Raw genomic sequence first — 56,915 nt, 5'->3', positions numbered from 1 at the left:
GCCAGTGCGAGAACGTCATGCCGACCTCTGCCGCGAAGATGCGGGCGATCGTGCGCACGCTGAGCGACAGCTGCCACGCCCACGCTTCGACGCCTCGGTCGTCGGCGGGGTCGCTGAGGACTCGGCGCACGAGCGGTTCGAGGCGCTCATCGCGGGGCACGGGAACGGTCTCGACGTAGCTCGTCGCCTCGGGGAGGAGCTCGATGACGACGGCCTGCGCGCGGAGACGCTGATCGGTCTCCATGGGCGACTCGGCGAGGTGCAGCAGCAGCTCGCGGAACGCGGCGCCCAGCTGCACAGTGCCGACGGCATGCCAGTCGGGGGCGACCTCGCTCGTGAAGTACGTGCAGCACCCGACCGACGAGGCGTCGACCTCCATGGTGTGGGGCGTGAAGGGCGGCACCCAGATGCCCTGGCCGACGGCGAGCGTGCGCAGAGCACCCTCGACGAGCACCACAACGCTCCCCCGCGACGGCCACATGATCATGCCCTCTGGATGCACGTGCGGCACCCGATCTCCGAGGTTCGGGCCGTCGAGCACGGCCGTGGTGAGGAGGAAGGGTGTGGGAATGCCGACCGGACGGACCTCGAGGGTCGATGGTGCGGGGCTGAGCTCGAGCGCCTGGAACACGGTGCATCTCCTGGTTGTCCGGAACGCAACAGAAGTTGGCCGAACGCATCACTAACGGGACTTAGGTGAACCTTACTATCGACTGATGTCCCGTGAGAACCCCCGAACCCCGACCCCCGCATCCGTCATGCGGGACGCGCTCTTCGCGTCAGGGCGCAGCTGGAAGCTCACCCTCGCGACGCTCGGCTACATCGTGCACGAGGCCGCGGAGGCGCTTGTCCCCGTCCTCGTGGGCGTCATCATCGACCGGGCAATCGTCACGAACGACGCCGCGCAGCTCGCGCTCTGGCTGGGCATCCTCCTCGCCAACTTCCTCGTCCTCTCCTTCTCGTACCGCTGGGCGGCGAGGCTCATGGTGCGCGTCTACGGACACGGCGAGCTCGAGCTGCGGCGCTCGCTCCTGACCCGCGTCCTGCACCCGAACGGCGTGACGAACCGCCGCAGTCCCGGCGAGCTGCTGCAGATCACGACCTCGGACAGCTACCGGGTCGCAGGCGTCTCCTGGTCGGTCGTGCAGCAGGGCGCGAGCACCGCCGCGATCCTCGTCTCGTCGGCGGCGCTGCTCGCGATCTCGGTCCCTCTGGGCGTCGGTGTCCTCGCGGCTTCCGTGCTGATCCTCGTCGGCATGCACGCGGCTTCGAAGCCCATCGAGGCCCGCGGCGCTCGCGAGCAGGCGTCCGCGAGCGCGGCAAGCGACGTGGCGACCGACCTCGTCGCAGGACTGCGCATCATTCGCGGCATCCGAGCCCAGCCGCAAGCCACCCGCCGGTACCTCGACGCGAGTGCCGAAGCGAAAACGGGCGCGATCGCGTCCAACCGCGGCATCCAGCGCTACCTCGCTGTGAGCGGCATCGCGTCCGGCGCGTTCCTCGCCGCCCTCGCATTATCAGCCGCCGCCCTTGCCACCCTCGGGCAGATCACGCTCGGAGAGCTCGTCGCCGTCGTCGGCCTCGGCCAGTACCTGCAGGGCTCCCTCGCACACGTCGGCACGTTCGCGTCGAACTGGCTGCACAAGCGCGCATCCGCGGTGCGCATCGTCGCGGTGCTCAGCGAGGAGCACGCGGTGCCCGTCGAGGACACGCACGTCGGCGGCGTGGGCCTGGCGAAGGCTGTCCGTTCCACCCACGATTCCCCCGCGGCCTTCACATGGCGGGCGCCCGACGGCACTGACATCGACGTGGCCCCTGGCACGCTCGTCGGTCTCCGCCCGGCAACCCCGGCAGCCGCCCGCGCGCTCGCCTCCACGCTCGCCTACCGAGTTCCCCTCGAGGCCGGCGAGGTGACCGTGGCCGGGCTGGACGCCCACACCATCGGACCGGACGCCTACCGACACCTCGTCTTCGCGCCGCCCCACGACGCGACGGTCTTCTCGGCGACGCTCCACGAGAACCTGCTCGTGGATGCGGATGACCATGCGGGAGCGGGTGCAGATCCGGGCGCCGCAACCGGAGCGGGATCGGCTGCGGCGGCTGCAGGTGCAGGTGCAGGTGCAGACACCGGAGCTGGCGCTGGAGTCGGCCCCGGAATCGACCCGGACCTCGAGTCGGCCGCGGAACGCGCCGCCCTCACCGAGGTCACCGCGCTCGGCTGGCACCGCCAGCTCGGCGAGCGCGGCAGGCGCCTCTCCGGCGGACAGCGTCAGCGCGTCCTCCTGGCCCGCGCGTTCGCGAGCGGGGCACAGGTCCTGGTGCTCGACGAGCCCGCCTCCGCGCTCGACCCGGCAACCGAGGCGCGCATCGCGGAGTCCCTCCGCGCGCACCCCGCGACCACCGTGCTCATCACCCGCAGCCCCCTGCTGCTCGCAGCCTGCGACCGCGTCGTGGACGTCGAGGCGCACTCGCCGCGCACGACGGGCGACGCTCGACCAGGCGACGCCCGACCGGCCGAAGCTCGACGACCCGAACCCCAGAACGCCTCCACCGCCGCAGGTCCCGACACGCAGCCCCGGCCCGAGTCCCAGAACGAGACGCAGCCCCAGGCCCAGGCTCAGGCTCAGCGCGACACCGACCCCGACACCCCAGCCACGAGCCCCGACGAGGAGCTGGCACGCCGATGAGCCACGACGCACCGCACGCAGCAGCCACAGCCACAGCCACAGCCACGCTCCTACCTATCGCGTCCGGCCGCGAGACGGCGCGCGCCACAGCTGACCGGCTGCGCGCATCCCGTCCTCGGATCTTCGCCGTGGTCCTGCTGCTCCTCGGCGGCTCCTCGTCGACGCTCCTGGTCCCGCGACTCCTGGGCTGGCTCGTCGACCTCGTGACCAGCAGCGCGGGTGTCCAGGCGCTGGTGCTGCCCGGAATCCTGCTGCTCGTCGTGACGTGCGTCTCGGCGCTGCTCGCCTACGCGGGCATCCGCCTCCTCGTGGCGCTCGTGCAGGAGCTCGTGAGCGGGCTCCGCGAGGACGCGATGAGCGTCGTCCTCGGCATGCGGGCCGGTCAGGCCGAGAGCTCTGACTCGTCCGACATCGTCTCGCGCGTGACCGGCGACGTCGAGTCGGTCACCGAAGCCGCCTCCGGCGTGCTGCCAGCGGTGACGCAGTCGTCGTTCATGATCGTGCTGTCGCTCGCCGGGATCGCCGCCATCAACCCGTGGCTCGGCCTCGCGGCACTCGTCGCCGTTCCCGCGCAGGTGCTCGCGACGCGCTCGTTCATCCGCCGTTCCCGCCCCGTGTACACGGAGATGCGGGCCGCCGAGGCGGAGCGCGGGCAGGTCATCATCGAGGGGGTGAGCGGGGCGGACACGATCCGCGCCCACCGCAGGCAACGCCGCCAGCTCGCCGAGGTGGATGCGCGCAGCCTGCGATCCATCGACCTGCAGTACGAGGCGGCACGCATCCGCACGACGTTCTTCGCCCACCTCAACACGGGCGAGTACCTGGGTGTCGCGGCGATCCTCACCGTGAGCTTCTGGCTCGTGCACGCGGGCGTGGTGTCCATCGGCGGCGCGACGGCGGCGGCCCTCTACTTCCTCGCCCTGTTCGGCCCCATCGGCTCGCTGCTCTCGAGCATCGACGAGCTGCAGCTCGCCGGGGTGGGCCTCGCGAGGCTCGTCGGCGTCGTCGGCGCGCGCGACCACGACGGACGGGATGAAGCGGGGGCGCTCCGCGGAGGCGGAGACGAAGCGGGTGGAGACGAAGCGGGTGAAAACAAAGGCGAAGATGGCACGGGAGTCGCCGCGGGCTCCCCCGCGATCGTCGTCGAATCGGTCGATTTCAGCTACGACGGGCAGCGGATGCAGCTCGCTGACGTGAGCCTTCGGGTCGCGCCGGGCGAACGGGTGGCGCTGGTCGGCGAGAGCGGATCGGGGAAGAGCACCCTCGCGCAGCTCATCGTCGGAGCGTTCGATCCGACGAGCGGAAGCGTGACGGTGCACGGGCGGCCCGCGGCGTCACGCGAGCGGGACGCGAATGTCGTGCTCGTCACGCAGGAGCTCCACGTGTTCGCGGCGACGATCGCTGAGAACCTGCGGCTCGGGGCTCCGTCGGCGAGCGCCGGGGACCTCGAGGCGGCGGTGCGCGCGGTGGGGGCCGACTGGCTGCTCGACCTGGATGCGGGGCTCGAAACGCGGGTGGGCGCATCCGGTCTCGCGCTCGATGGCGCCGCCGCGCAGCAGCTCGCGCTCGCGCGGGTGCTGTTGCGCGACCCGGCCATCGTCGTGCTCGACGAGGCGACGGCTGAGGGCGGGGGCGACGACCCGCTGGGCCTCGACGCGGCCCTGACGGCCGCAACGCGCGGGCGCACCTCGGTGGTCGTCGCGCATCGGCTGTCGCAGGCCCGTGTCGCCGACCGCATCGTCGTCATGCGGCGCGGACGCATCGTGGAGCAGGGCAGTCACGGCGAGCTGCTCCGCCTCCGCGGCGAGTACGCCCGCCTGTGGGGCGCATGGGAGAGCGCGTCGACGGAAGCCTCTGCCCCATCCGCCCTCCCTGCTCCCCCGCAGCAGGAGTAACCAGACGCAGCAGGAACGACCCGGACGCAGCAGGGCAGTAGCAGTAGCAGTAACCAGACCCAGCAAGAGTGAGCCAGACGCAGGCTCCCAGCGTCACGAGCCCGCATCTCGCTGACTTCTGCGCCTCGGGGTCACGCCCGTCGCGCCGACTCCGTCCCGTACAGCTCCCGCTGATCGCCGCTCGCCATCCATCCGCTCCCCGCCACTTCCCTTCCTTCCTTCCCAACCCATCCGCTCGTCCCCCCGCCAGCAACTCCACAAGAATGAGCAAGAAGCAGGCTCCCGGCGCCGCGAACCTGCATCTCGCTGACCTCTGCGCGCGAGCTGCCACTGCTCCCGCTGCCCCACTTGCCCCACCACCCGCTGCACCCCCTGATGCCGCTGATCGCCGCGCATCCGGGCTGCGACGCGCCCGCCCGAAACGCGACGGTGCGAGAATGCCTGCATGACGGATGGCACCCTCGGCACCCCGCTCACCCCCGCTTCGACGCGCGCGCTCCTGCTCGGCGCGGGCGAGCTCGGGAAGGAGGTCGCGCTCGAGCTGCAGCGCCTCGGCGTCGAGGTCATCGCCGTCGACCGCTACGCGAACGCCCCCGCGATGCAGCTCGCGCACCGCAGTCACGTGGTGGACATGCTCGACCCGGTGGCCCTGCGCGCCGTGCTGGCGCAGGAGCAACCCGACATCGTGATCCCCGAGGTGGAGGCGATCGCGACGCAGGTACTCGCCGAGATCGAAGCGGAGGGACGCACCCGCGTCGTGCCGACCGCCAGGGCGACGCAGCTCACGATGGACCGTGAGGGCATCCGCCGACTTGCCGCCGAGGAGCTCGGCCTTTCGACCTCCCCGTACCGATTCGCGGACACGTTCTCCGAGTTCGCGGCGGCCATCGAGGCGGTGGGCCTGCCCTGCGTGGTGAAGCCGGTCATGTCCTCGTCGGGGAAGGGCCAGTCGGTGATCCGCGAGCCGGATGACATCCAGGCCTCGTGGGACTACGCGCAGGAGGGTGGGCGCACGGGCCGCGGCCGCGTCATCGTCGAGGGCTTCGTGCCGTTCGATTCGGAGATCACGCTGCTGACCGTGCGCCACGTCGGCGGCACCGTCTTCTGCGAGCCGGTCGGGCACACGCAGGTCGACGGTGACTACCGCGAGTCGTGGCAGCCGGCGGCGCTCCCCGCGGCGGCCCTGGAGAAGGCGAAGGTCGTCGCAAAGACGGTGACGGATGCGCTCGGCGGCTTCGGACTGTTCGGTGTGGAGCTGTTCATCGTCGGCGACGACGTGCTCTTCTCCGAGGTGTCGCCGCGCCCCCACGACACGGGCCTCGTCACGCTCGTGTCGCAGGATGTGTCGGAGTTCGCGCTGCACGCCCGAGCCGTCCTCGGCCTGCCGGTGTCGGAGCCGCTGCGGATCGGGGCGGGTTCCGGGGAGTCGGCTGCCGCATCGTGCGCGGTGCTCGCCGAGGGCACCGGGGTGCCGACGATCTCTGGCGTGGATGCGGCGCTCGCGGTCCCGACGTCGCAGCTGCGCCTCTTCGGGAAGCCGAACGTCGCGGGCAAGCGCCGAGTGGCGGTCGCTCTCGCACGCGGCGCCAACGTCGACCAGGCCCGAGAGCGGGCTCGGGAAGCCGCGGCGGCACTGAGGATCACGCTGAGCTGAGCGTCCAGCTCATCGCCGGCGACTCCAAATCGAGTGCGGGACCGTGCGACGAGTGCGACTAGCGGATGCGCCGGCCGCCGCGACTCAGCAGCGACGCCTGCACCGCGAGCGCGGCGGCGATGACCACGAGCTGCACGCCACCCCAGAGCACGTAGCCGGTGGGGATGCCGACGAGTGACATCCAGGCCGTCGAGCAGCTGCCGAGCTGCACGCCGAAGCCGATGAGCGAACCGAGGTCGAAGCTGCCGTCAAGCTCGGTGCCCGAGCACACGCCCCACCCCTCGTGCGGCACGAGCAGGACGGTCGTCACGACGAGCAGGACGACGCTCGCACCGATCACGGCGACCGCTTGACGAACGCCTCTTCGCTCTACCAGATTCTGCATCCGCTCACTCTGGCAGATCCAGGCCCAGGCCTGCGTGCGCCCGCGCACGCGCGCTCCGAGCTGCCTAGCCGTCGAGCCCCAGCTCGCGCACGCACTCGCGCAGGAACGCTGCCCCGGCGTCGTCGTGGATGAGGTCGCCGAACGTCACGACGTCGTAGTCCTTCTCGAGGATCCCGTCAGCGGGCCGGACATCGACGTGCGCCGTGTCGTAGCCCGTCGCGTGCAGCTCGTCGGCCATCTTGTAGTCGCTGCGGGAGTCGCCGACCGAACGCCAGCGCTTGGGCAGCGCACCGGCCGCCGCGAACTCGGCGAGCGCCCGTCTTGCACCGTGGTCCTTGTCGAGGTTCACGGACTCGATGTCGGTGGAGATGATCGTCGGGTCGATGCGGAACGGAACCAGGCCCTGCGCATCCGGCGCCTCGCGGTCGCCGTGGCGCATGCCGACGCCCTGCTGCACGGCGAGCTCGAACGCGGCGTCGTCGAAGGCCTTCTGCCGCTCGAGGTACGCCGCGGAGCTGACATCGGTGCGCTGCTCGACAGAGATCATCGCCTTCTTCGTCTCGTCGAAGAAGAGGACATCGCTGAACTCGCCCTCGCCGAGCTCGCGGATCGCAGCGATGTACGCGGAAGGCGGCACGACCGACTCGTCGATCTGCAGCTCGCTCATCCCTTCGGGTGAAATCGCCGACCACGTTCCACCCTTCTCGTAGACCCCGAACATGCGGGCTCCCGGCTGACGCAGCGCGTCGGCGAGGCCGTTCTCGAAGAGGGGCTCGATGACGCGTTCGCGGATGAACTCCTCGGAGCGTCCCGTGATGAACGCGATGGGCACCCCCGCCGCGGCGAGGGTGACGAGGTCGTCGAGGATGCTCTGGATCGCGATCGTGCGGGTCACGGGGCTCGCGATGGGGCCGTCTACGTCGAGGAGCAGGCCGAGGTCATGGGGTGAAGTGGTCACGTCTCATTGTGGCAGGGGGTCCGGGTTCGGGTCCAGGACGCGGGCGGGCGATATCGTTGGCTCCTGCTACGTTGTGCGCTGGGGCGGCCATGGCAAAGGTGACCCTTATCTCGGAGAACTCGTCGCGATTCGACGGCGTGGACAGAATGGGGATCGGCGTGCGCGTGTGGAAGTCATGGATCTGGCCCGGCATCAAGATCGCGCTCGTGGCTGTGATCGCCGTCGCACTCGTCAAGATCGCGTTCTTCAGCTCGGCACCCGAGGAGTCGGCGGCGCTGCCCACGGGTCAGGTCGTCGAACCCGTCATCAGTCCCGTGCTCGGCACGATCACGAACGACGTCACGTTGACGGCGAACGTGCAGGAGTCGCCGGCCGTCGACGCGAAGGTGCCCATGATGGGGACGATCGACACGGTGTACGTGACGCAGGGCGCGCGAGTCGAGGCGGGCGATGTGATCGCCGCCATCCGCAACGAGAAGACCCCAACGGCAGCGGCACCGTCGTCGCCGGAGGCGAGCGGCGAGCCGCAGGCGGCTCCCGCGGCCGAGCCCGAGTATGAGTGGAACGAGATCGTCGCTCCGACTGCCGGCACCATCACGAAGCTCAACCTCATCGAGCAGCAGCAGGTGACGGTGGGCGAGGCGCCCGTCTCGATCACCCCGGCGAGCTTCATCGTGAAGGGCACCATCCCACCGGCCCAGCTGTACCGTCTGGCGACGACGCCAGCGGATGCGCAGGTCACGATCACGGCGGGCCCAGCGCCCTTCACCTGCACCGAGCTCCGCATCGCGTCTGGCGCCGCGGCGAAGAGCAGCAGCGCCGCGGAGGACCCGAGCGGCGCATCCGGTGCTGCCGAGACGACCGACACGACGACGGTCACGTGCAAGGTCCCCGCCGAGGTCACGGTGTTCCCCGGCCTGGAGGCGAACGTCGTGCTGCACGGCGGTGTCGCCGAGAACGTGCTCACCCTGCCGATCACGGCGGTGAAGGGGCAGGCGGAGACCGGGGTCGTCTTCGTGCAGGGCGCTGATGGTGCGATCGAGGAGCGGCCCGTGAAGCTCGGCCTCACCGACGGCACGCTCGTGCAGATCGCTGAAGGCGTCTCCGAGACCGACATCGTGCTCGAGTTCGTGCCCGGCGCCGACCAGGCGAGCCCGGAAGAGTGCTACATCGACCCGATGAGCGGCGCAGAGATCTGCGGGATGCTGGGCGGCTGACGTGGCGTTCATCGAGCTCCGCGAAATCTCGAAGTCGGTGCGGGCCGCCGACGACAGCGAGCTGCACATCCTGCGCGGCGTGAACCTGCAGATCGAGGAGGGCGAGCACCTCTCGATCGTCGGGCGATCCGGGTCGGGCAAGTCGACGCTGCTCAACATCCTGGGCCTGCTGGACGCGCCGACGAGCGGGGAGCTCCTCTTCGACGGCAAGCCCACCGCCGCGCTGCGCCTGCGGGCACGCGACCGGATGCGGGGTGCTCAGATCGGCTTCGTGTTCCAGCAGTTCAACCTGCTCGAGGGGCGCACGGCGACGGAGAACGTGGCCATGCCGCTCCTCTACGCCCGCGACCACTCCTTCTGGCGGCGTGACGCCCTCGCCAGGGAAGCGCTCACCGATGTGGGACTCGACCATCGCCTCGACTCGCTTCCGACTCGGCTATCCGGCGGCGAGCAGCAGCGCGTCGCGATCGCGCGCGCCATCGTCCGGCGCCCGCGGGTGATCCTCGCCGACGAGCCGACCGGTGCACTCGACGTCGAAACCGGCGCCCGCGTCATGACGTTGCTCGCCGACATCTCGAAGGAGACCGGGGCCGCGCTCGTCACGATCACGCACGATGAGAGCGTCGCGGCCAGGGCCGACCGGATGCTGCGGCTCGACGCTGGCCTGCTCGCACCCTCGCAACCGGCCGTCGTGCCCGCGGAAGGAGCACCCGCATGAGCTGGTTCACGCAGATCGCCGGTGCCTTCATCGAAGCCTGGGACGAGCTGCGAGTGCACCGCGTTCGGGTGACGCTCGCGCTGGTCGGCATCGGCATCGCCGTGTTCGCGATCGTCGCGGTCACGGGACTCGGGTCGATCACACGGCAGTCGTCGATCGAGATCTCCGAACGATCCAGCGGGCGCCCCGCGAGCTACCAGCTGATGGTGAGCAGTGCGGCGACCGACGACAAGGTCGCTATCTACGAGGCGGCCTACAAGGCTGCGATCGAGCGGTACGGCATCACCTACCAGTCGACGTCGGGGTCCGCCATGACGCGTATCCAGTTCGTCGACGGTGTCGCGGACGTCGAGTCCACGATCGTCGATCCGGCGTTCGGCGAGATGCATCGCGTGAAGCTCATCGAGGGGTCGTGGCTGACGGCCGACGACGCTGACCGCTTGGCTCCCGCGGTCGTCATCAACGAAACCATGTGGAACCGGCTGGGCAACCCGTCTGTGGCCGAGCATCCGACGCTGCAGGTCTCAGGGGCTGCGCCGACGACGGCCGTGGTCGTCGGCGTCTCCGCCAACATCTACCCGGACTACCCAGAGCAGATGTACGTGCTGAGCGACGCCCAGCATCTCCTCGGGGCCAGCGCGGGCGGCGGCATGATGGGCGGGATGATGATGGGCGGCTCCTACGCCCCGCCGTCGATGGGCGGTGACGAGGGGTCCACCGCGACGTTCCCGACCTACGAGCTGTGGCTGCCGCTCGAGAACCACGAGGAGCTCTCGAGCCAGATCGTGCGCGATCTGAAGGCGGCCCTCGGAGAGGGAGGCGCGGTCGACGCGCAGCGCACCGACTACCTGGCCTGGGGTGAGGACCCGTTCCTTGCCGTGCAGATCCTCGTGACCGCGGTCGGCGGCATCGTGCTGCTCGTCGGCACGATCGGCTTCGTGAACCTGTCGATCGTGACGGTGAAGCAGCGGGTGCGGGAGATCGGCATCCGGCGGTCGTTCGGCGCCACCGGTGGCCGTGTGTTCTTCTCGATCCTGCTGGAGAGCGTCGTGGGCACGCTGCTCGCAGGGATCGTGGGCATCGGGTGCGCGATCGTGACGTTGCAGAACCCACTGGTGCAGGGGGCGATCACGGGCGGGCTTGGACTCACCGATTCGGTGCCGTTCCCGGTGGATGCGGCGGTGCTCGGCATCGTCGTGAGCGTTGGCGTCGGCCTGCTCGCGGGGTTCATCCCGGCGGTCATCGCGACGCGCAGCAACGTGATCGACGCGATCCGGTCGTAGGACGCCGGCGTCGGGCTCTTGCCGCAGTCCTAGTCCTAGTCCTAGCTCTGGCCTGGTGCCGGGCTTGCGGGTGAGAGTGCTGGCAGTCGTTAGACCGGCTGCGCGTCGTCCGCCACGACGGCGGGCGTCCCGAAGCGGAGCGCGGCGACGACGGCCCAGATGAGGAGGAGCGGCAGCGCGACGTAGGCAGAGGTCATGAGCGGTGCGCTCAGGGTGAGGAAGCCGGCGGCTGAGGCGAGGAGCGCGAGGATGGTCGCTCCGCTGACGAGCGTCGCCCAGACGGGGCGACGGGTCTGGCCGAGCAGGACGACCAGCACGAGCGCGGCGAGGGCGAGCATCTTGATGCCGTCGACGACCTGGATGGTGGCCCAGACCTGCCCGGAGTCGAGGCCGAGCAGCGCGGCGGAGCCGTCGGAGGCGAGCCCGAAGGTGAGGAGCGCTTCGCCGGCGAGCTGGATGAGTGAGAGCACGAGGGTCGCGAGGCCCGCTGCTCGCGTGGCCCTCCGCATCCGCTGACTGCCGAGCAGCGTGGACATGCCGTAGAGGGCGACGGCTGCGAGGCCGTGCACGAGGGCGGCGTTGACGAGCACGCTCGGCGAGGTTGCGTAGGCCTCAGCGACGGCGGCGGAGCTGTCGGCCGGGGTGATATCTGGGGCGCCGACGAGCAACCCGCTGATCCAGGCGGACACGTAGACGCCGCACCACACCCAGAGCGTTCGCTGGATCTCGAGCGTCGGGGCCGTCGCCGGTGTTGTCATGCGGCAACGCTAACCGGAGCGAACGTACGGAGGCTGTGTTCGGTGCCGCGGCGGGCAGGCTCTTACCGCTGCTCGTTGCGAACGGTGCAGTGCGCTGTGCGGTGAGCCGCGGTGCGGTGTGGAGAGAACAGTGCGGTGAGCCGCGCAGGAAGTGACACGCCGATCACAGAATGTCGGTGGTTCGGGAGACGATGCAGGCATGCAGAACGAACCGATCGACGACGAGGCTCCGCGGGTCGCGGCGCCTGGTCGCGCGGCTCGGCTTCGTGAGATGCGCCGGCGCCTCGCGGCCGGGCTCGGTGTCGAGCAGGGCGTCGTCGACGACGCCTGCCAGCGCGCCGAAGATCGCACGCTTGGCGCGCGCCGAGCGTTGCTTGTCCTCGCCCTTGCCGACAACCAGAGGCACCTGAATCGGCTCCACGGCGAGCAGGCCGAGCTGCACGCTCGTGCGCTCGAGCTGGGGCTCCGCGGCGACGAGCTCGCCGGTACCTCGAGTCCCGCCCTGGAGGTTCGGTCGCTCGCGTCCGAGATCGCGGCGGTTTCGGGCAGGTCGCAGCGGTCGGTGCAGATCGAATTCGGTCGAGCGGATGCGATCGCCAATCGTTTCGAGCCCGTTCAGGAGGCGATGAAGACTGGGGCCATCAGCCGCGCGCATGCGCTGGTGATCGTCGACGCGGGTCTGCGCATCACGCATCCCGACCCTGCTGAGCTCGAGCGTCGCCGAGAGCACTATGCGCGCGTGGTGCTCGAGAAGGCCGTCTCGACGACCCCCGGTCGAATCAAGTCCTTCGCGGAACGGGTCGCCGAGGAGTTGACGGAGGAGTCGCTCGACGAGCGCTTCGAGAGAGCCCGCCGTACCCGACGGGTGATGCTCTCGCAGCTCGAGGACGGCCTCGGCGAGCTGTCGGTCATCGACTCCTACGCGAAGCTCGTGGCGATCTTCGACCGAACGACCAGGCAGGCGCTCGTCATCAGCGACGCCGAGCGGCGGACCGCGAGGGAAAGAGCCCACGCGCACCCGAGCGGCACCGCCGATGCCGACGGTCAAGCTGAGGCGCAAGTTCACGGAGACGCCGACGGCCCCGCCAACGGCCAAGCCGATGGTTGCGACAACAAGCCACCCGGTGCGCCGGACGCCAGGAGCAGGTGCGAGGATCCGCTTCCCGAGCCCCGCTCGCTGGACGAGGTGCGCGCGGATGTACTCTCCGGCGGCTTCCTTCGCGCGACGCCGGAGGAGTTGCGGGGCAGGGCTCCGATCAAGGCGAAGATCTCGATCGTCATTCCGGCTGAGACGCTCCTCGCACCCACCGGGTACAGAGTCGGGAGAGACGACGCAGCCAGCACGGACGGCGCAGTCGGCACAGTCGGCACAGTCGGCACCGATGGCACAACCGGCGCAGATGGCACAGCCGGCGCAGCCCGGACAGGCAGCCCAGTCAGCCCCGACCGCGGAGACCGCGGCGACCGCGGCGAAGCTGCACCTCGGGGGCGCCCCGGTCCTGCCCTTCTGAACGGCTATACCCCCGTTCCGACTGCGGAGGTACGGCGCCTCATCGACGCGGCGCCCGAGTTCGAGCGCATCTTCACCGATCCCCTCAAGGGCACGCTGGTCGAGGTCGATTCGTACCGTCCGACAAGCGCGATGCGCCGCAGACTCGCTGCCCGCGATGGTCGCTGCCGTTTCTTGGGATGCATGATGCCGGCAAGCCGCTGCGACATCGACCACACGAAGGCCTGGGAGGAGGGCGGCCCGACGAGTCTCGCGAATCTCGGCCATCTCTGTGGAGGCCACCACACGGGCAAGCACCACGGCGACTGGGAAGTACGACAGCTGCCCGATGGCGTCTACGAGTGGCGATCTCCCAGCGGACTCATCTTCCGCGACGCCCCAGTGCAGTTCGGCCGGCTCACCGCACTTCCGCTCCCTGAACCCGGCGTGGAGTCGAGCGCCACCCCACCCAGCACCACCCCACCCAGCACCACCCTGCCGAGCATTACCCCGGCCAGCGCTACCCCAACCAGCACCGACTCACCGGGCAATGCCCCACCCAGCGGTCCCCCTCCGGCCTCTGGCCCACGCAGCACCGCCCCACCGATCGAAGCCGCGCCGAAAATCACCCCTCCGAGCGCTCCCCTGCCCGGCACCGACACCGACACACCGAGTACCGACCGCGGTGGCCAGATCGCCCTCCCGTCGACCGCTCCCGGCCTCAGTGACTCACACAGCTCTGGCCGTGCTGACGACACCGCCGATGCTCAGCGCGCTGGCGGTGGCGGCGACCTTGAGAACGTTGGTGGCGGCGACGACCTTGGGGACGAGGGCGACGCAACGCAAGTGGGCGACGTCGACGACGTTCGCGACCCCATCCGCCCTCGCCACCAGCACAACCCAGGGGAACTCGAGTGCGATTGTGAGCACGAAGACGAAGACGAAGACGAAGACGAAGACAAGGACAGGGACAGGGACAGGGATGAGGGCGACCGGCGTTCGCGGTTTCCGAAGCTTGGGTTCCTCGAGGAGTTTAGGAGGGAGCGCGCGGCGAAGAAGGCGGCCATCGAGTCGGGGTCGTCGCGTCGGGGCCAACCTGAATTTCGTCCAACCCGGCAACGGGGCGACGAGGGAGGTGGCGACCAGCTGCGCGCCGAGAGCTCTCGGGGAGAACGTTCGGACTCGTCTGACGATCCGGCGCCCTTCTGAGCCCGGCTGGCTCTCCTGATCCCCGACGTTCCCTCTTGACCGAGCCAGGCGCCCGCCCCATCTGTTGTCCCTGAGCGCCCCTCGGATTCCCACCTGGCTCGCATGGAGGAGCTTCGGAGCTCGTCGTACATTGAGGGAGAAACGAGCGCGATGTCACCCGCGGTGTCTCCGGCGTCCGCGAAATCGAGCAGGCTGACGACGGTGACCAAGGAGACGGCTCAGTCAACTCACTGAGCTCAGTCAACTCACTGGGCTGAGCCAACTCAACGGGTTCAGCGAGCCCAGTTCGACCACGCATGCGATCAAAGGAGACGCCATGGCCGGTCAGATCATCATCGACCTCTTCACGACCCTGGATGGGGTGCAGCAGGCGCCGGGCGGACCGGAGGAGGATCCGGAGGGCGGGTTCAGGTTCGGGGGTTGGCAGGCGCCGCTCATGGACGAGGCGGAGGGTGAGCAGGTCGAAAGTGGTGTGAAGACCATGGATGCGTTGCTACTGGGCCGCAGGACGTACGACATCTTCGCGGCGTACTGGCCGCAGTACGCGGACGGCCCGTCCGATGGCATCGCAGCGGTCTTCAACAGGATCCCGAAGTACGTGGCGTCCCGCGGCACCCCCGACTTGCCCTGGGCGGCATCGCATCGTGTGGGCGCTGACCTTGCGGCGGAGGTGTCCACCCTCCGGGAACGCCACAGCAGCATCCACGTGATCGGGAGCGTCGACTTCGCTCAGACGCTGGTGCGGGAGGGGTTCTTCGACGTGCTGAACCTGTGGGTATATCCGGTGGTCCTGGGCGCAGGGAAGCGACTCTTCCCGAACGACGGACCGCCGCTCGGGCTGACTCTCCTCGAACCGCCCGTCGCGTCGGAGCGCGGATGCGTGCTGCTCAAATACGGCCCAGGCGGCCTCGTCGAGACAGCCGACATGGACGAGGCATTGCGCGAGCGCTGACACCCACGCTCACCACCCACGCCCTGAGGTCGCCCATGGAGCAGTAACCGCGTATCTGACTGCTACTCGTAGCGCGCTGTTGAGGCCCGAATGAGATCGGCGTGCTCGTAGATGTCTTGGATCTCTTCGATGGGAATCTTGGTCTCGTTCTTGGCTTCGTCGAAGACGCCCAGGTACTTCTGTTTCTTGCCGTTGAACCAGAGGCGGGCGATGGGCTTCCGGTTGTTGTCGTCGATGAGCACGGCGAAGTAGGACTTCGCATCTCGATGCGTCACCCGTTGCGGTTTGACATGGGCACACGCAATTGCCTTCACGACCTGATAGCCCTCGAGCTCTTCCAGGGTGGTGTCGATTTCGGTATCCCGGTCAAGGTCATCAGCAGCCACGGCCTGGCTTTCGAGTTCATGCTGTGCCTCGGCCGGTGCGGCAACGGGCAGCGCTGACGCACCCAAGGCGGTCTTGAGTCGGTCGTTGACCTGCTCTGTGAGGAACTGTTTGGTGGCGTTCGGGACGAGCAGACTGAATTGCTCACGCACCTTCTGCGTGAACGAACCGTCGTAGACACGACTCGTGAAGAACTTGATCCACTCATCGGAGGGTTCCCTGAACTGCGCAGCAATCTCACGCTTCAACGCTCCGACATACTTGAGCTCCTCGGCCGCGTTGATGATCGAGTCGAGGTCGAAGACCTCCTTGGTGAGTTTCTTCAGCTCCGGGATCAGAGTCTCGTCGATGTCACTGAGGTCGAGAACCAGGAAGGGCTTTTCGTCCATCCTGTTCGGCGCATCCAGGTCAGTGAAGAAGTTGTAGACCTCACCATTTGTCAGGACGGCGATGCGCGCGTTCGTGACCGCGAAGTAGCGAAAGAGCTGAGAGGCATGCTCGATCTTGAGCGCACCAGTTGAGCTCTTGCACTCGATGAGCATCTGAACTTCGCCGTCACGCATGATGGCGTAGTCGATCTTCTCACCCTTCTTCACTCCCACATCAGCAGTGAATTCCGGCACGACCTCAAGAGGATTGAAGACGTCGTAGCCGAGAATCGTCGAGATGAACGGCATGATAAACGCGTTCTTCGTGGCCTCTTCGGTCTGGATTGCCTCGCGCTGGTTGGAAACCTTGAGCGCGAGCGCACTGAGTCGCTCGTTGAAGTCCATCTCACTCCTTCGGGATTGAAGGAGATAGTAGTTGTCTTGCCCCGCTCAGATATACCCGTGCGATTTCTCAATCACCCGGGCGACCCCATTCAGAATGGAGCCGCCCGAAACTGGCTTATTGACCTGAGCGGGCCACGCCCGTCCCGCTAGTGCGCGGGGTGCTTGCGCTCCAGCGCGGCGCCTTCGACATCGACGTTGGGCATGATCTTGTCGAGCCACTTCGGCAGCCACCAGGCTGACTTCCCAAGGAGGTGCATGAGCGACGGCATGATGAGCATGCGCACGATGAACGCGTCGAGGAGCACACCGAACGCGAGCCCGAACCCGATCGACCGGATCATGGTCGACTCGGCGAACACGAACCCGCCGAACACGGACACCATGATGAGCGCCGCGGCGACCACGACGGCTCGGCCGGCTCGGAAGCCCTGCACGACAGCGACCCGTGCCTCAGCCCCGTGCACGTACGCCTCACGCATCCCGGAGGCGAGGAACAGCTGGTAGTCCATGGCGAGCCCGAAGAGGATGCCGACGAGGATGACCGGCAGGAAGCTCAGGATCGGCCCTGTCGCGTGCAGCCCGATGAGGTCAGCGAACCAGCCCCACTGGAAGACCGCGACCACGGCCCCGTACGTCGCGAACAGCGAGAGGATGAACCCGCCCGTCGCGATGAGTGGCACGAGGATCGACCGGAAGACGAGGATCATGATGAGCAGAGACAGGCCCACGACGAGCGCGATGTAGAGGGGCAGCACCGAGTTGAGTCCCTCGGAGATGTCGATGTTGATGGCCGCCTGCCCGGCGACGCCGAGCGTGATGCCGTCTTCGATCTCGGGCAGCGCGCGAAGCTCGCCGACGAGCTGCTCGGTGGAGACGCTGTTCGGCCCCTCCGCCGGGATCACCTGGAACGCTGTGAGGCTCTTGTTATCCGAGACTCCGATCGGGGCGACCGCGGTGACGTCGTCGAGCGAGGCGAGCTTCTCGCCGACGAGCACCTGCTTGTCGAGCACACCCGCATCGTCGAGCCCCTCGGGAAGCGTGGCCGTGACGAGCAGCGGACCAGTCGCGCCGGCCCCGAACTGCTCCTCGGTGATGGTGAACGCCTGATACGACGCCGACTCCTCAGGCTCCGACGAACCGTCGGGCAGGCCGACCCGCATCGACAGTGCGGGAATCGCGACCGTCAGCAGCACCGCAACACCGGCGAGCACCGTAACGATGGCCCGCCACGTCGGCATGGCCTTCAGCGGCGGGGCGTGAGCGGCCCGCACCTGACCCGTCACAACGCCGACACCGCCGGTCGCTGCCCCTTCCGGGCCAGTGCCGTGCAGCTTGCGGATGTGCGCCCGCCTGCGCTTGTTCAGCACCCGCATCCCGAGCTTCCCCAGCAGCGCGGGCGTGAGGGTGACGGCGATGAGCACTGCGATCAGGACGCACACCGCGCCGGCCGTGCCCATGAGGCCGAGGAAGGGGATGCCCGTCACGTTCAAGGCGAGCAGGGCCACGATGACCGTCGCACCGGCGAACACGACCGCGTTGCCGGCGGTGCCGTTCGCGAGTCCGATCGACTCGCGCACGTCCATGCCCTGCATGAGCTGCTTGCGGTGCCGGTTCACGATGAACAGCGAGTAGTCGATGCCGACCGCGAGCCCCAGCATGATGCCGAGGACAGGGGTGACCGACGCCATCTGCACCACGCCGGAGAACGCGAGCACGCTGACGACGCCGATCGCGACGCCCACGAGCGCCGTCACGATCGGGAGGGATGCGGCGAGTGCCGACCCCAGCAGCACGAGCAGCACGATGGCCGCGAACACGAGGCCGATCGCCTCGCCGATGCCGAAGATCTGCGGGACGCTCTGCGCGATATCCGTCGAGAAGGCCACGTTCACCCCGTCGACGGGGTGCGCTTCGAAGTACTCGATGACGCCCTGCTTGGCGTCCTCGCTCAACTCGAGGCGAGGCTCCGTGAACGAGACGTTCACGATCGCCGTCGAACCATCCTCCGAGACGAGGCTGATGCCATCCGAGAGATCGACGAGCTTCGCGCCGTTCTCCAGCTGCTGCAGCTGCGTGTCGATCTCAGCCTGCGACGCATCCAGAGTGGCCTGCTGATCGGCGATCGCCTGCACCTGCGTGTCGAGCTGCGCCTGCTGCGCCTCGAGCGCCTCGAGCTGCGCGGCCGGGTTCCCGGCCGCCTCGAGCTGCTGCTTCGCCGCATCCAGCTGCGCCTGCGCCGCGTCGAGCTGGGCCTTGCCGCCGTCGAGCTGCGCCTGGCCCGCGTCGAGCTGCGCCTGCCCGTCGGCGATCTGCGTGCGGCCACTCTCGACCTGCGCCGCCTGACCCTCCAGCTCGGCCGTCGCCGAGAACGGGTCGATGACATCCGCCACATCGGTGAGGTCGCCACGGTCGGCGATCACGGAGCTGATGTCAGCCCGCTGCGCCTCCGTCAGCGCCGACCCGTCCTCCGTGGAGTACACGACGGTGCCGGATGCGCCCGCGAACGCCGGCAGCTGCTCCTCGAGTTCCGAGATGACCTCACCCGAGGCCGTGCCCGGCACATCGAAGCTCGACGAGAGCCCCTTGAAGCCGATGAGGAACCCGCCGACAGCGAGCCCCAGAATCACCAGCCACGCCCCCACGACAACCCACACTCGGCGGGTCGCGAAGGTCCCCAAGCGGTACAGCAGTTCGGCCATCAGCATCCTCTCGACGCGCAGGATCATGCGCGCACGCTCGTTGCGGCGCCCGAACCGACCCGACTGTTCGAGGGGCGCCGCCCTAGATCATACGCAACGTCTCGTCTACTCAGTTTGTGAATATGATGGCCGTCATGTCAGAGCGAGACGCCGGTGTCGAGGAACGCGCAACCACCGGCCACAAGCAGGGCCCGGTGCGCAGCGAGGCTGCCCGCGTCGCGGTGCTCGAAGCGACGTCGAAGCTCTTCGCGGAACGCGGCTACGAGCGCCTCACCATGGAGGGTGTCGCCTCGGAGGCCGGCGTCTCGAAGCAGACCATCTACCGCTGGTGGCCCTCCAAGGGGGCCCTGGTCTCCGACTGCCTCCTCCAGGGGCAGCTCTTCCCCAACCGCTTCACCGTGCCCAACACGGGCGAGCTCCGGGCGGACCTCACGGCCTGGCTCGGCGCAGTCCTCGCGCTCCTCGGCCAACCACAGGGCGAGCTGCTCGTGCGCTCGCTCATCGCCGCATCCGTCGAGAACGAGGACATCGGCAGGCGGCTCCACGAGAGCCTCGGCGCCAGCCGATCCCTCACGGAACGCTTCCAGATCGCCATCGCCCACGGACAGCTGGCACCGGATGCGCGCCTCGAGGAGATCGGCGAAGCCATCATCGGCGCGCTTCTGCTCCGAGCCCTGAGCAGAACCGAGTCGAGCGAGGCCAGCATCCAGCGACTCCTGGACGCCGTGCTCGGCCCCGCCCAGGCGACGGGGCGCACCGGGGCCCGACGCTGACTCAGACCCAGGCACGGCCCTGCCCCGACCCTGGACCTGGACTGGACTGGACTGGACTGACCCCACCCGAATTCAACGCGTGCCGCACGTCACTGGGGGGGGATACGTCACTGCGCCAGCTGGCCTGCCACTGGGCCGGCAAGCAGGTCAACGCGTCGGCTGGCCACTTTCGCGCTCATCGCGCACCTCAGCGTCGCGGAACGCTTCCACCTGCGCCCGGAAGTGCTCGGTCTTGGCTTCCGCGATGTCCTGCGGGCGGTTGTCGGCGCTCGCGAAGAACTCGTTCCACCGCGAGCGCAGCACCTGCAGCACGAGGCGCGGGGTGACGTGCACTCGACGGTTGCGGGCATCCTCGTCGGCGAGCTGCACGAGCTCGCCGGCGGCCGCCGCGGCGGCGTCCTCGGCCTCGACGACGGAACCGGCGTCGCCCTCGTCGGCGAGCGCAGCCTTCCCAGTTCGCCCTGCCCCATCGCCTCCACGCATGTCGAAGGGGTCCCTGGCATGGTCGACGCAGAGCTCCGCGACACCCTTCGCGTGGTCGTACATGACGGAGTGCGCGGCGCCCTCGATCTCCCACGTGGAGGCGTGAGGCAGGAGGCCTTCCATGTCGCGCAGCCACTGGCGCGGCACGAGCGAGTCGTGCTCGCCCCGGATGAGCAGCGTGTGGGCCTGGATGCGCGGCAGGACGTCCTCGATCCGGTAGCGCATCATCCGCGGCAGCACGGCGGAGAACCAGCGGAATCCGCACAGCAGGTACGCGCCCGTGGCGAGCATCGCCACACGGAATGGCTCGCGCGCGGACGACTCGAGGAAGCGGAACGCGAGCTTGGGAAGGGAGCGCTCGCGCGGGTTCGTGACGGGCCCGATGAGCACGACCGTGCTCAGCTCGGGCCGCTGCGAGGCCAGCTCGGACACCACCTGTGTTCCCATCGAGTGGCCGACGAGCACCGGGTCTTCGAGTCCGAGCTCGTCAATGACGGTGCCGACCACGGCGGCGTACCGCTGGATGCTCATGGGTCGCTTCGGGTACGGGACGCCCGCGAACCCTGGCAGGTCGAGGGCGTGGACGGGCCCGAACTCGCCGAGGCCGGGAGCGAGGTTCTCGTAGTAGTTGGAGGCGACGCCGATACCCGCGATGAGCACGAAGGCGCGGTCACCCTCGGCGCCGATCGTCGAGACGCGCGCACGGACCTCGCCGTGGCGGATATACCGGACGTCGACGCGCTGCCGCGTGTGATCGCGGGCGGAGGTCGCTGCAGAGTCGGGGGCCACGGAATCCACTGTAGCCAGGGCGCCGTGACCCGATCATCAGGGCGGCGGGAGCGGGCGGACGCCGAGGTTCGAGCTACTCCCCGAGGAAGCGCGCCGTCGGCCGACCGGCCGCGGGCTCGAGCAGCACCACCTGCCCGTTCAGGATGCGCGGGCACGTCGCCCCCGTGACGGCTTCGATCCCGGCCCGGAGGAAGACGCCGTGGCTCACGACGACCGCCGTTCCGGGAGCTCCCAGCAGGGCTGTGAGGGCAGCACCCGCCCGTTCCGCGAGCTGCGCCGCCGTCTCCGAACCGGGATAGTCTCCGCCCGGCCAGCGCTCGGCGGCCTCAGCCACCCGCATCCCCTCGGCCTGACCGAAGTCGCGCTCGAGAAGCCCCAGCTCGACTGCGGGTTCCGGAGCGCCGAGGTGCGAGCCGACGATCGCCGCCGTCTGCGCCGCGCGTGTCAGCGGAGACGTGACCACACTTCCCCACCGCGCCCGCGCCAGGAGCCGACCGGCGGCGTGCGCCTGCAGTTCGCCATGCGCGTCGAGTGCGATGTCGCTGCGCCCCTGCAGCCGACGCTCCAGGTTCCAGGCGGTGCGGCCATGCCGCACGAGCGCGAGCGTCACGCTGATGTCCGCGCGAACGTGCCGGCGAGCGTGCCGGCGGCGGAAGTTCGAGCATCCGAGCGAGCGTCCGTGCTGGTGCCGGGGTCGGCGGCAGCAGGCTCCGGGTCTCCGCCGTAGACGCGGGCCCGCGCGATACGCACGACGACCAGGTCGCCGACCCTGGGACGGACTCCGCGCGTGCGCGCACGCAACCGCAGCCCTGCCCAGTCGAGTACGAGGTCGCTGCCCTCCGTGGTGAAGAGTGCCGACCTGACCGTCGCAAGGGCAGCATCGTCTCGGCCGGCGTCGTTTCCCCGGTCCTCGACCTCGACCTCCACCTCCACCTCGACATCGCTCGGGAGGATAGCCGCCTGCACCACACTCCCGCTGCCCCGCTCTCCGAAGTCGAGCCGAGCCCGTTCCACGCGCAGCGGGTGCGCATCCGCCGCGAACCCGGCCGCACCAGCGACCATCGCGCCGTCGACGATCGTCGCGTCGGAGAGGAACTTCGCAATGAACGGCGAGGCGGGCCGCGTCACGAGCTCCTCCGGTGTGCCGAGCTGCTGGATGCGCCCGCCGTCGAGCACGGCCACCCGGTCTGCGAGCGCAAGCGCCTCGGATCGGTCGTGGGTGACGTGCACCACCGTCAGGCCGAGCTCCCGCGTGAGGGTGTGCAGCTCGAGGCGGAGACTGTCCCGCAGCGGCTCGTCCAGCGCGGACAGCGCCTCGTCGAGCAGCAGCACCCGCGGTCGCGCCACGAGTGCGCGCGCGATCGCCACACGCTGGCGCTGGCCGCCGGAGAGCGTCGCCGGGTTGCGCTTCGCAAACCCCGAGAGGCCGACCATGTCGAGCACCTCGTCGACACGGCGGATGCGCTCCGCCTTCGCGACCCGCGCGCGGCGCAGCGGATAGTCGACGTTGCGTCCGACGTTCCAGTGCGGCCATACCGCGTGCTGCTGGAACACCATGCCGAGTTCGCGGGCCTCCGGCGGCACCGTCGCCCCGGATCCCGCAACCACCCGATCGCCGATGCTCACCTGCCCCGTGGTGGGTGCCTGGAACCCTGCGATCGTGCGCAGGAGCGTCGTCTTGCCTGACCCCGAAGGCCCGACGAGCGCGAGGAACTCGCCGTCACGCAGCGCGAGGTCGATGTCGTCGAGGCCGACGGTGCCGCTCGGGAAGCGGACGGAGACTGAGTCGAGGGTGACGGATGCCACGGGGTGCCCTTCTGGGAGATCGAACGGGACGGGAGAGCGACTGGCGCTGGGAGCGCAACCGGCGCGGGACTGGAGCGAGATTGGCACTGGGCTGGAGCGGGACAGGAGCGAGGGATGGGTGAGGCAGGCGCCAGCGAGGCAGGCGCTGTCGAGACCGAGCGGTGCTACTTCGGCGCCCGCGTGGCGATGCCGATGACGGCGACACCGAGGAGCGCCACGATGAGCGACAGCGCGGCCGCCGTGTTGAATGCGCCCGCCTGCTGCAGGTTGAAGATCGCGACGCCGAGGGTCTGCGAACCCGGTGAGAGGAGCAGCACGGAGAGCGTCAGCTCACGCACCGCGGTGACGGCGACGAGCACCGCCCCGGAGATCGCGGCCGGCGCTGCCATGCGGCTCGAGATGTCGAAGAGGGCGCGCATCCGCCCGGCTCCGCCGATCCTCGCGGCCTCCTCGGCACTCGCCGGGGTGCTCGCGAGCGGCGCCGCCACGGCCTGCACGACCAGCGCCGTGAACGACGTGATGTAGGCGCACAGGATGAGCCACGGCGTGTTGAAGAGGCCGATGTGCGGTGCGAGGACAAGCCACGCGACGGCGATGACGATGCCGGGAACCGCCTGCGGCAGCATGGCGAGCGCCCGCAGCGGGCCGCTGCCGCGCATCCGCGTTCGGGTGGCGAGCACCGCGATGCCGAGGCCGAGGAGCCCGCAGACGAGGCCCGCGAGCACTGCCAGCATCACCGAGTTCGTGGCCCCCTTGACGGCGTTGGCCGAGGTCACGGCCTTCACGACGTTGTCGAGCGTCAGGTTCTCCGGAGTGAAGGCGAGGCCGGGCGCTCGGAGCAGCGACTGCTGCAGCAGGGCGAGCAGCGGCAGTACCGTGACGGCGAGCACAAGCACCCACGTCACCACGGAAGTGGGGATGCGCCCCCGCCCGAGCGGCAGGAGCTGCGGCGCCGACGAGGACGAGTCGAGCTCCCAGCGACTCCTGCCGATGACGAAGTCGACGACAAGCGCCGCGAGGGCGAGCACCAGCAGGACGACCCCGATGGTCGCGACGACCGCGAGCGGCTCATCGACGGTGCCCGACTGCAGGTAGCGGTAGACGAGCGTCGCGAGGGTCGTGTACTGCTCGGGGAGGCCGATGATGGAGGGGATCCCGAAGTCGGCGAGGTTACCGACGGCGATGAGCACGAACGACGACAGCAGTGCGGGCCGCAGCAGCGGCAGCGTGATCGTGAAGACGCTGCGCGCCGGGCTGGCCCCGGCGATGCGCGCCGCCTGCTCGAGGTCGGACGGCACCCGGCGCAGGGCGGCCGAGACGATGAGCATCGCGATCGGGTAGCTGTGCACCGTGAGGAGCAGGATCACCCCGTCGGCACCGTAGATCGACCAGAGCGGACCGCCGAACGCCTGCGTCCACCACAGGTTCACGGGGCTCGTCGGGCCCGCGATGCCGAGCCACGCGATCGCGCCCACGAACGGCGGCACGAGCAGCGGCGTGAGCGCGAGGAGACGCAGGCCTCGGCGACCGGCGAGGTCGGTGCGGTCGAGCAGCACCGCGAGCGCCGTGCCGACCGCGACGGCACCGAGCGCGGATGCGCCCGCCGACACGAGGCTGTTCGTGGCGGCCTCGACGACGTCGGCCTGCCAGAGGACGTGCAGCTGCGACCCGCCGGCCGCGAGCACGAGGATGGCGCCGATGGGCACGAGGACAACGGCGGCGACGGCGACCCAGAGCGACAGCGACAGCCCGTGCACCCCGTCGAGCTTGGCCCGGCCCGAGTTCCGGGGTGCCGCGGAGGCGGTGCCGCTGCTGACAGCGGCACCGCCCCCGGGTGTTATTGCGAGTGTGCTCATGAGAGGGACAGCGTGCTACAGGAACAGCGTGCGGAACTTCTCGACCGCGGCGTCCTGGCTGGCGCGGATGGTCTCGAGCTCCGGGGAGAGGATCGTGATCTCATCCACCGCCGGGGCACCCTCCGGGGTTCCGACGTCAGCGCGCACCGGCAGGTACGACTGGCTGACGGCGAGCTCCTGGCCCTCCGCGCTCACGAGGAAGTCGACGAACGCCTTCGAGGCGGCCTCCTCCTCGGTGTTCGCGAAGATGCCGACGGGCTGCGACACGTACGGCACGCCTTCCGTCGGGTAGGAGACGGCGATGGGCGAGCCCTGGGCGGCGAGCTCGCGGGCCAGGTAGTCGACGACGATCCCGACGGGCTGCGCGCCCGTCGCGATGGCCTGGGAGACGGGGCCGTTGCTGTCGGCGATCACGGGCTCGTTCGCGGCGAGGTCCGTCAGCCACTGCTCGCCGAGCGCCGGCTCGTCGAGCCACACGGCGGCGTTGTAGGCGGCCGCGCCCGACACATCCGGGTTCGGCATGACGAGCTTGTTCGCGTACTCCGCGTCGGTGAGCTCAGCCCACGACGTCGGCGGCTCGGTGACGAGGCCCGTGTTGTAGGCGATGACGGTCGGGATGATGCGCGTGCCCGTGTAGTAGCCCTCGGGGTCGACGACGTCCTGGTTGAGCGACTCGACGTCGGTCGGCGAGTACTGCAGCAGCAGCTCGTCGGCGGCATAGTCCTCGAAGGTGCCCGCGTCGGCAGCGAGGAACACGTCGGCCTGCACTCCACCCGAGGCCTGCTCGGTCGCGACGCGCGTCGTGAGGTCGCCCGTGCCGGCACGGAATACCTCGACCGTGACCTCCGGGTGGATCTCGGTGAACGCCGCGACGAGCGCATCCGCCTTCTCCTGCGGCTCTGACGTGTAGAGGGTGATGGTGGCGGCTTCGAGCGCGGAGGACGCTGAGGGGGCGGCGTCGCCGCTCGCCGCGGTGCTCGGGGAGCTCGCGCAGCCGGCGAGGAGGACACCGGCGAGGCCGAAGGCCGCGAGCGCGGCTGGGGTGCGGAGGGAGTTCATGATGACCTAACTGTTCGAGGGGAGAGCGGGTCTGCGGGGGAAGGGCTGAGGGTGAAGAGCGGGGAGGGATGCTCGACGGCGACGCTGGAGGCGCTGACGCCGTCCGGCGTGAGGTGCACGAGCGAGAACATCGAGCGGTCGAAGCCGCTGACCGTTCCGGGTTCTGCGTCCATCACCTGGTGGTAGGCGAGCGCAGGCCCGACGGAGACGTGCACGCCCCGCATGGTGGCGGCGAGCGGATGGTGGAAGTGGCCGGACAGGATCATCCGGACGTCGGTGCCCTCGACGATGTCGAGGAAGTCTGCCGCGTCGCCGAGTCCGGCGCGGGCGAGCATCGGCAGCGGGGACCCGAGCGGCGGGTGGTGCATGACGACGATCGAGCCGGAGCCGAACGGCTGCGCGAGCTCCGCGTCGAGCCACGCGAGCTGCTCCGCGCCCAGGTGCCCGGGAGACGAGTCGAGCAGCACGAAGCGCCACTCGCCGACGCGCACGGCCCGCGGCACGGCAGTTTGTGGCACAGCAATTTGTGGCACAGCTTGTGGCACAGCGGTTTCGGGCGTCGCGGCGTCGGGCACGGCTCCGCCGGGCAGGTGCCCGTGGGTCACGGCTCCGTCGGTCACGGCTCCGTCGGGCATGGCGTGCCCGGGCAGGATTCGCGCCGCGTCCCGGTCGTCGTGGTTGCCGAGCACCGTGAGCACTGGCACGCCCCACGCCGCTTCGAGCTCGAGGAGCGCCTCGCGGAGCGCCGGGTAGGCGCCCTCGTTGCGGCGTTCGATGAGGTCCCCGCTGATCACGATGACCTCCGGGGTGATGCCTGCCGCTCTCGCGTAGTCGCTGGCCGCGTGCATCCGTCGAATGCCGTCGACCGCCCCGTAGAGGGGTGCGCCGACCGTGGCGTGCACGTCGCTCAGGTGGAGCACCGTGGTGCGGTTCTGCGCCGCGCCGATCGCTTCGGCGCCTGTGCCTGCGCTCGTCTCGGCGTTCACGTTCGTCGCGGCGCCTGCGTTCGCCTCGGCGTTCACGTTCGTCGCGGTGCTCACGTGCACGTCAGCCCTCACGACCGAACCGAGGCCGCCTGCGCGGCTTTGCTGCGCAGGGCGAGCACCTGCTCGTCGGTGAGCCCGTGGCGGCGCAGGTACGCTTCGGCGCCACCGAGCTCGCGGATGATGGCGAGCGCGTGCTCGAGGGCTTCCGGCGGGCTGTCGAGGTGCAGGCGGAGGATCTCATCGCGCTGGGCTGCGGGGTAGGCGGCGGCGACGGCGAGCGCGTACGGCTCGCGCACGGAGCGGACCTCAACACCGGACAGCGCGTAGTCGGCCACAACGTCGGCCTCGCTCGCACCGCCCACGAGCTGGGCGAGGGCGACGACGAGCCCCGTGCGGTCCTTGCCGGCCGTGCAGTGGACGAGCACACCGCGTTCCGCGTTGGCGAGCACCGCGACGGCCTCGGCGAGCGCACCTCCCCGACCCCGGAGGAGCGTCTCGTAGATGTCCTCGAGGCGACCCGCGACGGGCGGCTCGCTGCCGTACAGGGGCACTTGGCGAACCGGAACGCCGTGCCCGCGCTCACCGGACTCGGCGCGCTCGCGGAGATCGAGGATGAGCGAGACGCCCAGGGCGCGCAGCGCCGCCTCGCCGTCGGCGGCGAGCGCATCCGGTGATCCGGCGCGCACGATCCAGGGTGACGTCGTGCTGGCTGCGCGGGCATTGAACAGCCCGTCGATCTCGATTGCCCTCACGAGCACCTCCCGTTGCGTTGAATCCGGCCCGTTACATTGATTCCGCAGAGCCTGGAACGTTGTTACATCGGGAGTGTGACGAGCGAGGGTGAACGCGCGGTGACGAGCGTCGAGCGTGCGGATGAACTCCGGGAGACGAGTGCGCGCAAGGGCGACCTCGGGTACTCGACCGCGAAAGCAGGGGAGAACGGTCAGGTCGCGCGTTGCTGTGCGGCCCGGCGCGGCCCGGCGCGGCGCGGCGCGGCGCGGCGCGGCGCGGCCCGGCCCGGCCCGGCGCGCCGCGGCCCGGCGCCAGTGACGTGACGTGGCGTCGTTCCGCTGCTTCAGGCGGGCACGGCGTGGCCCCGTCTGTGTCTGCGTCCGCGTCTGCGTCTGCGTCTGCGTCTGCGTCTGCGCCTGCGTCTGCGTCTGCGCCTGCGCCTGCGTCCGCGTCCGCGTCTGCATCCACAACCAACGGGCTGTGCGGGCTTTTCGCAACCGTGATGGGTTTTTACCCATCACCGGTCACCGAAACCCCGCACGCGCCTCCGCAGAACCCATCACGGTTGCGAAAACCCCGCACGCATCGACTCCACGCATCGACTCGACCCCTTGGAACCCAGCCGGCACGACGCGGCGCGGGAGATCGCGACGCGAGAGATCCCGACGCGAGAGATCCCGACGCGAGAGATCCCGACGCGAGAGATCCCGACGCGAGAGATCCCGACGCGAGAGCGCGACGCGACAGCGCTCGGCACGAGAGACGTCGACGCGAGAGGGCTGCCATGCGCCGGGATTGCGGGCGCGAGCGCACCTCGCAGGTCAGCCCTCGAAGGTCAGTCGTCGGCGGTCAGTCGTCGCAGGTCAGTCGTCGCAGGTCAGTCGTCGCAGGTCAGTCGTCGCAGGTCAGGCCTCGAAGGTCAGGCCTCGCAGATCACCCCTCGGAGGTCAGTCTTCGCAGGTCAGTCTTCGGAGAGCGCGTCGGCCACGACGTGCCGCATGCCGACGACCTCGTCGCCACCGATGAGCTCCGACAAAGCGGAGTGGAACGCGTGGAGCACGATCGTGTGGCCGAGCCGCGCGAGGAACGGATCGATGTCGTGGGCGGTGCCCGCGGGTCCGGTCGTCACGACCACGTCGGCGACCCGTCCGAGCGGCGAGCGCGCGTAGCTCGTGACCAGGACCACGGTGGCCCCCTGCGCACTCGCAGCCTCGGCGGCCCGCAGCGACTGCACGTTCGCGCCGGAGTAGCTGAGGGTGAGGCACACATCGCCGCTCGAGAGCGAGCGCACCGCGAACTGCTGCGCCAGCGCATCCACGGGAGCTTCGACAGTGTGACCGAGCGTGCTCAGTCGCATCGCGAAGTCCTGCAGCGGGGGCCCCGAGAAGCCGCTGCCGACGAGCACGATGCGGCGGGCACCGCGGAGCACCTCGACGGCTGCACCGATGCGCTCAGGGTCGACGCTCTCCTGCGCGAGCCGGACCGCGTCGATCGCATCGTCGAACGTGCTCGCCTCACGTGCAGCCCCCTGCTCGCGCGGGGCGAGCGGAGCCGATCGGGCGAGGTCGAGGCGAAGATGCTGGAAGCCTCGGAAGCCGAGGCTCTGGCAGGCGCGGATGACCGTGGCCGCCGACGTGCCCGCGGCGTCCGCGAGCTCCGCCGTCGACCACTCCACGATCTCGTCTGGCCTGGCGAGCACCATCTGCGCGACCTTGCGCTCGCTCGGGCCGAGGGCGGCGGATGCGGCGCGCACGCGGGCAAGCACGCTCAGCTCCGGGCGGGTCACGCCCCGCAGCCGCTCTGGATCGTGCACTGGCCCTGACATGAGACGGAGGGTACACGTCCGCGTGAAACACTGACCACCATGCGTGCAATCACGGTTCCAACCCCCGGCGGGCCAGACGCCCTCGTCCTCTCCGATGTCGACGAGCCGACCCCCGGGCCCTTCGAGGTCATCATCGATGTCGCAGCTGCCGGCGTGAATCGCGCCGACGTCGCGCAACGCGAAGGCAAATACCCCTCCCCGGATGGCGCCCCAGCCTGGCCAGGTCTCGAGGTGAGCGGAACCGTCGTCGAGATCGGAGCATCCGTCACCGCGTGGAAGGTCGGAGACTACGTCGTCGCGCTCCTCCCCGGCGGCGGCTACGCCGACCGGGTCGCGGTCGACGAGGGCCTCGTGCTCCCCAAGCCGCGGCGAGTCGACCTCGTCGAAGCCGCCGGCCTCCCCGAAGCCGTCGCGACCGTCTGGTCGAACCTCTTCATGAGCGCTGGCCTCGAAGCAGGCGAGACGCTCCTCGTTCACGGCGGCACGAGCGGGGTCGGCACGATCGCCATCCAGCTCGCGACCGCCCTCGGAGTGACCGTCTACGCCACCGCCGGCACGCCCGAGAAGGTCGCCATGACGGAGCAGCTCGGCGCGACCCGAGGCATCAACTACCGCGACGAGGACTTCGTCGACGTCATCGCGCAAGCCACGGGAGGCCGCGGCGTCGACGTCGTGCTCGACATGATCGGCGGCGACTACCTCGCCCGAGACGTCAACGCGCTCGCCACCGGCGGCCGGATCATGGTCATCGCGGCGCAGGGCGGCAACGAAGCGACCATCAACGTCGGCCGCCTCATGCAGAAGCGCGGCCGCATCTGGGGCACGACCCTGCGCGCCCGCCCCCTGGAAGAGCGGCGTGCGATCATCGCGCAGGTGCGCGAGCATGTGTGGCCGCTCGTCGAGGCCGGCAAGGTGCGCCCCCTCCTCGACACCGTCGAGACCCTCGACTTCACGCATCGAGCACACCAGCGCATGGAGTCCGGCGAGCACATCGGCAAGATCCTCCTCGCCGTGCGCTGACCGGCGCGCCGGACCCGAGGCTGATCCGCCCGCGCGCCCTGGCCGATGCTCATCCACCGATGCGGAGCGGCAGACGTGCACTGGCCGACACCTGCCGAGCGGCGTTCATCCACCGGTGCGCGCAGGCCGACCCCCATCGGCCGGTGCGCGCTGGCCGATGCTCAGAGCAGCTGCGCGTCGATGCCCTTCCGGCGGAGCCCCTCGATGACCTCGTCGTCGACCCCGAGCAGGGTCATCGACGTGAGGTTCGGGAAATGGCGGGTGTCGGTGAAGTCGGCGATGTCGAAGGTCGAGTCGTCGCCGCCCCACTGCGGGACGATCTCCAGATAGATGTCGTTCCCGCCATCCTGGTAGAGCTCCTCGACGCTCGGCGCGTATTCGCTGGGCACGGGCAGCGAGCGGAAGTACTCGAGCACCTCGGGGATCGGCTCGGTGATCTCCTGCGAGAGGTCGATCTCACGGTCGACGTGCTCTTCGAGGAAGTCCGCGAGCACGAACTGCGGAGTCAGCAGCTCCTGCTCGTACATCAGCTCCTGGATGACGGCGAGCTTGAAGTTGAGGTCGGCGAACTCGATCGCCTCGCTGGGCAGGTCGCCGGCGGGCTGGGTCTTGGTGGAATCGCTCATGCGAGCCATGCTGGCGGAAGCACTTGAGCGTCCGCCGAGATGCCCAGGACGGACTTGTGGTCGCTACGATCGCCGATTGACGACCACAGCTCACTTCTCGACTTGGCGAGCGGGACGCGAGGCGACCCGGCGAGCGGGACGTGGAGGCGGAGGTGCGGGCACCGGGGCACCGGGGCACCGATGTTGGCCGCTTTCGCGTTGTTCCGCAGGCGATGCGGGAGAGACCCCGCAGCACGTTCTCGAACGCTCGCGAGGAGAATAGAGTCCACGGCATCGACATCGATTCCGGGGGGTCCCATGTGCCGAGTTGCAGGCGAAGGCCGCAGGTCCGAAGCCGACTACGACCACATCGTGGAGGCCGACTCTCTGCCGAGGCCAAGATCCGGAGACACGTGGACGCGTGAGCGCGGCTACGCGGTGAAGGTGACCGACGACGACTGGCTGTTCTTCGCGAACCTCGCCGCCGCGTATACGTTCGGCCGCGCCGGCCACATGTCGGCGCGGTCCACGAGCTGGTCCGTGCGGGAAGCGGTCGACGAGATCAAGTTCGACGAGCTGACGGGGCGCGAGGTGCGCACCCTGCATCTGCTCTTCGGGGCGGACCACGCGAATCGCAGCGCAGCGAGCGACCGGGAGCTGCTCACCAGCTTCGTCGCGGGGGCCAGCGACGGCCCAGCGTCGCCGCTCTTCTCGTAGGCGTATCTGCTCAGAGGCCTCCTCGCCCGGAGGCCCCTGCTCAGAACGCTCCCGACTCGGACATATCCCTCGAAGGCGGCTCCTCTCGGGGCAACCGTCGCCGGACGCCGCAATCTGGCACAGAACGATCATCGTCCTGCGAGAATGCGGACATGCCTGAAGCGAAGCGTCGCATCTCCGTTGTCCTATTCGAGGGGTTCGAGCTCCTCGACGTGTTCGGCCCGGTGGAGCTGTTCCGGCTCGACCCGTCGCTCTTCGACGTCGAGCTGATCGCACCGCACGCTGGGCCGGTGCGCAGCTCGCAGGGACCGGAGGTCATCGCGACCAGCAGCTTCGCCGATGCCGCGCACCCCGACATCGTGCTCGTCCCTGGTGGGCAGGGCACGCGCGCCCTCGCCGCAGACGCCGGGTTCCTTGGTTGGCTCGCAGAGTGGGCGGCGGATGCGCGCCTCGTGACGTCCGTCTGCACGGGTTCCGCGCTGCTCGCGGCGGCCGGTCTGCTCGACGGGTTCCGGGCGACCTCCAACAAGCGGGCGTTCGCATGGGCGGCGTCGCACGGCACCTCCGTCGAGTGGGTCCCGCAGGCCCGCTGGGTCGAAGACGGCACCCGGTGGACGTCCTCCGGCGTCGCCGCGGGAATGGACATGACCGCCGCCATCATCGCCTCCATCCACGGCGCTGAGGTTGCGGCGCGGGTCGGCGACGCTGCCGAACTCGACGTGCACACGGACGCGAGCTGGGACCCGTTCGCCGAGAAGAACGGACTCGTCTGATGGCCCTCGAGCTGCGCCCGAACTGCGAACGCTGCGACGTCGACCTGCCCCCGCACGCTGAGGCGTACATCTGCACCTTCGAGTGCACCTGGTGCTGCGACTGCGTGGCCACGTTCGAGGGGCGGGCGTGCCCGAACTGCGGCGGCAACCTCGAGCGTCGCCCCGTGCGCCCGGCCTCGAAGCTCGCCGCGAACCCGCCGAGCACCGTTCGGGTGCACGGCGGGTAGCGACGCGTCTCCCGACGCTCCGGTCAGGCCAGCACGAGCGCTAGGCCCTCACGAGGGTTAGGCCCTCACGAGCACCTTCATGCCCTTGCCCGCTCGGAGGCTCGCGATCGCCCCGACCACGTCGTCGACGGCGACATCGTCGACCCAGCCGTCAGCCGTGTATCCGCCAGCCGCCATCGCGGCGATGACCGCGTCGAAGTCGCTCTGCAGGTAGGCGAGGGTGCCCACGATCGCCGTCTCGCCCATGACGAGCTGCGTCGGCAGGAAATCCATGGGCCGCTCGTGGATGGCGACGACCACGACGCGCCCACCAGGAGTCAGGTTCGCGAGCGAGGCCGCGACAGCTGGCCCGACTCCGGCGGCGTCGAAGGCGACATCCACGCCATCCCCGCCCGTGAGCTCCGCGACCCGAGCCGAGAGGTCCTCCGTCGTCGGGTCGACGAGGTTCGCCGCTCCGACCCCGGCGATCGCAGACCGGCGGCCCTCGCTCGGCTCGGACACGATGACCGTCTCGACGCCCTTGGCGCGCAGCGCGAACCACACGCCGATGCCGATCGGGCCGGCACCCGAGATGAGCGCCGTCTGCCCAGCCTGCACGCCGCTCTGCTCGACCGCGTGCCATGCGACCGCCATCGGCTCGACGAGCGCCCCCAGGCGCAGGTCGACGTTCTCGGGGAGCACGTGCAGCTTGCTCGCATCCACCGTCGTGAACTCGGCCATGCCCCCACCGTGCGAGGAGAGGCCGTGGAAGCCGATCTTCGTGCACACGTTCGGCTTGCCGCGCCGGCAGGCCGCGCACTCGCCGCACGCGTAGATTGGCCATACCGCGACGCGGTCGCCGAGCTGCACCGAGTCGACGCCCTCGCCGAGCTCGACGACGGTTCCGGAGAACTCGTGGCCCAGGATCTGCGGCGGCAGCGAACCCGTGACGGGGTGCGGATGCTCGAAGTCGAGGCCCGAGCTCTCCGGCGCGTAGTAGACGTGCAGGTCGGAGCCGCAGATGCCGGCGTACGCGTTGCGCAGCTTCACCTGGCCTGGGCCGGGCGTGGGTTCGGCGACCTCCTCGACCCGCACGTCCTCCTTGCCGTGGAACACCGCCGCCTTCATGCGAGGAACTTCCGCAGGTCGGGGTAGCCGGTCGTCGACCAGGCGCCGTCGACGACCAGGTTGTCGCCGGAGATGTAGGAGGCGTCGTCGCTCGCGAGGAACAGCGCGGCCGATGCGATTTCCTCCGGCTGCGCGGCGCGACGGAAGGGGATGCGCTCGTCGTATGCCTCCTGCACGCCGGGAATGTCGGTGAGGCCCTTCGTGAGTGGCGTCGCGACGAGGCCGGGCGAGACGGCGTTCACGCGGATGCCGTGCTCGCCGAGCTCGAGCGCCGCCTGCTTCGTGAGCATGACGGCCGCGGCCTTGGAAGCCGTGTAGCCGACACCGAAGTGCATCGGCACAAGCGAATTGAGGGAGGCGACGTTGACGATCGACCCAGGCTTGCCCTCTGCGAGGAACTGGCGGGCCGCGAGGCGGGTGCCGTTGAAGGCGCTGTAGAGGTTGAGGCGGACCGTGAAGTCCCAGTCGGCGAACGAGATGTCGGTGAGGGTGCCCGAGCGGGAGCCTCCCGCGACGTTGAAGAGAGCGTCCAGCGTGCCGAACTTCTCGATCGTCTCGGCGATCAGGCCTGCGAAGTCGTCCTCGTCGGTCACGTCGGTGCGGCGGCCGATGACGTTGCCACCGAAGGTCTCGCCTGCTGCGGCGACGAGCTCGGCGTTGATGTCGGCGACGACGACACTGGCGCCTTCGGCGACGAGGCGCTCCGTGATCTTCGCCCCGATGCCCGAAACGCCTCCCGTGACGATCGCGACCTTGCCGGCGAATCGGCCTGCGCCGGTTGCGGTCGTGTCTGCTGCTTGCGACATTGCTCACTCCGTTCTGCCCGCCGTCGTTGGCGTGCGGTTCCAGCGTACGCCGGTTATCAGGCACCTGTCAGATAGTTTGCTGTGGGCGCACCCTGCACCCCATAAGGTGGGCGGATGGACCCGCGTCAGGCACGAACACGCGCCGCCCTCCGCGCCGCGATCTACGAGCTCGCGGCCGCGCAGCCCATCGCCGATGTCACCGTGGCGCAAGTCGCCAGAGCCGCCGGTATCACGCGCGACACCTTCTACCGGCACGCGCCGACACCGGAGCACCTCCTCGCGGCCTTCCTGGGCGAGGAGATCGACACCCTCATGGCGCCCCTCGAATCACTGCCGGCCAGCAGTGGCAGCGAGCTCAGCGTCTTCGACGAACCAGAGCGCGAGCTCCTGCGGCACGTCGCACGCCACGCGAAGATCTACCGCAACGCCATGTCGCCGCGACTCACCGGGGCCGTCCGCGACACCCTCGTCGACCGCATCGAGACCGGCCTCCGCACGCACCTCGACCGCCACCCCGAGATCGCGCCGACAGCCCAGCCCGGCATCGACCGCGAACGCCACGCGCGCCTCCTCATTGCCTACGCCGGTGGAGGCACCGTCAGCGCCATCGAGGAGTGGCTCCGGTCCGGGGAGCTCGATGACGTGGATGCTGCGGCCCGCACGATCATCGCCGCCTCCCCCGACTGGTGGCTCGGTCGGGGTCAGTACACCTAGGCGGGTATGAGCCGCGGATGAGCGGCCGGCAGCGACCCCATGTTCGACGACGCTGTTTCCTGAGCGTGGCAGCAGGCTGGGAGTTGCGTGACCATGCCCCGGTGACGGGTCCGCGACGCCGCCCGGCGGCTAGCGTCGCTCTGATGACCACCACCTCGAACGGCGACGCCCAGCCAACGAAGCAGTCAGTGAAACAGTCAGCAAAACAGACTGCGCAGCAGTCAGCAAAACAGACTGCGCAGCAGGCGACGCTCACCACATACCGTGTGCTCGTCATCGGCGGCGGAAACGCGGGCCTCTCCGTCGCGGGCCGGCTGCAGCGAGCCGGCATCCCCGACATCACCGTCATCGAGCCGCGCGTCAACCACGTCTACCAGCCCATGCTCTCGCACGTCGCCGGCGGCACCGCCAGGGCGAGCCAGGCGACTCGACCGCAGGCGGACGTCATGCCGCCGGGAGTGACACTCCTCCGCGACGCCGTCGCCTCCGTCGACCCCGAGACCTCATCGCTGGTCCTCGAATCCGGCCGACGAGTCGGCTACGAGCACCTCATCGTCTGCCCGGGCATCGTGCAGGACTGGGATGCGGTCCCCGGCCTGCGCGCAGCCCTCCAGTCGCCGAGCGTCGCATCAAGCTATGAGATCGGGCTCGCCGACAAGACCTCGCACCTCCTCCGCGACCTGCGTGAAGGCACCGCCGTGTTCGTGCAGGCTCCCGAGCCTGCCTCGTTCGCCGGCGCCATCCAGAAGCCCATGTACCTGGCGTGCGACTACTGGCGCGCACGAGGCGTGCTCGACCGCATTCGGGTCGTGCTGGTCCTGCCGGACGCGACGCCGCTCGGCGTGCCCGAGATCGACGCGGAGCTCGAGCGCAAGGTCGCCGAATACGGCATCGAGGTGCGCCGCGAGTCGCGACTCAGCGAGGTGGTCGCCGACAGCAGCACCGCGGTCATCGACAGGGCGGCTGTCGGTACGGCGGCGATCGGTACGGCGGCGATCGATACAGGGGGTATCGGAGCAGGGGCCCACAGCCCAGCGGCCGCGAACCCCGCGGCTAGCAGCCCGGCGGCCGCGAGCCCGGCAGCGGAAACTGGCGCCGCGTTCGACGTCGAAGGCGAGTCCGAGCGCATCCACTACGACGCCCTTGTCGTGGAACCCCCGCAGCGAGCTCCCGCTTGGATCGCCGAGGCGGGTCTCGCCGCGGCGGCACCTCCAATGGACAGCGAGGGGGGATTCGTCGACGTGAACGGGCGCACCCTGCAGCACCGGCGCTACCCGAACGTGTGGTCGCTTGGCGACGCCGCCGTCTCGGGGAGCCAGCGCTCCGGCGGGGCGCTGCGGAAGCAGACGAAGGCCCTCGCCGAGAACCTCGCCGGCGTGCTCGGCGGACAGGCCGCGCGGAGCGAGTACGACGGCTACACCGTCGCCCCGTTCACCGTCTCGCGCTCGAGCGTGGTCTTCGCGGAGTTCGACGCCGACGGGCAGCAGCGCCCAAGTGTCCCCTTCTGGAAGGGGCTCGCGCGCGAGCGTCGGCTCACCTGGGTCTTCGACCGACGCGTGCTGCCGTGGGTCTACTGGAACCTCATCCTCAAGGGCCGCGCGTAGCTGAAAGGCGATTCGCGCGAGGGGGCTGCTCGGACGCAGGACGGGGGCAGAGGCAGCTGGCCGGCATAGCAGAGCAGGGCAGGGCAGGGCAGGGCAGGGCAGAGCAGGGGGCAGCTGGCCTGCAGAGCAGGGGCACCAGGCCGGCAGGCCAGGCAGGATCAGAGGCGGGGCATCAGGCCCAAGGACAAGGGCGGGGGCACCAGGCCGAGCCCCTGGCAGGCCCAGCCGGGCCCTGCCGGGCTCAGGCGATGACGACGGCCGTACCGTAGGCGACGATCTCCTGGTAGTTCTGGTCGATCTCGTTCGAGTCGTAGCGCATCGCGACGACGGCATTCGCACCAGCCGCCTCCGCTGCCGCCTTGAGGCGAGCCACGGCTTCCGCGCGGGCCTGCTCGAGCTGCGTCGTGAGGCCCTTCAGCTCGCCGCCGCCGAGCGACTTGAACCCGGCCGCGAACTGCGCGCCGATGTTCCGCGAGCGCACGGTGAGGCCCGAGACCTCGCCGATGACGCTCGAGATGGATGTGCCGGGAACGTCATTGGTCGTCACGATGATCATGAGGGAACGCTACCGAATCCGGGCCCCCACGGGAAGGACGCGGAGGACCCCGCCGGCTCGTGCGGAAGGCTCGCTTGGGAGGCTGGCTTGGGGCTCGCTTGGTGGGGCTCGTGTGGCAGGCTCGAGAGCATGAAGCGTGCGCTTGCCATCGTCACCGTCGTGCTTGGGCTCAGCCTCGCCGCCCTCGCGACTGCCGCCGCCTTCGGTCCAACCGGCGCCTTCGCGACTACCGACCCGGGCACTGCCCACCCGGGCACGGCCGATTTCCTCGTAAGCCTCGGTTACGCCGGTCTCATGCTGGCGCCCGCGAGTGCGCTCGTGCTCCTTGTCCTGGGCCTGATCACCCTCGTGCGCATCGCACGCGCGGACGCGTCAGCCAACCGGGCCGCACGACGTTGACCGCCCTCGCGCCGTCCAGCAGGGAATGCGCACGCCCGCGCTGGCGGGCGGCCTGCGCAAGCGGGCACAGGCAGGGATACGAGGACGGGGACATCCGCACACAGAGACAGAAAAGCGACAAGAGACAGAAAAGCAAGGGACAGAATCAAAGCCTGCGACATTCCCACGGCGGCAAACAAAAAAGGCCCGCTTTCGCGAGCCTTTCCTGCATCTGTCTCAACACAGAGCTTCGTACTCGAGCCCTGAAGCTCTGGTACCGTGCGCCCGAAGGGATTCGAACCCCTAACCTTCTGATCCGTAGTCAGATGCTCTATCCGTTGAGCTACGGGCGCCCAGTCTTTCGCTTGCGCGATTGACCAGGGGATAGCTTACACACGACCCCGGCGCACCGCAAACCCGGCGGGTCGCCCGCCATTTCGGGCAAGACCACGAACGATCCGCGCGCGCCCATGCAGACGCACAATGCTCGGTCGAAACCCCCGGAGTACCCTCGAACGAGTGACCCCTGACCGCGCCAGCACCCCGAAGCCCCCATCCACAGGCAACCCCTGGCTCGGACACCTCGGCGGGTCCCGCGATTACCGACGCATTCAACTCGCGATGCTCTGCGCGGGGTTCGCGACGTTCGCGCAGCTCTACGCCCCGCAGGCGCTGCTGCCCGAGATCTCGACGACCTTCGCGATCGACCCCGCGACGGCGGCGCTCATGGTGTCGATGGGCACCCTCGGCGTTGCCATCTCCGTCCTGCCCTGGTCGATAGCAGCCGACCGGATGGGGCGCGTCCGCGCCATCACGATCTCCATCTCGAGCGCCACCGTGCTCGGGCTGCTCATGATCCTCATGCCGAGCTTCGAGCTGGCCCTCGCGCTGCGGCTCCTCGAGGGACTCGCGCTCGGCGGTGTTCCCGCCTGCGCCATCGCCTACCTCAACGAGGAGCTGCACCCCACGGCCGCAGCGGGAGCAGCCGGCACCTTCGTCGCCGGCAACACCCTCGGCGGCCTCGGCGGCCGCATCGTGCCGACCCCCGTCGCCGAGCTCCTCGACTGGCGGCTCGGCCTCCTCACCGTGTCCCTCATCTCCGTCGCCATGGCGGCGCTCTTCATCTGGCTCATCCCCAAGCCGCGCGGGTTCGCCCCGCTTGCAAAGCACGCAGGCGGAACCCTCGGCGCGAGCATCGGCCGCGCCTGGAAGGCCATCGCCGCGCACCTCTCCAGCACCAGGATGCTCGGCCTCTTCGCGCAGGGTTTCTTTCTCATGGGCGGATTCGTCGCCGTCTACAACTTCCTCGGCTTCCACCTCACCCAGTCGCCCTACTTCCTCCCCGTCTGGCTCGTGTCGCTCGTCTTCGTCACCTACCTCGCCGGCTCGTTTTCCTCGCCCTTCATCGCACGCCTCGCCGGTCGCCATGGACGCAAGGTCGTGCTCCTCGCATCCACCGCCGTCTCCCTCGGCGGCCTCGCGCTCACCCTCGCGCCGCAACTGTGGCTCGTCATCACCGGCCTCGCCATCTTCACGGCCGCGTTCTTCGGCGCGCACTCCGTCGCCGTCGGCTGGGCCGGCGCCTACCCGACCCGTGGCCGCGCCCAGGCAACCGCGCTCTACAACCTCGGCTACTACGGCGGGTCGAGCATCTTCGGCTTCCTCGGCGGCGTCTTCTTCCAGCACTTCGACTGGCCGGGCGTCATCTGGATGGTCGGGGGCCTCACGATCATCGCCGGGCTCCTCGCCCTCTTCCTGCTCCCTTGGAGGGGTGAGACCGCCGCCACCCAGGCGGTTCGCGTCCCCTGACGCGCCCGACGCGCGGCGTCGTCGCACGTCCGCAACCGCAACTTCACGTAATCGTCACAGGCAACCCCGCGCGGGGCCTGCCAAGGTGAACGCCGAAGTGCGACGCTAGGAGCGCGCGCACACGCGCCCCACGCACGCGGCACCACTCACCCTGCACGCTGCCCCAACCCCGCATCCCGCCAGCACCGACACAGAAGGAGGGCACATGACGAAGGCGCCCACCTCTACCAGCACTTCGACCTTCGACAGCGCGACCCAGCTGGCCGCCGTCACCCGTTCGGTGCGGATGCAGGAACTCGACGGCCACGACGGCTTCGTCATCACCCTCACGCAGACGTTCGCCGCGAAGCGCAGCTCGCTGTGGTCGGCGGCCACCGAGATCGCCCGCCTCGCCCAGTGGTTCGCGCCCGTCGACGGCAGCCTCCGCCAGGGCGGCACCTACCAGATCCAGGACAACGCGCACGGGCACATCACCGGCTGCCACGCCCCGGACTCGTTCACGCTGACCTGGGAATACGACGGTGAGCACACGCACATCGAGGCCCATTTCACGAAGGTCGACGAGACCCACGCCACACTCACCCTCGAGCACCACTCCCCGACCGACGAGGACACCTGGCCGAAGTTCGGCGTCGGCGCGACCGGGGTCGGCTGGGACCTGAGCTTCGCGAGCCTCGCCCACCACCTCGAGGCTGGCGCGACCGTCCCCCTCGAGACGACCTCGTGGGTGCGCGGCGACGACGCGAGGAACTTCCTCATGCTGAGCGCCGAATCGTGGGCGGATGCCTCCATCGCGGCTGGCTCGGACGAGGCAGACGCTCGCGCCGCGCAGAAGCGCACCACCGACGCCTACCTCGACGGCCTCGACGCGGCAGACGCCTGAGCTTCGACGACCCCACCGCCGCAGACCCGAGACCCGCAGCTCGCAGCTCGCAGCTCCCCTCCGGCGCCCAGAGCTGACTTATGGTCGCCATTCCGGGCCCGAAACGACCACAAGTCAGCCCTGGGCCGCGGAGAGTCGCGGGGACAGCGGAGGGGTTGCGCAGGATCGGGCAGGTGGACGGACGGGCCGGCGCGGCAGGGCGGGCGCCGCGGGCAGCACTCAAGCGAGGCAGAGAGCTCCGACTCCCCTCAACCCCCTCCAACTCCCCGCTCACCCCGCGCTGCCCCGCACTGCTGCGCAGTCCAAAGCTGACTTGTGGTCGCCATTCCGGGCCCGAAACGACCACAAGTCAGCCCTGGGCGGCGGAGGGTCGCGGGCACAGCGGAGGGGTTGCGCAGGATCGGGCAGGTGGACGGACGGGCCGGCGCGGCAGGGCGGGCGCCGCGGGCAGCACTCAAGCGAGGCGGAGAGGTCCGACTCCCCCACTCCCCTCCTCCACTCCCCGCTCACCCCGCACTGCTACGCAGCCCAAAGCTGACTTATGGTCGCCACCCCGGGCCCAAAACGACCACAAGTCAGCCCTGGGCCGCGGAGGGTCGCGGGCACAGCGGAGGGGTTGCGCAGGGGCGGGCAGGTGGACGCGAGGGGTGGGCGGGTGGGGCGGGCAGGTGGACGCGAGGCGCGGCAGAGGCGGGCAGGTGGGCGCGAGGGGCGCACGGGCGACGCGCGCGGGCGGGGCTCAGTCGAGGCGGCGAGGGCCGGCTCCTCCGCCGGCGAGGGCATCGTCGGGGTTGAGGAGGCCGCAGGCCTTCATCGACAGGCAGCCGCAGCCGATGCATCCCATGAGCTCGTGCTCGAGGCGCTCGATACCGCGCCGCCGCTCCTCGAGCGTCCGCTTCCACCGCCGCGAAGCGCGCTGCCAGTCCTCCTGGCTGGGCGTCGCGTCGCGCGGCAGGTCGGCAAACGCATCCTGCACGTCAGACAGGGGGATACCGAGGCGCTTCGCGACCGAGATGAGTGAGACCCGCCGAATCATGTGGCGGGCGTACCGACGCTGGTTGCCGGCAGTGCGAACCGCGGCGATGAGCTCGAGCTCCTCGTAGAAGCGCAGCGCGGATGCGGCGACGCCCGTCCGACGCACCATGTCGCTCACCGTGAGCAGCTCGTCGGAGATGTGCGGCTGCCCCTGGGCCAGATCGAGCGCCTCTGTGTCCTTGCGTGTCTCGCTCACAGTGAAATCCCACCGTTCGAATTGACTTCAACCTTACTTTAGGTTCTAGCCTCGAAGAGGAAACGCACACGCAACTCCGATCACCGTCCTCCAGAACAGGCAGAGAGCCCACTCGATGACAGAACCCGCCCCCGAGGCACCAGTCCCAGCGGCGTTGGCCCAAGCAGCGCTGGCCGAAGAGTTCAAGGCCGCCTTCAGGGAGCACCCCGCAGCCGTCGCCATCATCGCGGCCCAGACCGCGAACGGCCCCGTCGGCCTCACCGCGTCGAGCGTGAGCTCCGTGGCCGTCGACCCGGCCACGCTCTCGTTCTCCGTGACGCGGGCAACCGGCAGCGCCGGAGGACTCCTCGAAGCTGGCGACGTCACCGTGAACCTCCTCAGCCACGAGCAGGAGCAGATCGCCCTCGACTTCGCCCGCAGCGGCGCCCCCCGCTTCACCCCGGAACAGGGCTGGGACCACTTCCCCACTGGAGAGCCCTTCCTCCCCGAGGCTCGGGAGACGCTCCGCTGCCGCATCGCCAGCACCGTCAAGGTCGGCGGCTCGACCATCGTGCTCGCCGAGGTCCTCGAGGTCCTGCACGGCAGCACCGTCCCGCCGCTCATGTACCAGAACCGCCGCTTCGGCCGCCTCGACGCCGCCACGTTCGACGACTGAACCGGCGGCTGAACCCGGCCCCACCCCGCGACCGAATCCGCGATTCGAACGCCCCTCACACCATCCGAACTCACCGATACCGAAGAACACGACAGAAAGAGGGTCACACCATGACCGCATACACCCTTCCCGACCTGGCCTACGACTACTCCGCCCTCGCCCCGAGCATCAGCGGCGAGATCATGGAGCTGCACCACTCGAAGCACCACGCCACCTACGTGAAGGGCGCGAACACGGCGCTCGAGCAGCTCGCCGAGGCCCGCGAGAGCGGCAACCTCGCCAACGTGAACAAGCTCGAGAAGGACCTCGCGTTCAACCTCGGCGGCCACGTCAACCACTCCATCTTCTGGACCAACCTCTCCCCCAACGGCGGCGGCCAGGCAACTGGCTCGCTCGCCACGGCGATCGACGAGCAGTTCGGCTCCTTCGACGCGTTCGTCGCGCAGTTCACCGCAGTGGCGCTCGGCGTGCAGGGCTCCGGCTGGGCAGTCCTCGCCTACGACGTGCTCGGCGAGCAGCTCGCGATCTTCCAGCTCTTCGACCAGCAGGGCAACGTGCCGTTCGGGCTCGTCCCGCTGCTCATGCTCGACGTCTGGGAGCACGCCTACTACCTCGACTACCGCAACGTTCGCGCCGACTACATCAAGGCGTTCTGGAACATCGCGAACTGGGAGAACGTGCAGCAGCGCTACGACGCCGCAACGACGAAGACCAACGGCCTCATCACGCTCTAGGTCCTCCTCGCTCGAACCGCACACCTCCTGAGGCGCGGCGGGGGAACGGATGCACGCATCCGCTTCCCTGCCGCGCCTCAGTAGTCTCGGTGGCATGATCGGGCAGTTCTTCTCAGGCGTCAGCGCGCTCTTCCAGGGCTTCGGGTACTGGAAGACGAAGCCGCATCTGATGCTGCTCGGGCTCATCCCGGCGCTCATCGTCTTCCTGCTCGTGGGCGCCGCCCTCGTCACGCTCCTGTTCTTCGTCGACGACCTCGTCGAGTGGGCCACCCCTTGGGCGGCGGCGTGGGACGAGGTGTGGCGCAACATCCTGCGCATCGGCTTCATGACCCTCATCGTCGCGGGTGGCGTCTTCCTGTCGATCACGACGTTCACCGCGATCACGCTGACCGTCGGCGATCCGTTCTACGAGCGCATCTGGCTGTCCGTCGAGCGCGACCTCGGCGACGAGAACCCGGGCGAGGGACTCGGGCTCCTCGCGGCCGCCAGAGGCAGCCTGTGGCTCGTCGGCATGGGCATCCTCGCGGCCATCGTCGTCGCCATCGTGGGCGTCATCCCGCTCATCGGCTCGGTCGCCGCGGCGGTCGTGGGCGTCACGCTCAACGGGACGGTCCTGTCGCGCGAGCTCACCGGCAGGGCACTGGATGCGCGCCGACTGCTCGGGGAGCAGCGCGCCTCCGTCATCCGCGGGAACCGGGCGCAGCTGCTCGGCTTCGGCGTTGCGACGCAACTCTGCTTCATGGTGCCCGGCGGGGCCGTCTTCACGATGCCTGCCGCCGTCGCCGGCTCGACGGTGCTGGCTCGCCGCCTGCTCGACGAGCGTGGGCTGACCCGCGCAGGCTCTGCCGCGAGCGCGGAGCAGTAGCTTCAGGGCGAAAACGCCCCGAAATGGGCAGGCACTGCCCCTCCACGCCACGGCCTGGGCCAGCAGATCGAAGCGGCGGCTTGGAGCACCTGACCCGCACTTGCCGAATCGGCGGGGATGCGGTTAGAGTTCGAGGCGACTGCGGGCCTGTTACTCAGCGAGGCAAGAACCCACGTCACAGCTCCCGAGTGGAGCTGACGCAACGCACTGCAAGCATTGCTGCTCCGCAGGGCGTGGACCTCGCTATCTGTTCTTGCACCGTCATGTCGTCAGGCTCTCTGCTCGGGAACGTCCCCATCCCAAGCATCAATGGAGAATGCCATGGCTGAAGCAGTCCGCAACTATCCCAGGCTGGCAGGCGAGATCGTCGATCTCGTCGGCGGCGAGAAGAACATCCAGTCGGCGTCGCACTGCGCGACGAGGCTCCGCCTGGTCCTGAACGACACCCCTGCGGGTGCCAAGGACAAGGTCGCCGCCCTCCCCGGCGTCATCACGGTCGTCGAGGCCGGAGGCCAGTTCCAGGTCGTCATCGGGTCGCACGTCGGCGAGGTGCACGAGGCACTCATGTCGAACGCCAAGATCTCCAACACCACGCCAGCCTCGACGGCACACAAGCCGTCCATCCTGAACCGCGTCATTGCGACCATGTCGGCCGTCTTCGCCCCGTTCGTGTACATCCTCGCCTCGGCGGGCCTCCTGCAGGGCTCGCTCATCATCACGCGCATGATCTGGCCGGCCTTCGAGGGCACTGGCACCGACCTGGTGCTCACGTTCATCTCCTGGACGCCGTTCGCGTTCCTCCCGATCTTCATCGCCATCACCGCGTCGAAGCACTTCAAGGTCAACACCTACATCGCGGTGCTCTGCGCCGCCGCGATCATGAACCCCGACTGGGCTGCCCTCGCGGGCCGCATCGAGGGCGGCGAGACCATCGACTTCCTCGGCATCGCCCTCAACTCGACGACGTACTCGTCGTCCGTGCTGCCCCCGCTGATCCTCGTCTGGGTGCTCTCCTACCTCGAGCGCTTCCTCAACAAGTACCTCCGCGGCGTCGCGCAGGCCCTCCTCGTGCCGCTCATCTCGGCCGTCGTCATGGTGCCGCTCGTGCTCCTCGTCATCGGCCCGCTCTCCGCGGCCGGCGCATCGGGCGTCGCCAACGGCTACAACTGGCTCGTCGAGATCGCCCCGGCGGTCGCTGCCGGGCTCATCGGCGCCTTCTGGCAGGTCGCTGTCATCTTCGGCGTCCACTGGGGTGTCACGCCGTTCGTGCTCGACAACTTCGACCGCTTCGGGCAGGACTCCTTCCAGGCGTTCCAGACCGCGGCCGTCATCGCGCAGGTCGGTGCCGCCTTCGGCGTGTTCCTCAAGACCCGCAACAAGGAGATGCGCGGCGTCTCCGGCTCCGCAGCCGTCACCGGCATCTTCGGCATCACCGAGCCCGCGATCTACGGCGTCACGCTTCGCCTCAAGCGCCCGTTCCTCCTCGCCTGCATCGCAGGCGCCATCGGCGCGATCACCATCTCGTTCTTCGGCTCGCGCTACTACGCCTACGCGGGCCTCCCGGGCATGCTGACCATCGTCAACTCGGTCAGCCCCGACAACCCCAACTCCATCATCGGCATGATCGTCGGATGCGCGGTGGCGTTCTTCGGCGCTGCAGCACTCGTCTACTTCATCGGCTTCAAGGACGTCGTGGCCGAGAACCTCCCCACCGACGACCTCGACCAGGCCCGCCCCACCGACCCAGAGCAGAACGCTCGCTTCGAAGCTGCCCTCGCGGCAGCATCCAGCACGCGCGTCGTCGCCAGCCCACTCGAAGGGCAGGTGCTGACCCTCGCCGAGGTGCCGGACGAGGTCTTCTCCGCTGGCGTCATGGGGTCGGGGGCGGCCATCGACCCGGCCGGGCATCAGGTCTTCGCACCGTTCGAGGGCAAGGTCGTCTCGGTCTTCCCTTCGAAGCACGCGATCGGCCTCATCTCCACCGAGGGAGTCGAGGTGCTCATCCACGTCGGCATCGACACCGTCCAGCTGAACGGCCAGCACTTCACGGCGCACGTCGCCGAGGGCGCCGAGGTGAAGCAGGGTGACCTGCTCCTCGAGTTCGACGCCGTCGCCATCAAGGCCGAGGGATACTCCCTCATCACGCCCGTCCTCATCACCAACTCCGGCAGCTACGACGAGGTCGTCGCGACCGGTGCGGGAGCGGTCGCCGCCGGCGACCAGCTCGCCGTCGCCGTCGCAACCGCATCCGCGTCCGCCGCCAGCAACTGACACGACCACAGACGAGAAAGGAACTCATGACCATGAGCAGACTCCCGAACGACTTCCTCTGGGGCGGCGCCGTCGCAGCACACCAGCTCGAGGGTGGGTGGGATGCAGACGGCAAGGGACCGAGCGTCGTCGACGTCCTCACCGCCGGCGAGCACGGCGTACCCCGCCGCATCACCGACTCCGTCGAGGCTGGCGAGTTCTACCCGAACCACGAGGCCATCGACCACTACCACCGTTACCGTGAGGACATCGCGCTGCTGGCCGAGATGGGTCTCAAGTGCTTCCGCACGTCCATCCAGTGGACCCGCATCTTCCCCAACGGCGACGAGCTCGAGCCGAACGAGGCCGGCCTGGCGTTCTACGACGACCTCTTCGACGAGCTGCTGAAGCACGGCATCGAGCCGGTCGTCACGCTCTCGCACTTCGAGGTGCCCCTGCACCTCGCCCGCGAGTACGGCGGATTCCGCAACCGTGCGCTCGTGGGGTTCTTCGAGCGCTTCGCAAAGGTCTGCTTCGAGCGCTACGCGACGAAGGTCAAGTACTGGATGACCTTCAATGAGATCAACAACCAGCTCGACACCCGCAACGAGCTGTTCCTGTGGACCAACTCGGGTGTCCTCCTCACCCCGGAGGACGACCCGCGCGAGGTCGTGCTGCAGGTCGCGCACAACGAGCTCCTCGCCTCGGCCCTCGCTGTGAAGGCCGGCCACGACGTCGACCCGAAGCTGCAGATCGGCGGCATGATCTCGCACGTGCCGATCTACCCATATTCCTGCAACCCGGCCGACGTGCTCGAGGCGCAGATCTCCAGCCGCGACCGCTTCCTGTTCCCCGACGTGCACGTGCGTGGCCACTACCCGGCCTACGCCGTGCGCGAGCGTGAACGTGAGGGCTACGACATCGGCTGGCAGGACGGCGACGCGGAGATCCTCGCGGCAGGCACGGTCGACTACCTCGGCTTCAGCTACTACATGTCGACCGTCGCGAAGGCCGACGTGCAGAACGACGAGAAGATCTTCAACGGCGGCCTCGCGAACTCGGTCCCGAACCCCTACGTCACGGCAAGCGACTGGGGGTGGCAGATCGACCCGGTCGGCCTGCGCTACGCCCTCAACGTGCTCACGGAACGCTACGAGCTGCCGCTCTTCATCGTCGAGAACGGCTTCGGCGCGATCGACGTCGTGAACGAAGATGGCTCCATCGACGACGACGCGCGCATCGAGTACCTGAAAGCGCACATCGAGCAGGTCGAGCTGGCCGTCTCCGAAGACGGCGTCGACCTCATGGGCTACACGCCGTGGGGCATCATCGATGTCGTCTCGTTCACGACCGGCGAGATGAAGAAGCGCTACGGGATGATCTACGTCGACCGCGACAACGCCGGCAACGGCACCATGGAGCGTTCGAAGAAGAAGTCGTTCGACTGGTACGCGGGCGTCATCAGCGCCAACGGCACCGGAATCTGAGGCGGCTCCTGGGGGCTCCGCGCTTCGGGACCCCCAGGAGACCCACCCGGGCTGCGTCCAAGCGGACGTAGTCTTCATGTGCGCGCAGATCAGTGCGGCGCACCTATCCGCGCGCCGCGGCTCAGGAGAAGGAGGGGAAACCCGATGACGAAGACGCAGACAGGGACCCTACTGCGGGTGTTGAACAACAACGCCGTCATGGTCGACTCCGCGGGAGACCGCGTCATCCTGCTCGGGCGCGGCATCGGCTTCGGCAAGCGCCTCGGAGACGCCGTGGACCTGGGGGCAGCGACCGAGTCCTTCTCCCCGTCGACGGCACTCGAGCTCCGTCAGCTCGCGGACTTCGCGCGCGAGATCCCTCTCGAGGTCTTCCGAGTCGCACGCCGCGCAGTCGACCACGCCGAGACGGTCGGAGACGTTCGGCCGAGCCAGGCGCTCCTGCTCTCCGTCGCTGATCACCTTCACTTCGCGGTCGTCCGCGCGCAGACGGGGCTCCGCGTCGATTTCCCGCTGAAGTGGGAGATCGCCCAGCTGTACCCGCGCGAGACGGAGCTCGGCCACGCGACGGTTCGCTTCGCGAACGAGGAGCTCGGTGTCGATTCGTCTATCGACGCCGACGAGGCCACCGCGTTCGCCATGCACTTCGTGAACGCGCAGTTCGCGAAGTCCGACACTTCGCAGACCGTCGCCATGACGAAGACGCTGCAGAGCGTGGTCGACGTCGTCACGGAGACGCTCGGGGCGGATGCGACTGCCGACCCCACGAACGTGGCCCGCTTCGTCACCCATCTCCGGTACCTCTACGCGCGGATGACGACCCGGACCCAGCTGAGCAGTGCTCCCCCGCAGCTGTTCACGGCCATCCGCGACTCATACCCCGAGATCGTCGCGACGAGCGACCGCGTGCGCGGCATCATCGAAGCCCAGGGCGGCGAGCTCAGCGAGGCTGAGGTCTGCTACCTCGAGATCCATCTCGCGCGCCTCTCAACGAGCGGACGCGAACCGCAGGCCGCCCCGACCCCCGAGGGTGAGACGACCGACGGCTCAGCCCCACCCTCCTCCGGAGTGCCAGACGCGAGCTAGCAGGCGGCCCGGCGCTCGACCCGCAGACCGGTGACGAAGATCGTCTGGTCGTTGTCGGTGTTCACCGTGTTGTTCGTGGTTCCCAGCGTGTACCCGAGGTTGAAGTAGCGCACCGTGAACGAGCGCACGGGGCCGGCGAAGACGACGTCGACCTGGCCACCGGGGGCGTCCTCGTTCTTGTTGCCGTCGACCGAGTTGAACCAGGGGCTCGCGGCGGTCCCGGCACCCGTGACCGTGGAGCCGCTCGGGATCGAGAACGTCCTCGGTGCCGCGGACTCGAGAACTACACCGTCGAGGAAGTCGCGAGTGAGGCCGTTCCCCGCTCGCCAGAGCCGATCGATGTCGGTGATGGAGAACCGCACGTTGTAGAGGTCCTCGGCGAAGGTGAAGACGACGGTCTGGAAGTCGTTGGCAGACGGCTGCGTCAGGGCGTTCGCGCCGTTGAACTGGTTGATCTGGTAGCCGCGCTGGCCGATGCCGCCGACGTTCTGCGCCGAGACGGTGCCGTCGTTCGTCTCTGCCCGCATGTTGCCGCTGAAGGTGTGCCGCACCGTGGCGCTGATGTTGGGCGTCGTGGGGCGGGTCGAGTTCTGCGGGCGGAACACGGCCGTGCGGTCGAGGGTCGAGGATGCGCCGAGGGTGGCCGCGGTGCCCGTCACGGTCGCGAGTCCCCAGTTGATGCCGACGTCGGGGTCGACGCACAGCGTGGAGGCGGCGGAGAGGGGAGCCGCGATGACTGTGGCCACGACCGGCGCCGACCAGGCGGCTGCGGTGAGCAGGGTGCGGCGGGTGGTCGTCGTGGGGGTTGCGGCGACGTTGCTGGACTCGGGGGAGGTGTTCATTGCGCGACTTTCTGGGTTCCGAAAATTGGGCACACGAGCGAGCACCGCATGGGAGTGCGGTGCTGCGGAGTGCTGGGTGTGGGCGTACCGCATCTGAGCGATTCGCGTCCGTGGTCGCGCTACGTCGCCTGGGGGCACACGAGCGTTCGACCTCGCGACTCTATGCTCAGGCGTCGACCTTCCGGTCGGTCCGGCGACGGAATCGACGATTCTGGCGACAGAACAGGCCGCTCCGGCGTCAGTCTCGGCCGAGCGCCTCGATCGCCGCGAGCATCGATGTCACCGATGCGAACCCAGATGCCTTGGCCGCCGCCCTGCGCTGCGCTGGCGAATCGCCCGAGGCCAGGAGATGCCCGGCGTGCCTCGCCCGAGCGTTGCGCAGCTCCACCGCTGGCGTCATGCCGACGCTCTCGAACGCCCTGTGCAGCAGGGAACGCGAGACGCTGAGGCGTTGCGCGAGGGTGGTCGCCGAGAGAGACCGGTCGGCGAACTCTCCCGCGATGATCTGCCTGGCCCCCTCGATGAGCACCAGGAACCGGTCGCCGCCCTCGCTCGTGGTCGCCCGGAAACGCCCCACCGCCTCGGCGATGCTCGCGAGCAGCGCCGACTCGATCGCGATGCGCAGGTTTCCCGCGCCCGGCCCGGAGTAGTCCCTCTCGGAGTCCAGGATGCTCGTGACGAGCGCGCGCAGGGCGCGACTGTAGACAGGATCGGCATCGACCCTGAGGGGGAACTCGCGGATGATCGGCTCGACTGCGGAGCGCCGGACAGAGTAGAGGAACGAGGTGGTCTCATCCGCGCTCGACACATCGTGCGGCCGCCGCGGGTCGAAGAGGAGGTACGAGCCCGGCGTCAGCTCGTGGGAGATTCCTGCGATCCTGACGGTCATCGTCCCCGAGACGGTGGAGAGCACCTGCACCGTCTCGAGCTCCCCCGGCAGGACGTCCGCGATCGTGGCCTGCACAGGCGTGAGGTGCAGCCGCCACATGGCGACATCGCCGAGGTCGATTGCCGTGACGTCGACCGCGAACTCGGCCGGCGCACCCTTGACGCGGTAGCCGCTGAGCTCGGCGAACTCAGCCGCACCCCTGCCCCGACGCCGGTATCGTTGCGGAGAAGCCACCCGAATATCTTGGCACGAGTCCGCTTATTGCTTCTCGAGTGCGCGGCCGAGGCGCGCGGCGGCCTCCTGCAGGCGCTCGATGGGGGTGTCTCCGTAGGCGAGTCTCAGGCGGCGAGGCGCGTCGGTGCCAGGCCCGGACGGGAAGAACGAGCCGCGCTGGTAGCCGATGCCCGCAGCGCTCGCATCCTCGGCGAGCCTGTCCGCGTCGATCGCGTCGTCGACGAGCCGCGGCCACAGGAACAGGCCGCCATCGGGCGCGTCGATCTCGAACGCCCCGGGTGCGTGGGCCTCGAGCGCGGCGGAGAGCGCATCCGCCCGTTCCCGGTACAGCTCGCGTGCCGACGCGAGCGTGTCGTCGAAGAACGTGGGCGTCGTCCCGAGCAGCTCGGCGACCGCATGCTGGACGAGCTGCGAGGAGTGCGAGTCCTGACGCGCGCGCAGCGACACGAAGTCGGGAACAAGGCGCTCCGGCAGCACGATCCAGCCGAGGCGCAGGCCGGGGCCGAGCGTCTTCGTGAACGTGTTGATGTGGATCACGTGCGAGGAGCTGTTGAAGATCTCGAAGTCGAGCTCGTCGCCGCGGAAGCGCAGCTCCCGGTACGGGTTGTCGGCCAGCAGGATGAAGTTGTACCGCTCAGCGAGGCGCACGAGCTCACGGCGCCCCTCGAGGGTCAGGCTGTGCTGCGAGGGGTTGTGGAAGTCGGGCACCGTGTAGACGGCCGCCGGACGTGCGCCAGCGACCAGATGGGCCTCCAGCTCGGCGACGTCGAAGCCGTCGCGGCCGACTGTGATCGGCAGGATCCGCGCGTCGGAGAGTTCGAGGCCGCGCAGAAACAGCGGGAAGATCGGGTTGTCGACCGCGACGAGGCCGCCGCGCTCGACCACGAGCTGCACGGCGAGGGAGATGCCGTGGAACCCGCCGTTCGTGATGAGCACGCGCGATACCGGCACGCCCTCGCGTGCGGCGATCCATTCCCGCAACGCGGGCACACCCTCGGTTCGCCCGTACTGCAGCGCCGGCACGCCCGGCACGGACAGCACCCGCGCGGTCGCCTCGGCGAGCTCGGCGGAGGGGAGCACCGACGGGTCGGGGATGCCGCCGAGCAGCTCGATCGAGTCGGGGTGCCGGTCGCGCAGGGTCGCGTCGCCGAAGCCCTTCGGCGCGTTGAAGGCGCGCGCGAGCTCCGTCGACGTCCAGGTCGGCGGGGAGGTCTGCGGCGTGCTCTGCGGGAGGGTCTGCGTGCTGGCGGTGCTTGTCATGGTGTCGTCGTTCTCTCTCGCACGAGGCGCTCGGCCTCGATCGGTTCAGGTGGAAGTTCGGAGGTGCGGGTCGCTCAGACGAGCGCCGGGACCTGCACGGCAGGCGTCGCGTTCGCATCCGCTGCCGGAGCCGCATGCCCGTACCGGGGCGTGGGGATGGCATCGATGAGGGCCCGCGTGTAGGGCTGCTCGGGATGCGCGAGCACCTCGGCAACCCGTCCGGACTCGACGACCTTGCCGCCCTGGAGCACCGACACCGTGTCTGCGACCTGGCGGACGAGCGCGAGATCGTGGGAGACGAACAGGTAGGTGAGCCCCAGCTCAGCCTGCAGCTGGAACAGCACCTCGAAGATCTCCGCCTGCACGGTCACATCGAGGGCGGAGGTCGGCTCGTCGAGCACGAGCACGTCTGGCCGGAGCACGAGGGCGCGCGCGATGGCAACACGCTGGCGCTGGCCGCCGGAAAGGGCTGACGGCTTCCGGGACAGGAACTCCGCGCCCAGGCCGACGGACGCGAGGGCAGCCCGAGCCTTCTCGGCGCGCTCCCGCTTGTCACCGACCTTGTAGCGGTCGAGCGGCTCGCGCACGATGCGCTCCACACGCCACGTCGGATCGAGGGAGGTGAACGGGTTCTGGTAGACGAGCTGCAGGTGGCGGCGGATCTCGCGGAGCTGCCTGGGAGAGCTGCCGTCGACTCGCTCGTCGCCGACCCTGACCTCGCCGGCGTCCGCCTCCTCGAGGCCGAGCAGGATGCGGACGGCCGTCGTCTTGCCCGAGCCGGACTCCCCCACGAGTGCGTGCGTCGTGCCTGCCCTCACCGCGAACGACACGTCGTCCAACGCCGCGACCCGTCGCTCGCCGACCGAGAAGCTCTTCGAGACGCCCGTGACCGCGACCTGCTCGGTCGCGGCGCCGCGGCTGTCCCGCTGCAGCAGCGAACCGTAGCGGTCGGGGTTCAGGGCGGGGGCATCCTGCCGCAGACAAACCGTGTACGGCGAGGTCGACTCGGTGAACACCTGCTCCGTCGCGCCGGCCTCCTGCACCTCGCCGCCCTTGAGCACGACGATCTTCTGCGTGCGCTCGGCCGCGATCGCGAGGTCGTGCGTGATGAGCACGAGCCCGATGCCCAGTTCGCTCTGCAGCTCGCTGAGCACCCCCAGGATGCGCTTCTGGATCGTCACGTCGAGCGCACTCGTCGGCTCGTCCGCGATGAGCAGCTCGGGGCTCGGCAGCACGGCGAGGCCGATGAGCACACGCTGCAGCATGCCGCCGGAGAGCTGGTGGGGGTAGGACTCGTACACGCGCTTCGGGTCTGGCAGGCCGACCCGCTCGAACGTCGCGAAGATGAGCTCCCGCTGCTCATCGCGGGAGAGGCCGTCGACGAGGTCGGCCGCCTCGTGCGCCTGGGAGCCGATGGTGCGCACCGGGTTGAGGGCGTTCGCCGGGTCCTGCGGCACGAAGCCGATGCGGGCGCCGCGCAGGGGGCGGAACTGGCGCGGCGAGTACGCGAGCACGTCCTTCCCCTCGAAGCGGATGCTCCCAGCCGCCCGACCGCCGTCCGGCAGGAGGCGGAGGATCGCGCGGGCGATCGTGGACTTCCCGGACCCGGACTCGCCGATGAGCGCGAGGCTCTCGCCACGGTTCAAGGTGAAGCTGACGTCGGAGACGACCTCGCTCCTGCCGTACGCGACCGACAGGTTCTCGACCTGCAGGAGGGGCTGAGCGGAGGATTCGGGAGCGGATGCCGATGCAGATGCTGATGCTGATGCTGATGCGTGGGTCATTGCGTGCCTCTCGTGCGTTCGGTCAGGACGTCTGCCGGAGCCACCGGCTGATGCGGTTGACGGAGAGCACCGTCGCGATGGTGACCAGCGCTGGCCACAGCACGAGCCAGGGCGCCCGCGGGTAGTCCTTGCCGTTGGAGATGAGCAGCCCCCAGTCGGATGCGGGCGGCGGGTCACCGTAGCCGAGGAACGCGAGGCCCGCGATGACGAGGATCGAGAGCCCGAACTGCAGCACCGCCAGCGCCAGGACGGAGCGAGACGCGTTCGGGAGGACGTGGCGCCCGAGCACGTGCCACTTCGACCCGCCCTGGAGGTAGGCGGCCTCCACGAACGTGGCCCGCCGCGTCTTGAGCACCTCGGATCTCATGACGCGGGCGAACACCGCGACGGCGGAGACGCCAGTGGCGATCGCGGCGTTGATGGTCTGGAAGCCGAGGGAGGAGACGATGACGACGGCGAGGAGGAAGCTGGGGATGGCGAGCAGCACATCCACGAACCTGGCGAGCACCGTGTCGGTCCAGGAGCCGATGAATCCGCCGATGAGACCGATCGCACCGCCCACGACGACGCCGATGATCACGGCGACCAGTGCCGACGAGATCGAGGACTGCGTGCCGAAGACGACCCGGGCGAACTGGTCGCGTCCGAGGTGATCCGTGCCGAACCAGTGCTGCGCGCTGGGCGCCAGGAACTTGTCGGCGGGGACGCCGTCGACCGGACTGTAGGACGTGAAGACGCCGGGCAGCAGCGACCAGGCGAGCACCAGGACGATGACGACGAACGACAGCACGACCGTCGGGGGGAAGCCGCCGATCGCGCGGACCTTGAACGCGGCCCTGGGACTGCGAGAGCCGGTCGCGCCCGGTGCGGCGTTCAGAACTGCGGAGGTCATACGATGCTCGCCTCTTCCTTGAGTGGGGAGTCGGACTGGGGCGAGGGGGACTCGGGTGCCGACGCATCCGCATCCCCGATGACGGGCCCGCCCTTCTTGCGGTTTCCTTCGATGTCGACACGCGGATCGAGGATCGGGTAGGCCAGGTCGGCGAGCAGGTTGACGAGCACGAAGACGACGGCGGCGAGGCCGACGACCGCCTGCAGCACCGGCAGGTCCTGGCTGGCGACGGCCCGCTGCACGATGCTGCCGATGCCACTGCGCCCGAAGACGGCCTCCGTGATGAGGGAACCGCCGAGCAGCTCGCCCACCGTGAGCGCGAGCACCGTCACCGCGGGCAGCGCCGACGGCTTCAGGAGGTGCCGCGTGAAGAGCCGCCGCTGCGTGAGACCGCGAGAGCGCGCCACCGACGCGTACTCCTGCGAGGACGCGTGGTCGAGGTTCGTGATGAGCACCTCCGCGATCTGCGCGGAGACCGGGATGCCGAGGGCGACGGCGGCGAAGAACGTCGCCCACGCGCTCTCCGGGTCGACGATGCGGAACAGGCCGAGTCCGAACGCGAACACGTTGATGAGGAGCAGGCCGATGACGAAGTTCGGCACCGACAGGAACAGCGACGGGAATGCGCGCAGGATGCCCTGGCCGTAGCGGGCCGGCAGCACCTGCGTGCCGAACGCGATGAGCACGGCAAGCACAACCGCCACGAGGAGGGCGCTGCCCGCGAGCGCGAGCGTCGAGGGCAGCGCATCCCCGATGAGGTCGGCGACAGGCAGGTTCGAGCGCAGCGAGATGCCGAAGTCACCGACGACGAACCTCGTAAGCGAACCCCACAGCTGCACGAGCAGCGGCTGGTCGAGGCCGTAGTAGGCCACGATGCGGGCGATCTCCTCCTCCGTGAACCCGTTGTCGGGGTTGCGCAGCGTGCTCGTGACCGGGTCCCCCGGCAGCACGCTGATGACGAAGAACGTGAAGACGTAGGCGAGCAGCACGACGATGATCGCCTGGCCCGTGCGCCTCAGCGCGAAGCGCGTGTAGTTGTGTCTCATGCCGAACCCTCCCGCCGGCCGGGGCCTAGTCGACCCAGGCCGTGGCGTAGTTGGCGTACGCGACGCCGTTGTACGTGACGCCGTGCAGGTTCGGCGACTGCACGTAGACGCGCTGCACGATCTGCGTGATCGGGGCGAAGTAGCCCTGCTCGAGCACGTAACCCTGCAGCTCGTCGGCGAGCGCCGCACGTGCCTCGGTGTCGCTCGAGCTCGAGATGCCCCCGGCGTACTCGTTGAGCTTCGTGTCGCTCGTGCCCACGCCGAACCAGTCCTCGTCGCCCTCGTTGAGGCTCGTGAGGATGCCCGCGACCGTGCCCACGTCGATGAAGCTGCGCGTGATCTCGGTGGCCGGGATCTCGACGCCGCTGTTCAGCACGCGCTCGCCGTACGTGACGACGTCGTACGCCTCGATCTTCACGTCGAAGCCGATCTTCTTCAGCTGCTGCGCCACGAGCTCGTCGACCGACTGCGAGGTGGCGAGGTAGGGGTTCGGGTAGAGCGTCACGGCGAGGGTCTCGCCGTTCTTCGAGCGGATGCCGTCAGCGCCTTCCGTCCAGCCGGCCGCATCCAGCAGCTTCTTCGACTCCTCCGGGTCGAACGCGAAGGCGTCGCTGTGGTCCGTCGCCTCTGGAACGTTGCTCTGGATGAACGTCTCCGCGGCCTCCCAGTCCTCCGTGTACACGGTGGAGAGGATCTCGTCGCGGTCGATGCCGTGCTGGAATGCCTGACGCACCTCGGTCTCGTTGAACGGAGCGACCTGCGTGTTCAGCGCGTAGCCGTTGACGAAGCCCAGGTAGCGGGGAACCGCGACCTCGAGGCCCTCGTCGGCGAGCGCATCCAGCTCCTGCGGGGAGGTGTTGTAGGCGACATCCGCCTGGCCCGCCTGCACCGAGGAGGTGCGCAGCGACGGCTCGGCGACGATCTGGTAGGTGATGGAGTCGAGGAACGCGGGGCCCGTGTGCTCGAGCGCCTCCGGACCCCAGGTGTAGTCCTCGCGCTTGGTCAGGACCACGTCCTGCCCCTCCTGCCAGGACTCGACCGTGAACGGGCCGCTCCCGACGAAGTTGCTGAGGTCGGCCTGCTCCTCAGCCGGC

50 protein-coding genes and 1 tRNA gene (2 of these 51 cut by a window edge) are annotated in these 56,915 nt (G+C 69.4%); 24 read left to right on the top strand and 27 right to left on the bottom strand.

The features are described 5' to 3' along the window. Positions 1-631: the 5' portion of a helix-turn-helix domain-containing protein gene (locus tag ITJ67_RS20150; protein WP_194676761.1), read on the bottom strand. 155 nt of this gene lie to the left of the window's left edge; only the first 631 of its 786 coding nucleotides appear in the window; it begins with the start codon at positions 629-631; the stop codon falls past the left edge of the window. An 85-nt stretch (positions 632-716) separates the two neighbouring features. On the opposite strand from ITJ67_RS20150, the gene ITJ67_RS03525 reads away from it, so the two are divergent. The 3 genes from ITJ67_RS03525 (at position 717) to purT (ending at position 6,236) form a co-directional block, all read left to right on the top strand. Continuing rightward, the gene (locus ITJ67_RS03525; RefSeq protein WP_194676760.1) at positions 717-2,687 is read left to right on the top strand and encodes an ABC transporter transmembrane domain-containing protein; all 1,971 of its coding nucleotides are present in this window, start codon (positions 717-719) and stop codon (positions 2,685-2,687) included. Continuing rightward, a complete protein-coding gene (locus ITJ67_RS03520; RefSeq protein WP_194676759.1) occupies positions 2,684-4,582 on the top strand; it encodes an ABC transporter ATP-binding protein in 1,899 nt (632 codons plus the stop codon). Before ITJ67_RS03525 ends, ITJ67_RS03520 begins: the two co-directional genes overlap by 4 nt. A 445-nt stretch (positions 4,583-5,027) precedes the next feature. After that, positions 5,028-6,236 (top strand): formate-dependent phosphoribosylglycinamide formyltransferase, encoded by a 1,209-nt coding sequence (purT, locus tag ITJ67_RS03515; protein ID WP_194676758.1) that lies wholly within the window; start codon positions 5,028-5,030, stop codon positions 6,234-6,236. 58 nt (positions 6,237-6,294) lie between these two features. Here the strand turns inward: purT and ITJ67_RS03510 are convergent, their stop codons facing one another. Both ITJ67_RS03510 and ITJ67_RS03505 read right to left on the bottom strand, forming a co-directional pair. Beyond that, on the bottom strand, positions 6,295-6,621 hold the full coding sequence (locus ITJ67_RS03510) for a hypothetical protein (RefSeq protein WP_194676757.1): 327 nt from the start codon (positions 6,619-6,621) through the stop codon (positions 6,295-6,297). A gap of 64 nt (positions 6,622-6,685) precedes the next feature. Next, on the bottom strand, positions 6,686-7,579 hold the full coding sequence (locus tag ITJ67_RS03505; protein ID WP_160075357.1) for a hypothetical protein: 894 nt from the start codon (positions 7,577-7,579) through the stop codon (positions 6,686-6,688). An 89-nt stretch (positions 7,580-7,668) separates the two neighbouring features. Here ITJ67_RS03505 and ITJ67_RS03500 point away from each other — a divergent pair, with 89 nt between their 5' ends. From ITJ67_RS03500 to ITJ67_RS03490, 3 genes are read left to right on the top strand one after another with little or no spacing between them, the layout of a single operon-like run. After that, on the top strand, positions 7,669-8,796 hold the full coding sequence (locus ITJ67_RS03500; RefSeq protein ID WP_194676756.1) for an efflux RND transporter periplasmic adaptor subunit: 1,128 nt from the start codon (positions 7,669-7,671) through the stop codon (positions 8,794-8,796). A 1-nt stretch (position 8,797) separates the two neighbouring features. Continuing rightward, on the top strand, positions 8,798-9,514 hold the full coding sequence (locus ITJ67_RS03495) for an ABC transporter ATP-binding protein (RefSeq protein WP_194676755.1): 717 nt from the start codon (positions 8,798-8,800) through the stop codon (positions 9,512-9,514). Then, positions 9,511-10,797, top strand: a complete 1,287-nt coding sequence (locus ITJ67_RS03490) for an ABC transporter permease (protein WP_194676754.1) — start codon at positions 9,511-9,513, stop codon at positions 10,795-10,797. The genes ITJ67_RS03495 and ITJ67_RS03490 overlap by 4 nt, the downstream gene beginning before the upstream one ends. Before the next feature lie 89 nt (positions 10,798-10,886). On the opposite strand, the gene ITJ67_RS03485 is transcribed toward ITJ67_RS03490, so the two are convergent. Beyond that, entirely contained in the window at positions 10,887-11,555 is a 669-nt protein-coding gene (locus ITJ67_RS03485; protein WP_194676753.1) for a hypothetical protein, read from the bottom strand. 199 nt (positions 11,556-11,754) lie between these two features. On the opposite strand from ITJ67_RS03485, the gene ITJ67_RS03480 reads away from it, so the two are divergent. Further along, on the top strand, positions 11,755-14,253 hold the full coding sequence (locus ITJ67_RS03480; protein WP_194676752.1) for an HNH endonuclease: 2,499 nt from the start codon (positions 11,755-11,757) through the stop codon (positions 14,251-14,253). Positions 14,254-14,569: 316 nt separating this feature from the next. Beyond that, positions 14,570-15,205 (top strand): dihydrofolate reductase family protein, encoded by a 636-nt coding sequence (locus ITJ67_RS03475; RefSeq protein ID WP_194676751.1) that lies wholly within the window; start codon positions 14,570-14,572, stop codon positions 15,203-15,205. 62 nt (positions 15,206-15,267) lie between these two features. Here ITJ67_RS03475 and ITJ67_RS03470 read toward each other — a convergent pair whose 3' ends face one another. Together ITJ67_RS03470 and ITJ67_RS03465 are read right to left on the bottom strand one after the other, a co-directional pair. Next, positions 15,268-16,362 (bottom strand): type I restriction endonuclease, encoded by a 1,095-nt coding sequence (locus ITJ67_RS03470; RefSeq protein WP_194676750.1) that lies wholly within the window; start codon positions 16,360-16,362, stop codon positions 15,268-15,270. 146 nt (positions 16,363-16,508) lie between these two features. Further along, positions 16,509-19,061 carry an MMPL family transporter gene (locus tag ITJ67_RS03465; protein WP_160075340.1) on the bottom strand — a complete coding sequence of 851 codons (2,553 nt, stop codon included), beginning with the start codon at positions 19,059-19,061 and terminating at the stop codon, positions 16,509-16,511. A 134-nt stretch (positions 19,062-19,195) separates the two neighbouring features. Here ITJ67_RS03465 and ITJ67_RS03460 point away from each other — a divergent pair, with 134 nt between their 5' ends. After that, entirely contained in the window at positions 19,196-19,834 is a 639-nt protein-coding gene (locus tag ITJ67_RS03460; RefSeq protein ID WP_160075337.1) for a TetR/AcrR family transcriptional regulator, read from the top strand. Between the two features lie 147 nt (positions 19,835-19,981). On the opposite strand, the gene ITJ67_RS03455 is transcribed toward ITJ67_RS03460, so the two are convergent. The 8 genes from ITJ67_RS03455 to ITJ67_RS03420 all read right to left on the bottom strand — a co-directional run bounded on the left by ITJ67_RS03455 (position 19,982) and on the right by ITJ67_RS03420 (position 29,370). Then, a complete protein-coding gene (locus ITJ67_RS03455) occupies positions 19,982-21,106 on the bottom strand; it encodes an alpha/beta fold hydrolase (protein WP_323741373.1) in 1,125 nt (374 codons plus the stop codon). Between the two features lie 73 nt (positions 21,107-21,179). Continuing rightward, the gene (locus ITJ67_RS03450) at positions 21,180-21,716 is read right to left on the bottom strand and encodes a histidine phosphatase family protein (RefSeq protein ID WP_160075335.1); all 537 of its coding nucleotides are present in this window, start codon (positions 21,714-21,716) and stop codon (positions 21,180-21,182) included. Continuing rightward, positions 21,713-22,912, bottom strand: coding sequence for an ABC transporter ATP-binding protein (locus ITJ67_RS20145; RefSeq protein ID WP_194676749.1), 1,200 nt, complete (start codon positions 22,910-22,912; stop codon positions 21,713-21,715). The genes ITJ67_RS03450 and ITJ67_RS20145 overlap by 4 nt, the downstream gene beginning before the upstream one ends. 164 nt (positions 22,913-23,076) lie before the next feature. Next, complete coding sequence (locus tag ITJ67_RS03440) at positions 23,077-24,768, bottom strand: ABC transporter permease (protein WP_194676748.1); 1,692 nt, start codon at positions 24,766-24,768, stop codon at positions 23,077-23,079. 15 nt (positions 24,769-24,783) lie between these two features. Continuing rightward, a complete protein-coding gene (locus ITJ67_RS03435) occupies positions 24,784-25,827 on the bottom strand; it encodes an ABC transporter substrate-binding protein (RefSeq protein ID WP_194676747.1) in 1,044 nt (347 codons plus the stop codon). Then, the gene (locus ITJ67_RS03430; RefSeq protein WP_194676746.1) at positions 25,824-26,867 is read right to left on the bottom strand and encodes a metallophosphoesterase family protein; all 1,044 of its coding nucleotides are present in this window, start codon (positions 26,865-26,867) and stop codon (positions 25,824-25,826) included. The genes ITJ67_RS03435 and ITJ67_RS03430 overlap by 4 nt, the downstream gene beginning before the upstream one ends. Before the next feature lie 14 nt (positions 26,868-26,881). Beyond that, a complete protein-coding gene (locus tag ITJ67_RS20140) occupies positions 26,882-27,565 on the bottom strand; it encodes a tyrosine-protein phosphatase (RefSeq protein ID WP_160075324.1) in 684 nt (227 codons plus the stop codon). Between the two features lie 941 nt (positions 27,566-28,506). Continuing rightward, a complete protein-coding gene (locus tag ITJ67_RS03420; protein ID WP_194676745.1) occupies positions 28,507-29,370 on the bottom strand; it encodes a MurR/RpiR family transcriptional regulator in 864 nt (287 codons plus the stop codon). A gap of 39 nt (positions 29,371-29,409) precedes the next feature. Here ITJ67_RS03420 and ITJ67_RS03415 point away from each other — a divergent pair, with 39 nt between their 5' ends. Continuing rightward, a complete protein-coding gene (locus ITJ67_RS03415) occupies positions 29,410-30,390 on the top strand; it encodes an NAD(P)H-quinone oxidoreductase (protein WP_194676744.1) in 981 nt (326 codons plus the stop codon). A gap of 161 nt (positions 30,391-30,551) precedes the next feature. On the opposite strand, the gene ITJ67_RS03410 is transcribed toward ITJ67_RS03415, so the two are convergent. Next, on the bottom strand, positions 30,552-31,016 hold the full coding sequence (locus ITJ67_RS03410) for a DUF6892 domain-containing protein (RefSeq protein WP_160075317.1): 465 nt from the start codon (positions 31,014-31,016) through the stop codon (positions 30,552-30,554). A gap of 297 nt (positions 31,017-31,313) precedes the next feature. On the opposite strand from ITJ67_RS03410, the gene ITJ67_RS03405 reads away from it, so the two are divergent. From ITJ67_RS03405 to ITJ67_RS03395, 3 genes are all read left to right on the top strand, one after another. Further along, positions 31,314-31,712, top strand: coding sequence for a hypothetical protein (locus ITJ67_RS03405; protein ID WP_160075314.1), 399 nt, complete (start codon positions 31,314-31,316; stop codon positions 31,710-31,712). 152 nt (positions 31,713-31,864) lie between these two features. Beyond that, on the top strand, positions 31,865-32,485 hold the full coding sequence (locus ITJ67_RS03400) for a DJ-1/PfpI family protein (protein WP_194676743.1): 621 nt from the start codon (positions 31,865-31,867) through the stop codon (positions 32,483-32,485). After that, positions 32,485-32,712: a DUF1272 domain-containing protein gene (locus ITJ67_RS03395; protein WP_194676742.1), complete on the top strand. Its 228-nt coding sequence runs from the start codon at positions 32,485-32,487 to the stop codon at positions 32,710-32,712. Before ITJ67_RS03400 ends, ITJ67_RS03395 begins: the two co-directional genes overlap by 1 nt. Positions 32,713-32,769: 57 nt before the next feature. Here ITJ67_RS03395 and ITJ67_RS03390 read toward each other — a convergent pair whose 3' ends face one another. After that, positions 32,770-33,819 carry a 2,3-butanediol dehydrogenase gene (locus ITJ67_RS03390; RefSeq protein WP_160075309.1) on the bottom strand — a complete coding sequence of 350 codons (1,050 nt, stop codon included), beginning with the start codon at positions 33,817-33,819 and terminating at the stop codon, positions 32,770-32,772. Continuing rightward, positions 33,816-34,625 carry an SDR family NAD(P)-dependent oxidoreductase gene (locus ITJ67_RS03385; protein ID WP_160075307.1) on the bottom strand — a complete coding sequence of 270 codons (810 nt, stop codon included), beginning with the start codon at positions 34,623-34,625 and terminating at the stop codon, positions 33,816-33,818. The genes ITJ67_RS03390 and ITJ67_RS03385 overlap by 4 nt, the downstream gene beginning before the upstream one ends. 114 nt (positions 34,626-34,739) lie before the next feature. On the opposite strand from ITJ67_RS03385, the gene ITJ67_RS19580 reads away from it, so the two are divergent. Further along, entirely contained in the window at positions 34,740-35,339 is a 600-nt protein-coding gene (locus ITJ67_RS19580; protein WP_228502271.1) for a TetR/AcrR family transcriptional regulator, read from the top strand. A gap of 143 nt (positions 35,340-35,482) precedes the next feature. Then, a complete protein-coding gene (locus ITJ67_RS03375) occupies positions 35,483-36,943 on the top strand; it encodes an NAD(P)/FAD-dependent oxidoreductase (protein ID WP_194676741.1) in 1,461 nt (486 codons plus the stop codon). 241 nt (positions 36,944-37,184) lie between these two features. Here the strand turns inward: ITJ67_RS03375 and ITJ67_RS03370 are convergent, their stop codons facing one another. Further along, positions 37,185-37,499 carry a heavy metal-binding domain-containing protein gene (locus ITJ67_RS03370; RefSeq protein ID WP_104244492.1) on the bottom strand — a complete coding sequence of 105 codons (315 nt, stop codon included), beginning with the start codon at positions 37,497-37,499 and terminating at the stop codon, positions 37,185-37,187. Positions 37,500-37,628: 129 nt separating this feature from the next. Here ITJ67_RS03370 and ITJ67_RS03365 point away from each other — a divergent pair, with 129 nt between their 5' ends. Further along, positions 37,629-37,898 carry a hypothetical protein gene (locus ITJ67_RS03365; protein ID WP_194676740.1) on the top strand — a complete coding sequence of 90 codons (270 nt, stop codon included), beginning with the start codon at positions 37,629-37,631 and terminating at the stop codon, positions 37,896-37,898. A 259-nt stretch (positions 37,899-38,157) separates the two neighbouring features. Here the strand turns inward: ITJ67_RS03365 and ITJ67_RS03360 are convergent. Further along, a tRNA-Arg gene (locus ITJ67_RS03360) sits at positions 38,158-38,230 on the bottom strand. A gap of 166 nt (positions 38,231-38,396) precedes the next feature. Between ITJ67_RS03360 and ITJ67_RS03355 the strand changes: the two genes are divergently transcribed. Both ITJ67_RS03355 and ITJ67_RS03350 read left to right on the top strand, forming a co-directional pair. Next, the gene (locus ITJ67_RS03355) at positions 38,397-39,686 is read left to right on the top strand and encodes an MFS transporter (RefSeq protein WP_323741372.1); all 1,290 of its coding nucleotides are present in this window, start codon (positions 38,397-38,399) and stop codon (positions 39,684-39,686) included. Positions 39,687-39,891: 205 nt separating this feature from the next. Next, positions 39,892-40,569, top strand: coding sequence for an SRPBCC domain-containing protein (locus tag ITJ67_RS03350; RefSeq protein ID WP_160075298.1), 678 nt, complete (start codon positions 39,892-39,894; stop codon positions 40,567-40,569). 739 nt (positions 40,570-41,308) lie between these two features. Here ITJ67_RS03350 and soxR read toward each other — a convergent pair. Next, positions 41,309-41,800 (bottom strand): redox-sensitive transcriptional activator SoxR, encoded by a 492-nt coding sequence (soxR, locus tag ITJ67_RS03345; protein WP_416362294.1) that lies wholly within the window; start codon positions 41,798-41,800, stop codon positions 41,309-41,311. Positions 41,801-41,915: 115 nt separating this feature from the next. On the opposite strand from soxR, the gene ITJ67_RS03340 reads away from it, so the two are divergent. The 6 genes from ITJ67_RS03340 to ITJ67_RS03315 all read left to right on the top strand — a co-directional run bounded on the left by ITJ67_RS03340 (position 41,916) and on the right by ITJ67_RS03315 (position 48,874). Then, positions 41,916-42,455 carry a flavin reductase family protein gene (locus ITJ67_RS03340; RefSeq protein WP_194676738.1) on the top strand — a complete coding sequence of 180 codons (540 nt, stop codon included), beginning with the start codon at positions 41,916-41,918 and terminating at the stop codon, positions 42,453-42,455. Positions 42,456-42,565: 110 nt separating this feature from the next. After that, positions 42,566-43,189, top strand: coding sequence for a superoxide dismutase (locus ITJ67_RS03335; RefSeq protein ID WP_104332644.1), 624 nt, complete (start codon positions 42,566-42,568; stop codon positions 43,187-43,189). Positions 43,190-43,283: 94 nt separating this feature from the next. Then, positions 43,284-44,054, top strand: coding sequence for an EI24 domain-containing protein (locus ITJ67_RS03330; RefSeq protein ID WP_194676737.1), 771 nt, complete (start codon positions 43,284-43,286; stop codon positions 44,052-44,054). Positions 44,055-44,375: 321 nt separating this feature from the next. Then, positions 44,376-46,325, top strand: a complete 1,950-nt coding sequence (locus tag ITJ67_RS03325) for a beta-glucoside-specific PTS transporter subunit IIABC (RefSeq protein WP_160073116.1) — start codon at positions 44,376-44,378, stop codon at positions 46,323-46,325. Between the two features lie 32 nt (positions 46,326-46,357). Further along, positions 46,358-47,791 carry a 6-phospho-beta-glucosidase gene (locus tag ITJ67_RS03320; RefSeq protein ID WP_160073114.1) on the top strand — a complete coding sequence of 478 codons (1,434 nt, stop codon included), beginning with the start codon at positions 46,358-46,360 and terminating at the stop codon, positions 47,789-47,791. Between the two features lie 144 nt (positions 47,792-47,935). Next, positions 47,936-48,874 carry a PRD domain-containing protein gene (locus tag ITJ67_RS03315; protein ID WP_160073112.1) on the top strand — a complete coding sequence of 313 codons (939 nt, stop codon included), beginning with the start codon at positions 47,936-47,938 and terminating at the stop codon, positions 48,872-48,874. Here ITJ67_RS03315 and ITJ67_RS03310 read toward each other — a convergent pair. From ITJ67_RS03310 to ITJ67_RS03280, 7 genes are all read right to left on the bottom strand, one after another. Next, complete coding sequence (locus tag ITJ67_RS03310; RefSeq protein WP_194676736.1) at positions 48,871-49,716, bottom strand: hypothetical protein; 846 nt, start codon at positions 49,714-49,716, stop codon at positions 48,871-48,873. The two genes, ITJ67_RS03315 and ITJ67_RS03310, sit on opposite strands and share 4 nt — an antisense overlap. Positions 49,717-49,954: 238 nt before the next feature. Next, positions 49,955-50,839 (bottom strand): AraC family transcriptional regulator, encoded by an 885-nt coding sequence (locus ITJ67_RS20135; protein WP_160073108.1) that lies wholly within the window; start codon positions 50,837-50,839, stop codon positions 49,955-49,957. Positions 50,840-50,863: 24 nt separating this feature from the next. Next, positions 50,864-52,099, bottom strand: coding sequence for a PLP-dependent aminotransferase family protein (locus tag ITJ67_RS03300; protein WP_160073106.1), 1,236 nt, complete (start codon positions 52,097-52,099; stop codon positions 50,864-50,866). Positions 52,100-52,173: 74 nt separating this feature from the next. Next, positions 52,174-53,883: a dipeptide ABC transporter ATP-binding protein gene (locus ITJ67_RS03295; protein WP_194676735.1), complete on the bottom strand. Its 1,710-nt coding sequence runs from the start codon at positions 53,881-53,883 to the stop codon at positions 52,174-52,176. Between the two features lie 22 nt (positions 53,884-53,905). Continuing rightward, on the bottom strand, positions 53,906-54,775 hold the full coding sequence (locus tag ITJ67_RS03290; protein ID WP_160073102.1) for an ABC transporter permease: 870 nt from the start codon (positions 54,773-54,775) through the stop codon (positions 53,906-53,908). Next, positions 54,772-55,821 (bottom strand): ABC transporter permease, encoded by a 1,050-nt coding sequence (locus ITJ67_RS03285; RefSeq protein ID WP_194676734.1) that lies wholly within the window; start codon positions 55,819-55,821, stop codon positions 54,772-54,774. Before ITJ67_RS03285 ends, ITJ67_RS03290 begins: the two co-directional genes overlap by 4 nt. Positions 55,822-55,846: 25 nt before the next feature. Continuing rightward, a protein-coding gene (locus ITJ67_RS03280) for an ABC transporter substrate-binding protein (protein ID WP_194676733.1) crosses the window boundary here: on the bottom strand, positions 55,847-56,915 show its 3' portion. The gene runs 590 nt beyond the window's last position; 1,069 of the gene's 1,659 nt are visible here — the last part of the coding sequence; its start codon lies off the right edge, out of view — the gene reads right to left on this strand; the stop codon is at positions 55,847-55,849.

It is taken from the genome of Pseudoclavibacter sp. VKM Ac-2867 (genome assembly GCF_015351275.1).
Lineage (GTDB): Bacteria > Actinomycetota > Actinomycetes > Actinomycetales > Microbacteriaceae > Pseudoclavibacter.
This window is presented reverse-complemented; position numbering and strand designations above follow the sequence as displayed.

Excerpts from the sequence above, each read along its gene's own strand:
- ITJ67_RS03465 (WP_160075340.1), bottom strand. The coding sequence starts at position 19,061 with ATGGCCGAACTGCTGTACCGCTTGGGGACCTTCGCGACCCGCCGAGTG.
- ITJ67_RS19580 (WP_228502271.1), top strand. The coding sequence starts at position 34,740 with ATGGACCCGCGTCAGGCACGAACACGCGCCGCCCTCCGCGCCGCGATC.
- ITJ67_RS03460 (WP_160075337.1), top strand. The coding sequence starts at position 19,196 with ATGTCAGAGCGAGACGCCGGTGTCGAGGAACGCGCAACCACCGGCCAC.
- ITJ67_RS03390 (WP_160075309.1), bottom strand. The coding sequence starts at position 33,819 with ATGAAGGCGGCGGTGTTCCACGGCAAGGAGGACGTGCGGGTCGAGGAG.
- ITJ67_RS03510 (WP_194676757.1), bottom strand. The coding sequence starts at position 6,621 with ATGCAGAATCTGGTAGAGCGAAGAGGCGTTCGTCAAGCGGTCGCCGTG.
- ITJ67_RS03310 (WP_194676736.1), bottom strand. The coding sequence starts at position 49,716 with ATGAACACCTCCCCCGAGTCCAGCAACGTCGCCGCAACCCCCACGACG.
- ITJ67_RS03520 (WP_194676759.1), top strand. The coding sequence starts at position 2,684 with ATGAGCCACGACGCACCGCACGCAGCAGCCACAGCCACAGCCACAGCC.
- ITJ67_RS03485 (WP_194676753.1), bottom strand. The coding sequence starts at position 11,555 with ATGACAACACCGGCGACGGCCCCGACGCTCGAGATCCAGCGAACGCTC.
- ITJ67_RS03490 (WP_194676754.1), top strand. The coding sequence starts at position 9,511 with ATGAGCTGGTTCACGCAGATCGCCGGTGCCTTCATCGAAGCCTGGGAC.
- ITJ67_RS03525 (WP_194676760.1), top strand. The coding sequence starts at position 717 with ATGTCCCGTGAGAACCCCCGAACCCCGACCCCCGCATCCGTCATGCGG.
- purT (WP_194676758.1), top strand. The coding sequence starts at position 5,028 with ATGACGGATGGCACCCTCGGCACCCCGCTCACCCCCGCTTCGACGCGC.
- ITJ67_RS03500 (WP_194676756.1), top strand. The coding sequence starts at position 7,669 with ATGGCAAAGGTGACCCTTATCTCGGAGAACTCGTCGCGATTCGACGGC.
- ITJ67_RS03350 (WP_160075298.1), top strand. The coding sequence starts at position 39,892 with ATGACGAAGGCGCCCACCTCTACCAGCACTTCGACCTTCGACAGCGCG.
- ITJ67_RS03415 (WP_194676744.1), top strand. The coding sequence starts at position 29,410 with ATGCGTGCAATCACGGTTCCAACCCCCGGCGGGCCAGACGCCCTCGTC.
- ITJ67_RS03285 (WP_194676734.1), bottom strand. The coding sequence starts at position 55,821 with ATGAGACACAACTACACGCGCTTCGCGCTGAGGCGCACGGGCCAGGCG.
- ITJ67_RS03400 (WP_194676743.1), top strand. The coding sequence starts at position 31,865 with ATGCCTGAAGCGAAGCGTCGCATCTCCGTTGTCCTATTCGAGGGGTTC.
- ITJ67_RS03395 (WP_194676742.1), top strand. The coding sequence starts at position 32,485 with ATGGCCCTCGAGCTGCGCCCGAACTGCGAACGCTGCGACGTCGACCTG.
- ITJ67_RS03300 (WP_160073106.1), bottom strand. The coding sequence starts at position 52,099 with ATGACAAGCACCGCCAGCACGCAGACCCTCCCGCAGAGCACGCCGCAG.
- ITJ67_RS03405 (WP_160075314.1), top strand. The coding sequence starts at position 31,314 with ATGTGCCGAGTTGCAGGCGAAGGCCGCAGGTCCGAAGCCGACTACGAC.
- ITJ67_RS03320 (WP_160073114.1), top strand. The coding sequence starts at position 46,358 with ATGAGCAGACTCCCGAACGACTTCCTCTGGGGCGGCGCCGTCGCAGCA.
- ITJ67_RS03330 (WP_194676737.1), top strand. The coding sequence starts at position 43,284 with ATGATCGGGCAGTTCTTCTCAGGCGTCAGCGCGCTCTTCCAGGGCTTC.
- ITJ67_RS03440 (WP_194676748.1), bottom strand. The coding sequence starts at position 24,768 with ATGAGCACACTCGCAATAACACCCGGGGGCGGTGCCGCTGTCAGCAGC.
- ITJ67_RS03295 (WP_194676735.1), bottom strand. The coding sequence starts at position 53,883 with ATGACCCACGCATCAGCATCAGCATCAGCATCTGCATCGGCATCCGCT.
- ITJ67_RS03435 (WP_194676747.1), bottom strand. The coding sequence starts at position 25,827 with ATGAACTCCCTCCGCACCCCAGCCGCGCTCGCGGCCTTCGGCCTCGCC.
- ITJ67_RS03375 (WP_194676741.1), top strand. The coding sequence starts at position 35,483 with ATGACCACCACCTCGAACGGCGACGCCCAGCCAACGAAGCAGTCAGTG.
- ITJ67_RS03315 (WP_160073112.1), top strand. The coding sequence starts at position 47,936 with ATGACGAAGACGCAGACAGGGACCCTACTGCGGGTGTTGAACAACAAC.
- ITJ67_RS03475 (WP_194676751.1), top strand. The coding sequence starts at position 14,570 with ATGGCCGGTCAGATCATCATCGACCTCTTCACGACCCTGGATGGGGTG.
- ITJ67_RS03470 (WP_194676750.1), bottom strand. The coding sequence starts at position 16,362 with ATGGACTTCAACGAGCGACTCAGTGCGCTCGCGCTCAAGGTTTCCAAC.
- ITJ67_RS03325 (WP_160073116.1), top strand. The coding sequence starts at position 44,376 with ATGGCTGAAGCAGTCCGCAACTATCCCAGGCTGGCAGGCGAGATCGTC.
- ITJ67_RS03290 (WP_160073102.1), bottom strand. The coding sequence starts at position 54,775 with ATGACCTCCGCAGTTCTGAACGCCGCACCGGGCGCGACCGGCTCTCGC.
- ITJ67_RS03335 (WP_104332644.1), top strand. The coding sequence starts at position 42,566 with ATGACCGCATACACCCTTCCCGACCTGGCCTACGACTACTCCGCCCTC.
- ITJ67_RS03385 (WP_160075307.1), bottom strand. The coding sequence starts at position 34,625 with ATGTCGCAAGCAGCAGACACGACCGCAACCGGCGCAGGCCGATTCGCC.
- ITJ67_RS03365 (WP_194676740.1), top strand. The coding sequence starts at position 37,629 with ATGAAGCGTGCGCTTGCCATCGTCACCGTCGTGCTTGGGCTCAGCCTC.
- ITJ67_RS03340 (WP_194676738.1), top strand. The coding sequence starts at position 41,916 with ATGACAGAACCCGCCCCCGAGGCACCAGTCCCAGCGGCGTTGGCCCAA.
- ITJ67_RS03410 (WP_160075317.1), bottom strand. The coding sequence starts at position 31,016 with ATGAGCGATTCCACCAAGACCCAGCCCGCCGGCGACCTGCCCAGCGAG.
- ITJ67_RS03370 (WP_104244492.1), bottom strand. The coding sequence starts at position 37,499 with ATGATCATCGTGACGACCAATGACGTTCCCGGCACATCCATCTCGAGC.
- ITJ67_RS03420 (WP_194676745.1), bottom strand. The coding sequence starts at position 29,370 with ATGTCAGGGCCAGTGCACGATCCAGAGCGGCTGCGGGGCGTGACCCGC.
- ITJ67_RS03480 (WP_194676752.1), top strand. The coding sequence starts at position 11,755 with ATGCAGAACGAACCGATCGACGACGAGGCTCCGCGGGTCGCGGCGCCT.